55 protein-coding genes and 3 pseudogenes (2 of these 58 only partly in view) are annotated in these 55,677 nt (G+C 59.7%); 35 read left to right on the top strand and 23 right to left on the bottom strand.

Annotated elements, in window-relative coordinates:
- On the top strand, window positions 1-391 hold the 3' end of the coding sequence (locus tag AB7290_RS11265) for an SLC13 family permease (RefSeq protein WP_354123507.1). 1,439 nt of this gene lie to the left of the window's left edge; the window shows 391 of its 1,830 coding nt (coding positions 1,440-1,830); its start codon lies off the left edge, out of view; its stop codon occupies window positions 389-391.
- A 52-nt stretch (window positions 392-443) separates the two neighbouring features.
- Window positions 444-2,273 carry an SLC13 family permease gene (locus tag AB7290_RS11260; protein WP_354123508.1) on the top strand — a complete coding sequence of 610 codons (1,830 nt, stop codon included), beginning with the start codon at window positions 444-446 and terminating at the stop codon, window positions 2,271-2,273.
- Window positions 2,274-2,279: 6 nt separating this feature from the next.
- On the opposite strand, the gene AB7290_RS11255 is transcribed toward AB7290_RS11260, so the two are convergent.
- Complete coding sequence (locus AB7290_RS11255) at window positions 2,280-5,345, bottom strand: efflux RND transporter permease subunit (protein ID WP_354123509.1); 3,066 nt, start codon at window positions 5,343-5,345, stop codon at window positions 2,280-2,282.
- Entirely contained in the window at window positions 5,342-6,445 is a 1,104-nt protein-coding gene (locus tag AB7290_RS11250; RefSeq protein WP_063986176.1) for an efflux RND transporter periplasmic adaptor subunit, read from the bottom strand. The genes AB7290_RS11255 and AB7290_RS11250 overlap by 4 nt, the downstream gene beginning before the upstream one ends.
- Window positions 6,446-6,811: 366 nt before the next feature.
- Between AB7290_RS11250 and AB7290_RS11245 the strand changes: the two genes are divergently transcribed.
- From AB7290_RS11245 to AB7290_RS11215, 7 genes are all read left to right on the top strand, one after another.
- Window positions 6,812-7,333 (top strand): Na+/H+ antiporter subunit E, encoded by a 522-nt coding sequence (locus tag AB7290_RS11245; protein WP_354123510.1) that lies wholly within the window; start codon window positions 6,812-6,814, stop codon window positions 7,331-7,333.
- Window positions 7,326-7,616, top strand: a complete 291-nt coding sequence (locus AB7290_RS11240; protein WP_071911305.1) for a monovalent cation/H+ antiporter complex subunit F — start codon at window positions 7,326-7,328, stop codon at window positions 7,614-7,616. The genes AB7290_RS11245 and AB7290_RS11240 overlap by 8 nt, the downstream gene beginning before the upstream one ends.
- Window positions 7,613-7,906 carry a cation:proton antiporter gene (locus tag AB7290_RS11235; protein WP_028152034.1) on the top strand — a complete coding sequence of 98 codons (294 nt, stop codon included), beginning with the start codon at window positions 7,613-7,615 and terminating at the stop codon, window positions 7,904-7,906. The genes AB7290_RS11240 and AB7290_RS11235 overlap by 4 nt, the downstream gene beginning before the upstream one ends.
- Window positions 7,903-8,847 carry an MnhB domain-containing protein gene (locus AB7290_RS11230; protein ID WP_441253415.1) on the top strand — a complete coding sequence of 315 codons (945 nt, stop codon included), beginning with the start codon at window positions 7,903-7,905 and terminating at the stop codon, window positions 8,845-8,847. The genes AB7290_RS11235 and AB7290_RS11230 overlap by 4 nt, the downstream gene beginning before the upstream one ends.
- The gene (locus tag AB7290_RS11225; RefSeq protein WP_014493399.1) at window positions 8,844-9,185 is read left to right on the top strand and encodes an NADH-quinone oxidoreductase subunit K; all 342 of its coding nucleotides are present in this window, start codon (window positions 8,844-8,846) and stop codon (window positions 9,183-9,185) included. The genes AB7290_RS11230 and AB7290_RS11225 overlap by 4 nt, the downstream gene beginning before the upstream one ends.
- 23 nt (window positions 9,186-9,208) lie before the next feature.
- On the top strand, window positions 9,209-10,957 hold the full coding sequence (locus AB7290_RS11220) for a complex I subunit 5 family protein (RefSeq protein WP_441253414.1): 1,749 nt from the start codon (window positions 9,209-9,211) through the stop codon (window positions 10,955-10,957).
- Window positions 10,958-11,144: 187 nt separating this feature from the next.
- Window positions 11,145-11,648: a DUF1269 domain-containing protein gene (locus AB7290_RS11215; RefSeq protein ID WP_028152030.1), complete on the top strand. Its 504-nt coding sequence runs from the start codon at window positions 11,145-11,147 to the stop codon at window positions 11,646-11,648.
- A 6-nt stretch (window positions 11,649-11,654) separates the two neighbouring features.
- Here the strand turns inward: AB7290_RS11215 and AB7290_RS11210 are convergent, their stop codons facing one another.
- Window positions 11,655-12,365, bottom strand: coding sequence for a Bax inhibitor-1/YccA family protein (locus AB7290_RS11210; RefSeq protein ID WP_354123513.1), 711 nt, complete (start codon window positions 12,363-12,365; stop codon window positions 11,655-11,657).
- A 240-nt stretch (window positions 12,366-12,605) separates the two neighbouring features.
- Here AB7290_RS11210 and AB7290_RS11205 point away from each other — a divergent pair, with 240 nt between their 5' ends.
- The 7 genes from AB7290_RS11205 (at window position 12,606) to AB7290_RS11175 (ending at window position 19,947) form a co-directional block, all read left to right on the top strand.
- Window positions 12,606-12,803: a DUF6894 family protein gene (locus tag AB7290_RS11205; RefSeq protein WP_063981773.1), complete on the top strand. Its 198-nt coding sequence runs from the start codon at window positions 12,606-12,608 to the stop codon at window positions 12,801-12,803.
- A 232-nt stretch (window positions 12,804-13,035) separates the two neighbouring features.
- Entirely contained in the window at window positions 13,036-13,272 is a 237-nt protein-coding gene (locus AB7290_RS11200) for a hypothetical protein (protein ID WP_071911297.1), read from the top strand.
- A gap of 51 nt (window positions 13,273-13,323) precedes the next feature.
- The gene (locus AB7290_RS11195; RefSeq protein ID WP_354123514.1) at window positions 13,324-14,460 is read left to right on the top strand and encodes an AI-2E family transporter; all 1,137 of its coding nucleotides are present in this window, start codon (window positions 13,324-13,326) and stop codon (window positions 14,458-14,460) included.
- Window positions 14,457-15,056 carry a hypothetical protein gene (locus AB7290_RS11190; RefSeq protein ID WP_354076996.1) on the top strand — a complete coding sequence of 200 codons (600 nt, stop codon included), beginning with the start codon at window positions 14,457-14,459 and terminating at the stop codon, window positions 15,054-15,056. The genes AB7290_RS11195 and AB7290_RS11190 overlap by 4 nt, the downstream gene beginning before the upstream one ends.
- Window positions 15,057-15,542, top strand: coding sequence for a DUF992 domain-containing protein (locus AB7290_RS11185; RefSeq protein ID WP_071911293.1), 486 nt, complete (start codon window positions 15,057-15,059; stop codon window positions 15,540-15,542).
- Between the two features lie 35 nt (window positions 15,543-15,577).
- Entirely contained in the window at window positions 15,578-16,822 is a 1,245-nt protein-coding gene (locus AB7290_RS11180; protein WP_354123516.1) for an efflux RND transporter periplasmic adaptor subunit, read from the top strand.
- Window positions 16,819-19,947 (top strand): efflux RND transporter permease subunit, encoded by a 3,129-nt coding sequence (locus tag AB7290_RS11175; protein ID WP_354123517.1) that lies wholly within the window; start codon window positions 16,819-16,821, stop codon window positions 19,945-19,947. The genes AB7290_RS11180 and AB7290_RS11175 overlap by 4 nt, the downstream gene beginning before the upstream one ends.
- A gap of 507 nt (window positions 19,948-20,454) precedes the next feature.
- Here AB7290_RS11175 and AB7290_RS11170 read toward each other — a convergent pair.
- The 3 genes from AB7290_RS11170 to AB7290_RS11160 form a co-directional block, all read right to left on the bottom strand.
- Window positions 20,455-21,081, bottom strand: a complete 627-nt coding sequence (locus AB7290_RS11170) for a response regulator (protein WP_063981767.1) — start codon at window positions 21,079-21,081, stop codon at window positions 20,455-20,457.
- Between the two features lie 87 nt (window positions 21,082-21,168).
- Window positions 21,169-21,906, bottom strand: coding sequence for a sensor histidine kinase (locus AB7290_RS11165; protein ID WP_354115939.1), 738 nt, complete (start codon window positions 21,904-21,906; stop codon window positions 21,169-21,171).
- Between the two features lie 267 nt (window positions 21,907-22,173).
- Entirely contained in the window at window positions 22,174-22,386 is a 213-nt protein-coding gene (locus tag AB7290_RS11160; RefSeq protein ID WP_354131776.1) for a hypothetical protein, read from the bottom strand.
- A 658-nt stretch (window positions 22,387-23,044) separates the two neighbouring features.
- On the opposite strand from AB7290_RS11160, the gene AB7290_RS11155 reads away from it, so the two are divergent.
- Entirely contained in the window at window positions 23,045-24,136 is a 1,092-nt protein-coding gene (locus AB7290_RS11155) for a hypothetical protein (protein WP_354113643.1), read from the top strand.
- A 37-nt stretch (window positions 24,137-24,173) separates the two neighbouring features.
- Here AB7290_RS11155 and AB7290_RS11150 read toward each other — a convergent pair whose 3' ends face one another.
- From AB7290_RS11150 to AB7290_RS11125, 6 genes and pseudogenes are all read right to left on the bottom strand, one after another.
- Complete coding sequence (locus tag AB7290_RS11150) at window positions 24,174-24,392, bottom strand: hypothetical protein (RefSeq protein ID WP_354113642.1); 219 nt, start codon at window positions 24,390-24,392, stop codon at window positions 24,174-24,176.
- A gap of 749 nt (window positions 24,393-25,141) precedes the next feature.
- On the bottom strand, window positions 25,142-25,516 hold the full coding sequence (locus AB7290_RS11145) for a hypothetical protein (protein WP_354123522.1): 375 nt from the start codon (window positions 25,514-25,516) through the stop codon (window positions 25,142-25,144).
- Window positions 25,517-26,706: 1,190 nt separating this feature from the next.
- Window positions 26,707-27,423: pseudogene (gene trpC, locus AB7290_RS11140) on the bottom strand (indole-3-glycerol phosphate synthase TrpC); the annotation flags it as partial.
- A 2-nt stretch (window positions 27,424-27,425) separates the two neighbouring features.
- Complete coding sequence (gene istB / locus AB7290_RS11135) at window positions 27,426-28,289, bottom strand: IS21-like element helper ATPase IstB (protein ID WP_441253413.1); 864 nt, start codon at window positions 28,287-28,289, stop codon at window positions 27,426-27,428.
- A gap of 8 nt (window positions 28,290-28,297) precedes the next feature.
- Window positions 28,298-29,788 (bottom strand): annotated as a pseudogene (gene istA / locus AB7290_RS11130) (IS21 family transposase); the annotation flags it as partial.
- A gap of 91 nt (window positions 29,789-29,879) precedes the next feature.
- A complete protein-coding gene (locus tag AB7290_RS11125; protein ID WP_441253412.1) occupies window positions 29,880-30,191 on the bottom strand; it encodes an alcohol dehydrogenase catalytic domain-containing protein in 312 nt (103 codons plus the stop codon).
- Between the two features lie 148 nt (window positions 30,192-30,339).
- On the opposite strand from AB7290_RS11125, the gene AB7290_RS11120 reads away from it, so the two are divergent.
- Entirely contained in the window at window positions 30,340-31,281 is a 942-nt protein-coding gene (locus AB7290_RS11120; RefSeq protein WP_208088285.1) for a GlxA family transcriptional regulator, read from the top strand.
- A 210-nt stretch (window positions 31,282-31,491) separates the two neighbouring features.
- On the opposite strand, the gene AB7290_RS11115 is transcribed toward AB7290_RS11120, so the two are convergent.
- Window positions 31,492-32,211: a hypothetical protein gene (locus AB7290_RS11115; protein ID WP_439035433.1), complete on the bottom strand. Its 720-nt coding sequence runs from the start codon at window positions 32,209-32,211 to the stop codon at window positions 31,492-31,494.
- Window positions 32,212-33,068: 857 nt separating this feature from the next.
- On the opposite strand from AB7290_RS11115, the gene AB7290_RS11110 reads away from it, so the two are divergent.
- The gene (locus AB7290_RS11110; protein WP_225005375.1) at window positions 33,069-33,278 is read left to right on the top strand and encodes a PRC-barrel domain-containing protein; all 210 of its coding nucleotides are present in this window, start codon (window positions 33,069-33,071) and stop codon (window positions 33,276-33,278) included.
- Between the two features lie 1,769 nt (window positions 33,279-35,047).
- On the opposite strand, the gene AB7290_RS11105 is transcribed toward AB7290_RS11110, so the two are convergent.
- Together AB7290_RS11105 and AB7290_RS11100 are read right to left on the bottom strand one after the other, a co-directional pair.
- Window positions 35,048-36,016, bottom strand: a complete 969-nt coding sequence (locus AB7290_RS11105; RefSeq protein WP_441253411.1) for a c-type cytochrome — start codon at window positions 36,014-36,016, stop codon at window positions 35,048-35,050.
- 281 nt (window positions 36,017-36,297) lie between these two features.
- Entirely contained in the window at window positions 36,298-37,308 is a 1,011-nt protein-coding gene (locus AB7290_RS11100; RefSeq protein WP_247345241.1) for an ABC transporter substrate-binding protein, read from the bottom strand.
- Between the two features lie 248 nt (window positions 37,309-37,556).
- Here AB7290_RS11100 and AB7290_RS11095 point away from each other — a divergent pair, with 248 nt between their 5' ends.
- A complete protein-coding gene (locus AB7290_RS11095) occupies window positions 37,557-38,780 on the top strand; it encodes a mannosyltransferase family protein (RefSeq protein WP_441253410.1) in 1,224 nt (407 codons plus the stop codon).
- A 372-nt stretch (window positions 38,781-39,152) separates the two neighbouring features.
- Here AB7290_RS11095 and AB7290_RS11090 read toward each other — a convergent pair whose 3' ends face one another.
- Together AB7290_RS11090 and AB7290_RS11085 are read right to left on the bottom strand one after the other, a co-directional pair.
- On the bottom strand, window positions 39,153-40,130 hold the full coding sequence (locus tag AB7290_RS11090) for an ABC transporter substrate-binding protein (RefSeq protein WP_247458032.1): 978 nt from the start codon (window positions 40,128-40,130) through the stop codon (window positions 39,153-39,155).
- A gap of 132 nt (window positions 40,131-40,262) precedes the next feature.
- Window positions 40,263-40,781 (bottom strand): annotated as a pseudogene (locus AB7290_RS11085) (winged helix-turn-helix domain-containing protein); the annotation flags it as partial.
- Between the two features lie 171 nt (window positions 40,782-40,952).
- Between AB7290_RS11085 and AB7290_RS11080 the strand changes: the two are divergent.
- From AB7290_RS11080 to AB7290_RS11070, 3 genes are all read left to right on the top strand, one after another.
- The gene (locus tag AB7290_RS11080; RefSeq protein ID WP_439035436.1) at window positions 40,953-41,309 is read left to right on the top strand and encodes a DUF1127 domain-containing protein; all 357 of its coding nucleotides are present in this window, start codon (window positions 40,953-40,955) and stop codon (window positions 41,307-41,309) included.
- Window positions 41,310-41,388: 79 nt separating this feature from the next.
- Window positions 41,389-41,694: a hypothetical protein gene (locus AB7290_RS11075; protein ID WP_225005379.1), complete on the top strand. Its 306-nt coding sequence runs from the start codon at window positions 41,389-41,391 to the stop codon at window positions 41,692-41,694.
- A gap of 245 nt (window positions 41,695-41,939) precedes the next feature.
- Window positions 41,940-42,320, top strand: coding sequence for a hypothetical protein (locus tag AB7290_RS11070; protein ID WP_208088292.1), 381 nt, complete (start codon window positions 41,940-41,942; stop codon window positions 42,318-42,320).
- 52 nt (window positions 42,321-42,372) lie between these two features.
- Here AB7290_RS11070 and AB7290_RS11065 read toward each other — a convergent pair whose 3' ends face one another.
- Complete coding sequence (locus AB7290_RS11065) at window positions 42,373-42,549, bottom strand: DUF2934 domain-containing protein (protein ID WP_208088293.1); 177 nt, start codon at window positions 42,547-42,549, stop codon at window positions 42,373-42,375.
- Window positions 42,550-43,009: 460 nt separating this feature from the next.
- Here AB7290_RS11065 and AB7290_RS11060 point away from each other — a divergent pair, with 460 nt between their 5' ends.
- The 3 genes from AB7290_RS11060 (at window position 43,010) to AB7290_RS11050 (ending at window position 44,293) form a co-directional block, all read left to right on the top strand.
- Window positions 43,010-43,219, top strand: a complete 210-nt coding sequence (locus tag AB7290_RS11060; protein ID WP_439035438.1) for a hypothetical protein — start codon at window positions 43,010-43,012, stop codon at window positions 43,217-43,219.
- 80 nt (window positions 43,220-43,299) lie between these two features.
- Window positions 43,300-43,479: a helix-turn-helix domain-containing protein gene (locus tag AB7290_RS11055; protein ID WP_439035439.1), complete on the top strand. Its 180-nt coding sequence runs from the start codon at window positions 43,300-43,302 to the stop codon at window positions 43,477-43,479.
- A 301-nt stretch (window positions 43,480-43,780) separates the two neighbouring features.
- Window positions 43,781-44,293 (top strand): septal ring lytic transglycosylase RlpA family protein, encoded by a 513-nt coding sequence (locus AB7290_RS11050; protein ID WP_441253409.1) that lies wholly within the window; start codon window positions 43,781-43,783, stop codon window positions 44,291-44,293.
- A gap of 40 nt (window positions 44,294-44,333) precedes the next feature.
- Here the strand turns inward: AB7290_RS11050 and AB7290_RS11045 are convergent, their stop codons facing one another.
- Complete coding sequence (locus AB7290_RS11045) at window positions 44,334-44,576, bottom strand: hypothetical protein (RefSeq protein WP_247458038.1); 243 nt, start codon at window positions 44,574-44,576, stop codon at window positions 44,334-44,336.
- Window positions 44,577-45,332: 756 nt separating this feature from the next.
- Between AB7290_RS11045 and AB7290_RS11040 the strand changes: the two genes are divergently transcribed.
- On the top strand, window positions 45,333-45,734 hold the full coding sequence (locus tag AB7290_RS11040) for a VOC family protein (protein WP_247458040.1): 402 nt from the start codon (window positions 45,333-45,335) through the stop codon (window positions 45,732-45,734).
- Between the two features lie 321 nt (window positions 45,735-46,055).
- On the opposite strand, the gene AB7290_RS11035 is transcribed toward AB7290_RS11040, so the two are convergent.
- Window positions 46,056-46,997, bottom strand: a complete 942-nt coding sequence (locus tag AB7290_RS11035) for an IS110 family transposase (RefSeq protein ID WP_439035441.1) — start codon at window positions 46,995-46,997, stop codon at window positions 46,056-46,058.
- 131 nt (window positions 46,998-47,128) lie between these two features.
- Window positions 47,129-47,551 (bottom strand): hypothetical protein, encoded by a 423-nt coding sequence (locus AB7290_RS11030; RefSeq protein WP_354112642.1) that lies wholly within the window; start codon window positions 47,549-47,551, stop codon window positions 47,129-47,131.
- Window positions 47,552-47,733: 182 nt separating this feature from the next.
- Between AB7290_RS11030 and AB7290_RS11025 the strand changes: the two genes are divergently transcribed.
- The 7 genes from AB7290_RS11025 to AB7290_RS10995 all read left to right on the top strand — a co-directional run bounded on the left by AB7290_RS11025 (window position 47,734) and on the right by AB7290_RS10995 (window position 54,336).
- Window positions 47,734-47,943: a hypothetical protein gene (locus tag AB7290_RS11025; RefSeq protein WP_247458042.1), complete on the top strand. Its 210-nt coding sequence runs from the start codon at window positions 47,734-47,736 to the stop codon at window positions 47,941-47,943.
- A gap of 356 nt (window positions 47,944-48,299) precedes the next feature.
- Entirely contained in the window at window positions 48,300-48,461 is a 162-nt protein-coding gene (locus tag AB7290_RS11020) for a hypothetical protein (protein ID WP_259258546.1), read from the top strand.
- Window positions 48,462-48,913: 452 nt separating this feature from the next.
- Entirely contained in the window at window positions 48,914-51,001 is a 2,088-nt protein-coding gene (locus AB7290_RS11015; RefSeq protein ID WP_354112641.1) for a carbon starvation CstA family protein, read from the top strand.
- Complete coding sequence (locus AB7290_RS11010; RefSeq protein WP_439035442.1) at window positions 50,994-51,227, top strand: YbdD/YjiX family protein; 234 nt, start codon at window positions 50,994-50,996, stop codon at window positions 51,225-51,227. Before AB7290_RS11015 ends, AB7290_RS11010 begins: the two co-directional genes overlap by 8 nt.
- 993 nt (window positions 51,228-52,220) lie before the next feature.
- The gene (locus AB7290_RS11005) at window positions 52,221-52,553 is read left to right on the top strand and encodes a hypothetical protein (RefSeq protein ID WP_354112640.1); all 333 of its coding nucleotides are present in this window, start codon (window positions 52,221-52,223) and stop codon (window positions 52,551-52,553) included.
- Between the two features lie 1,206 nt (window positions 52,554-53,759).
- On the top strand, window positions 53,760-54,083 hold the full coding sequence (locus AB7290_RS11000; protein WP_354112639.1) for a hypothetical protein: 324 nt from the start codon (window positions 53,760-53,762) through the stop codon (window positions 54,081-54,083).
- 73 nt (window positions 54,084-54,156) lie between these two features.
- Window positions 54,157-54,336: a hypothetical protein gene (locus AB7290_RS10995; RefSeq protein WP_038960078.1), complete on the top strand. Its 180-nt coding sequence runs from the start codon at window positions 54,157-54,159 to the stop codon at window positions 54,334-54,336.
- A 376-nt stretch (window positions 54,337-54,712) separates the two neighbouring features.
- Here AB7290_RS10995 and AB7290_RS10990 read toward each other — a convergent pair whose 3' ends face one another.
- Both AB7290_RS10990 and AB7290_RS10985 read right to left on the bottom strand, forming a co-directional pair.
- The gene (locus tag AB7290_RS10990; RefSeq protein WP_247458048.1) at window positions 54,713-54,880 is read right to left on the bottom strand and encodes a hypothetical protein; all 168 of its coding nucleotides are present in this window, start codon (window positions 54,878-54,880) and stop codon (window positions 54,713-54,715) included.
- 109 nt (window positions 54,881-54,989) lie between these two features.
- The gene (locus tag AB7290_RS10985) at window positions 54,990-55,193 is read right to left on the bottom strand and encodes a cold-shock protein (RefSeq protein WP_354112638.1); all 204 of its coding nucleotides are present in this window, start codon (window positions 55,191-55,193) and stop codon (window positions 54,990-54,992) included.
- Window positions 55,194-55,397: 204 nt separating this feature from the next.
- Between AB7290_RS10985 and AB7290_RS10980 the strand changes: the two genes are divergently transcribed.
- On the top strand, window positions 55,398-55,677 hold the 5' portion of the coding sequence (locus AB7290_RS10980) for a hypothetical protein (RefSeq protein ID WP_028154089.1). 146 nt of this gene lie beyond the right edge of the window; only the first 280 of its 426 coding nucleotides appear in the window; its start codon is at window positions 55,398-55,400; the stop codon falls past the right edge of the window.

Here is a 55,677-nt window from a genome sequence, read left to right as displayed (position 1 = left end):
GTACAAGACGGGTGCAGCCTATCTCATCGCCGATACACTCGTTGCCATTGTCGGCAATGCGAGCCCGTACGCGCTGCTGGCGGGGCTGTTTTTGCTCACGGCGCTAATCGGCCAGTTGATCAGCAGCACAGCGACGACACTCATCGTCATTCCGATAGCGATTGCCTCCGCGGAAGCCGTCGGTGTCTCGCCGCGCACCGCGCTGGTGACTGTGGCGGTGGCTGCGGCCGCTTCCTTTCTTACGCCAATCGCCGCCTCAGCGAGCCTCATGGTGCAGGGCCCCGGCGGCTATCGATTTGGTGATTTCTGGAGGATGGGTCTACCGTTGCTGCTCTGGTTCTTCCTGGTAGGCACGTTTCTCGTGCCCATGCTCTGGCCATTCGCAGGATGAGCAGTTTGCGCAGGATGATTGGTTTGCGTCTTAACCGACCGGGTATTTCCGCATGAACACCAATCTTGCTTTGGTTCTTCTGCTGCTTGCGGCCGCGATCGTGATGTTTATGGCCAATCGCCCGCGCATGGATGCGGTCGCGCTGCTGATGATCGTGATCATGCCATTTACTGGGGTGATTACCATCAACGAGGCGCTGGCGGGGTTCAGTGATCCCAGCATCGTGCTGATCGCGGGCCTCTTCGTGATCGGAGAAGGGCTGGTGCGCACCGGTGTGGCGCGTCGCCTCGGCGATTGGCTGAACGCGACCGCCGGCAGCAGCGAGACGCGCATGCTGGTGCTACTGATGCTCGCGGTCAGCGGGCTCGGTGCATTCATGAGTTCGACGGCCGTGGTGGCCATCTTCATCCCGGTCGTGCTGCGCATCTGTCAGAACACGGGTGCCGCGCCGAGCCAGCTGATGATGCCCTTGAGCTTTGCGGCCCTGATCAGTGGCATGCTCACCCTCGTTGCGACGGCGCCGAATCTCGTGGTCAACGCCGAGCTGATCCGCCAGGGTGCGGCAGGCTTCGGCTTTTTCAGCTTCACGCCCTTTGGGCTCACATTCCTGGCGCTCGGCATTGCCTATATGCTGTTCGCGCGGCGGTTTCTGCCCGTCTCCGCCAAGCGTGTGGACGGCGAGCGCCGTCAGCCGAACTTGCTTGATTGGGTAACGCAGTATGGCCTCACCGATCGCGCCTTGCGCGTACGCGTGCTGACTGACTCGCCGCTGGTCGGCAAGCGCCTGGAAGAGCTCCCGCTCCGGAACAGTGGCGTAAATCTGCTCGCCATCGAGCTTCCCAGCCGCTTCGGGTCCGAGGCGATCCGCCCGAACGCAAGGACCGAGCTCGCCGCGGGGCAGATCTTGCTGCTCGACGTCATCGCGTCCCCTGCCGAAACCAACCGGATGCTGAATGACTATATGGTCGAAAAGCTCCCTTTGGGCGATTGCGGCTACTTCACCGATCGTTCGCAGGAGATCGGCATGGTCGAAGTCATCGTCCCGGCGGAGTCCAAGCTGATTGGCCAGAGCATTTTGCAAGCGCGGGTGCGCAGCGAAATGGGATTGACGGTGCTGGGGTTGCGGCACGGTCGCGAGGTCGTGAGCCAGGGGCTGCTCGATGAGACCTTGAAGGTCGGTGACACCCTTCTGCTGACCGGCTTCTGGTCTGACATCCGCAAGCTGCGATCCGAATTCTCGGATCTTGTCGTCCTGAACCTACCGACCGAGCACAAAGAGGTTCTCCCGGCCGCGAACCTCGCACCTCAGGCTCTGGCGGTGCTGGCTTTGACGGTCGGTATGATGGTCAGCGGTGTGGTGCCGAACGTGCACGCGGTTCTGATCGGCTGCTTGCTGATGGGGTTGCTGGGCTGCGTGGATTTCAACAGTGCCTATGCCTCGATCAACTGGAAGAGCCTGGTTCTTATTGTCGGCATGCTGCCCTTTTCGCTGGCGCTGCAACGAACCGGTGGCGTCGATCTCGCCGCCGACGCGGTGACGCATCTTGCGGGCGAGGCATCACCGCGAGTCCTGTTGGCGCTGCTCTTCGTGATCACGGCTGCGCTTGGCCTGTTCATCTCGAATACGGCGACCGCGGTGCTCATGGCGCCAGTAGCGCTCGCTGTCGCGAAGGACATCGGCGCCTCGCCGTATCCCTTCGCGATGACTATCGCCATCGCGGCCTCGGCCGCCTTCATGACGCCTGTGTCTTCGCCGGTGAACACCTTGGTGGTCGGACCGGGCAATTACGGTTTCGGCGATTTCTTGAAGATTGGTGTCCCTTTTACCGTCGTCGTGATGGTAACGACCCTGGCGCTGGTGCCTTGGCTGCTCCGATTTTAGCGGCCGTCAGGCCGGGCGCGATCCCGCGGACGGTTGCTCTTTCTCGTCCCGCGCAAACCAGGCTACATACAGCGTCGGCAGGAAGACCAGCGTCAGAACGGTGGCGACCAGGAGTCCGCCCATGATCGCGAATGCCATCGGTCCCCAGAATACTGTTGGCGCGATTGGAATCATCCCGAGAACAGTCGATACGGCCGTCAACATGATCGGCCGAAAACGGGAGCTGCTGGCATCCACCGCAGCGTCCCAGGCCGTCTTGCCCAAAGCGCGTTCGGCGTCGATCTGACCGATCAGAATGACCGCGTTCTTGCTGATCATGCCGAGCAGCGCGAGTACGCCGAGAATGGCGACAAAACCCAGGGGCCTGCCGGACAGCATCAACGCTGCAACCACGCCGATAAGGCCGAGCGGCGCCACGCTGAGCACCATGAACAGTCTCGGAAAGCTCTGGAGCTGCACCATGAGGACGGTAAACATGACGAACAGCATCACCGGCACCACCGCCAGCACAGACGCCTGCGACTTCTGACTTTCCTCCACGGTGCCACCCACGACGACGCTGTACCCCGAAGGAAGGCTCTTTCTGAAGTTCTCGATCGCCATCGAGAGCGACGTAACCACGCTCTCCGGCAGCTTGTCACCGGCAATGGCAGCCTGAACCGTCAGGGTCGGAACGCGGTCGCGCCGCCAGACGAGCGGAAACTCCTGGTCATATTCGAAGGAGGCGAACTGGCTGAGAGGAACAGTCTGCCCACCCGGCAGCGCCACCTGCAAGTTGCGCAGACCGTCCAGCGAGCCCCTCTGCTCGTTGGTCGCGCGCGCCACCACATTGACCAGATAGATATCGTCGCGAACCTGGGTAATGGGTGTGCCGGATATGACCGTATTCAGGACTGTCGCGATCGCTTGCGAACTGAGGCCGAGAAGGCGAGCCTCGTTCTGGTCCACGCGAATACGCACTTGGCGATTGGGTTCCATCCAATCGAAATTCACCTGTTTGGTGTCCGGACTGGAGGCTACGATCTGTCCGACTTTGAGCGCGATTTCGCGCACCCGCTCCACGTCGGGCCCACTGACCCGATACTGCACCGGCCATCCAACCGGCGGTCCGAGCTCAAGCGGAGAAACGAACGCAATCGCGTTAGGAAACTCCTGCGCGAGCAGCTTTTCGAGCTTGGAATGCAGGCGCTCGCGTGCAGCGACATCCTTAGCGATCACCACGGCCTGCGTGAAGAAATCGTTCGGGAGCTGAACATTAAGGGGCAAATAGAAGCGGATGGCGCCGCGCCCGACATAGGTGCTCCACCGCGCCACATCGGCATCGGTCGAAAGGGCAGCATCCAGGCGCTTTGCCGCAGCCTCGCTCGCGTGGATTGACGAGTTCTGCGGCAAGCTCAGGTCCACGAGCAATTCAGGACGGTCCGACGATGGAAAGAACTGTCGCGGGATGAGCGGCAGCGCAAGCACCGAACAAACGAAGAGCGCCAAGGAGATCGCGATCGTCAGCCATTTCGCGCGCATCGCGAAAGTCAGGAAACTCCGATACATGCGGAAGATCCTGCCCGGATCCGCCGTACTTGTCTGCTTCGGTGGAACAAGGATCGCTGCTCCGAGCAGTGGCGTGAAAATGACCGCAACGAACCAGGAAACCAGCAGTGCGATCGTGACCACGGCGAAGAGCGAGAACGTGTATTCACCGGCGGAACTCGCGGCAAAGCCGACCGGTATAAAGCCCGCTATCGTCACCAGCGTGCCCGCGAGCATCGCCATTGCATGGGTCCGATATGCGAAAGTTGCCGCCTCGATCTTACTGGCGCCCTCTGCGAGCCGACTGAGCGTCGCATCGGTCGTGGTCATCGCATCGTCGACCAGCAATGCGAGCGCAATGATGAGCGCGCCAAGCGATATTCGCTGCATATCGATGCTGAGAAGTCCCATGATCGGAAACACGATCGCCAGCGTGAACGGTATGGCCAGCGCGATGATCAGGCCGGGTCGTACGCCCAGGCTGATGAAACTCACCACCATGATGATGCCGATCGCCTGCATCAGCGAGACCGTAAACTCGCGGATCGCCTGGTCGACGACAACGGGCTGGTCCGCGACCAGGCTGGGCTCAATTCCAATGGGGAGATCCGCGGTGATTTGCGCCATTGCCTTTCTAATATTGGCGCCGAGCGCGAGAATGTCGCCGCCATCCCGCATGGCGATTGCAAGGCCTATTGCCGGTTTGCCATTGATCCGAAACATCGGCTGGGGCGGATCCGTGTAGCCGCGTCGCACCTGCGCAATATCGCTCAGGCGAAGCATGCGGCCGCCGGCGGAAAAATTGATGTTGGCGATGTCCTGCTCCGACTGGAAGCTGCCTGATACCCGAATCGAGATGCTTTCCAAGCCTGTCTGAATCGTTCCCGCCGGACGCACGATGTTTTGCGACTGGAGCGCCGCAATAAGAGCGGACCGATCAATTCCGAGGGCCGCGAGCTCCTTCGTGGAGAACTCGACGAAGATCACTTCATCCTGTTCGCCCAGAAGCTCAATCTTTGACACGTCAGGTACGAGAAGCAGCCTTGAGCGGATGTCCTCGACCCGATCGCGCAACTCGCGCTGAGTGAAGCCGTCACTGGTAAAGCCATAGATGATGCCGAATGTATCACCGAATTCGTCATTAAACCCCGGCCCGATCACGCCTGCGGGTAGTGTATGGCGCATGTCTCCGATCGTCTTTCGTACGTGGTACCAGGTGTCGGCCACCTGTTTCGCATTCGCGTTCCCCTTCAGATTTACAAAGACGGTCGCGACACCGGCCCTTGTGAAGCTCCGCAGGAAGTCCAGATGCGGCGTTTCCTGCAAGTGACGTTCGAGGCGCTCAGTCACCTGCTTCATCGTCTCTTCCACAGTTGCGCCGGGCCACGCGGCCTGGACGACCATGGTCTTGATGATGAAGGCGGGATCTTCGTTGCGCCCCAACCGGAAATAGGACAGCGCCCCCCCGACCACCGCAATCACCATCATATAGACGACCAGCGAACGGTGTTTCAGAGCCCAGTCGGAAAGATTAATTCCGCTCATGGCTCGGATCCAAGAATCCGGACCTTCTGACCCGGATGCAACGCCTGAACGCCGGCGGTGACAACTATTTCGCCGATGTCGAGCCCCTGGGAAATGATGGCCTGCGCTTCATCGAATCGCAGCACGTCCACATTGCGCACCGCGACCGTGGCGGTGGCCGGGTCGACGACCCATACGGCGGGCTGCTCGTTCATCCTAGTCAGTGCGGAAGATGGAATATCGATCATCGGCCCTGCGGTGGTACTCACTCGCCCTATCACTGACGCACCCAACCGCATCGCGGCTGGCGGATCCGTCAGGCCGACCTTGACCTCGAAGGTTCGGGTCACAGCACTGGCCTGTGCAGCGACTTCGCGAATGCGCCCTTGCGCCGTTATCGACGGATCGTCAGCCAAGCTGACAGTAATCTCTGGATCGGTGGAGGCCGACCTGATCAATTGAGCGGGGACATCGAAGATCGCATCGCGACCGTCCTGCCGTGCGATCCTGGCGATCATCTGCCCGACCTGGACGACCTCGCCGGCGACCGGACCTGTGGCTGTTATCACACCGGGTGCATCAGCCTTGAGTTCAGTGAAACCAACGAGGTCATGCGCAGAACTCAGTTGCGCTTCGGCCGCATCGACTTGCGATTGCGCGGTTTGCCGTGCCTGGGTTGCGGCATCATAGTTGACGCGCGTGGTCCACCCCTGCGCCAACAGCGTCTCCTGACGATCGAAGTGATTGCGCGCCTGGGTCAATTGCCCCTGAGCGGCGGCAAGGGAGGCCTGCGCCTGCCGCAGCGTGCTCAGTTCATTCTGCGACTCCAATCGTGCCAGCACCTGGCCGGCCTTGACCCGGTCGCCTATCTTGGTGTCATTACTCAACAATCGTCCCGAGATCCGGAATGCGACATTCACCTCGTCCTCTGCCTCGACCCGTCCGGAGAATGTCAGCGGCGTTGTGACCTTGCGTTTTTCTACGGTCGCTGTGCGTACGATCCGCGGCGGAGATGCGTCCTTGGTTTCGGTTTCCCGTCCACATCCTGCCAGCATCAGCGAGAACGCCGTCACCAGCGTCGATGTGAGGATGTTTCGGGGCGCGGATCGGCTGCCGTGCATGAACATGACCTGTTCCGTTCCGGGAGTGAGATCTTGCCGGGAGGATTGCTCAGTCCGCAGTCGCATTTTCCCCGGTACCGCCATCCGCATTTTTGCCGAAGGAGTCCGCCGTCAACATCGGTAAATCTACTCGGTGGTGCCGGATGGAATCCGTGCTCGGCCATCAGCAGATTCCTGAGACATGATCAGGCAATCACCCGATGTCGCCGGTTCCGTCCACGACGCATGATGCAATCGTCAGGTGAAGCAGTCGCGACCCCTGCCGCGGCTCCGCCGTTTGAATTCTCGTCTGGGGCGCGCAAACGCGCTTCCTCAAAACACGGCAGACCCGGACGACACAATCCGGGAGCAACCGAGGAAACCGGGATGACAGGGTCCTCAGGTGATCGATATGGGCGTGCCGTCGTCGCGGTTAGAGGATCGTGGCGAACTGCGACTTTCAGAGCCACATTTTTCCTTTGCCTCTGGCTCGTGCTTGCCGGCGCCAATCCGACAGATATTCCTGCCGCCGCGGCAGCAACCGCGGCAGCAACCTGGGTAAGCCTGCACCTGCTGGAGCCGAGCAGATCCCGACGGTCAATTCCTGCCATCGTGCGCCTGGCGCTGCTTTTCCTATACCAATCGGTGGTCGCCGGCGTAGACGTCGCACGCCGCGCGCTCGATCCCCGGCTGCCGCTGCGGCCGGGATTTGTGTTTTATCCGACCGGCCTCTCACGCGGGATGCAACGGAACGTGTTCACGACACTCACCAGCCTTTTGCCTGGCACTGTGCCAACCGGGGAGGAGAGCGGGCAGCTCGTCTATCACTGTCTCGACGTCGAGCAACCGGTCGTTGCCGAACTTGCCGCGGAGGAAGCGGCGTTGGTTCGGGCCCTCTACAATGACTGAATTCCTCACTGCCGCAGTCGGCTTGATCCTGGCGATGCTGGGGCTCGGGCTGGTCTCCATCTTGCGTGGCCCGACAGATGCCGACCGGATGATGGCGGCGCAACTGATCGGGACTGCCGGCATTGCCGTCTTGCTGCTGCTCGGCACCGTGACAGGCGTGCCGGCGGCCGTCGACGTGGCATTGATACTGGCACTGCTCGCCACTTTCGCATCCATCGCATTCGTCAAGAAGGGGCTCTCCCGCCTCGAAACCGATGGGGCCGATCCGGGGGAGGACAGATGAGCGTCGCACGCGACATCATCACGGTTGCGGGAGTGTCGGCAGGCGTATTCTTTTTTTTCGCCGGCACCGTCGGCCTTCTTCGCTTTCCCGACACCCTGACTCGTCTGCACGCGCTCAGCAAGGCCGATAACCTCGGCCTGGGTTTCGTCGTGCTCGGGCTGCTCCCCCAAACAGGAGGCCTGCGCGACGGGCTGAAGCTGATCAGCATCTGGATGTTCGTGCTGCTCGCGGGCGCCACCGTCTCCCAATTGATCGCGCGCACGGCACGTCAGAGCGGGTCAGGCAAATGAACATCGCAACAGTGTTCGAGATCGCGCTCGCCGCCGTGGTGCTGGGCCTCGCCATCTGGACGATCGCCGTCCCCGATACTTATTCGGCCACGGTTGGTTTCATCGCCTACGGACTGCTGGTTGCGCTGATCTGGGTCCGTCTTGACGCCGTCGATGTCGCGCTGACCGAGGCTGCAATTGGCGGAGGCCTTGGCGGCGTCGTGCTGTTGGGTGCGGCGGCCCGGCTGCGCGATACCGAGGCGATGACAACGGAAGGGCCCAGCCTGATCGTGCGCTTGAGCGCGGCCATAGTGTCCGCGTCGATCGCGGCAGCGCTGGCCGTCACGATCCTGCTGCTGCCAGATCCGGCGCCAACGCTCGCGCCCGCCGTCGTCGCGAATGCCGGGGCGACCGGAATGACCAACCCCGTCACCAACGTTCTCATGGCATTCCGCGGAATGGACACCATGCTCGAGAAGGTCGTGCTCCTGCTCGCCATCGTCGGTGTCTGGTCGCTTGCGTCGGACCAGGCCTGGGGCGGTCGTCCCGGACCACGCCACCAGGCTGATCCAAATGGTGTTCTCGCCTTTCTTGCGCGCCTGTTGCCACCCGCCGGCATCGTCGTCGGCATTTACATCCTGTGGACGGGCGCTGATCACCCCGGCGGAGCATTTCAGGGCGGCGCGGTTCTCGCATCGATGTGGCTGCTGGTGATCATGGCCGGGTTGGTGGATACCCCGCCCGTGCGCAGTCGATGGCTACGTCTCATCCTGGTGGGCGGTCCCGGCCTATTCCTTGCCGTCGGCCTTGGCGGGCTCTGTTTTGGGTCGGCGTTCCTTGCCTATCCCGTTGCGTTCGCCAAGCCGCTAATTCTGAGCATTGAGGTCGCGATGCTCCTGACGATCGCGACGACGCTCGGCCTGCTGCTCGCCGGTGCACCTGAAAGGAGCGCTGAGCGATGAGCGCCGTGACGGTGTTCGGACTATGCGCCGCCGCGGCGGTCGGGCTCGGGCTCTACGGCCTGATTGCCAATCCGCAACCGCTTCGCAAGATCATCGCATTCAACCTGCTCGGCAGCGGCGTGTTTCTTCTGTTCGGCATCGTCGGGCGGCGAGGCGCCGCAGCGGGCTTTGGCAACGACCCGGTGCCGCAGGCCCTGGTGATCACAGGAGTCGTGGTCGCGTTTTCCGCAACGGCTCTGGCGATAGCCTTGTTGCTGCGGCTTTTTCAGATCGCCGGCTCCACGACGCTCAACAGTCGGGCGGCGGCGAGCCCGCGCTCCGATCCGTCCGGTCACTGATGCTACCCCCCGCCCCCGCGCTGGTGACCACCGCCGGCGGCTTCCTGCTGGTGCTGTCGATCGTCGTGCCGGTCGCGGGCGTCTTGCTGGCGTTCGCTCTCGGTGAGCGCTACGTCCGGCAGGTTGCCTCCACGGTCGTACCGGTCGGGTTGGCGATTGCTCTCGCCGTTCTCGTGCTCTTGCCGCGGAGCGACGGCCACCTCGTCTACCTACTCGGCGCCTGGCCACCGCCGCTCGGCGTAGCCCTCCGCGCGGACGGATTGTCGGCGGTCATGCTCGCGACGACGGCGGTCGTGATCTGCGCGGTCGCCATTTTTGCCGCAACCGATTTTCGTCCCCAATCTGTCGAAGCGCGCGCACCTTTCGCATTCTGGATCCTGCTTCTGGCAATCTGGGGCGCGCTGAACACGATCTTCGTCGCGGGAGACCTCTTCACGCTTTATGTTGCGCTGGAATTGCTGACGTTCGCCGCAGTGCCTCTGGTCTCTCTCGACGGTCGCGCGGAGACGCTTCGGGCCGCGCTGCGGTATCTGCTCTTCGCACTGCTCGGCTCGGTCCTCTACCTGATGGGCACCGCGCTGCTCTATGGTCTCTACGGCACCCTTGATATCGAGTTGTTGTCGCATCGCGTGAGCGCGGACTCCGGCGTGCTCATCGCGGCAGCCTTGATGACGACCGGTCTCCTCGCAAAAACTGCACTCTTTCCGTTGCACCTCTGGCTGCCGCCCGCTCACGCCGGCGCACCGGCCGCAGGTAGCGCGATCCTGTCCGCCTTGGTCGTGAAGGGATCGTTCTTCATCCTTGTGCGGCTCTGGTTCGACGTCATGCCGGGTTTGCCCGGCTTGGCTGCCGCACAATTGCTCGCGGCGCTTGGAACCGGAGCGATCGTGTTCGGAAGCGTGGTCGCTCTCCGGCAAGAGCGCCTCAAGCTCCTGATTGCATATTCGACGCTGGCTCAGATTGGATATCTCTTCCTGATGTTTCCTCTTGCGTTCGGCGCGTCCGGGAAGCTCGAAAGTGACCAGGCCCTGGCGGGCGGCCTATTGCAGGCGGTTTCCCATGCGATTGCCAAGGCGGCGATGTTCATGGCCGTCGGATCAATCTACACCGGGCTCGGCCACGATCGCATCACCGGACTGCGAGGTGTCGCACGGGCCCTGCCCTTGAGCGTCCTGGCGTTCGCAATTGGCGGCATCGCCTTGATGGGTGTTCAACCGAGCGGAGCGTCACTCGCGAAGGAGTTATTGCTCCAGGACACGGCGAGGACGGGGCAGTGGTGGTGGGCCGTTGTGCTCCAGGCCGGCGGAATGTTCACGACCGCCTATGTCGTACTAGTCCTGTCCCATGCGTTCGCGCCATCAGACCAGCCGATTACCCTCATCGGCCCAGCCCCGCTCAGCCGGGACCTTGCAGCACTTGCCTTGGCCCTCTGTTCTTTGTTCCTTGGCTTGCTGCCCTGGGATTCATATTTGCCGGTCCCGTATGATGCCACATCGAAGCTGTTCGGCATCGACGCGCTATCCAAATTGCTCCTGCCTGTGCTGGGAGGGGCGGCGCTCGCGATCCTGCTCAGCCCGTGGCCACACCCGCTGGGCTCATCCGCGACCTGGAAAGCGCTCATGAGAGTAGTCGGTCCGCTCCGGCGCGGCTGTCTTAGATCCGGCAGCCTTATCGAAAGAGGCGACGAAGTTCTCCGTCAATGGTCCGCCGCGGGCATCTCCCTGCTCCTGGTGTCGCTGCTGCTCGCCGCGTCGATGTTCGCAGCAAATTGAAGACTCAGAACAGCCGGATCGCGCAGATCGGGCCGAGGGATTCCCCTGCTCTAATGATCCGGAACATTCTCTCCCGCGCCCAAGGGTTTTCTCGGATGTCGAGCTTGCAATTCGCCGTTTAGTCTCCGCGCCATGCAGTTGGCATCAGTCTTCCCGCGGTCTCTGCGGGAATGCCCAGGAGGTCTCCATGTCTGATCTGGTTGCGATCGTATACCCGACCGAAGCAAAGGCCGAAGAAGTCCGAACTCGGCTGCTCAAACTGCAAAAGGAATATTTGATCACCATCAGTGACGCCGTGATCGCCGTCAAGGCCGAGAACGGCAACATCAAGCTCAACCAGCTCGTCAACACCACAGCGACGGGCGCGATTACCGGCAGCTTCTGGGGACTCCTGGTCGGCGTGCTCTTCCTCAATCCGATCATCGGTGTCGCGGTCGGCGCTGCGTCCGGCGCGCTTGGAGGCGCCTTGTCCGATTTCGGCATCAACGATTCCTTCATGAAGGAGCTGTCCGCTTCGCTCCACACCGGCAACGCCGCGCTCTTCGTCCTGATCAAGAACATGACGGCAGACAAGGTATTGAAGGAAATCAAGGATGCCGGCGGAGTCGTGTTGAAAACGTCCCTGGACGAGACCAAGGAAAAGATCCTGCGCGATGCGCTCGCCAGCGCGGCGGAGCGGCCGGCAGCCTGAAGCCGCCTACCGCCTACCGCCGAGCAGGCGCAGCAGCATCATGAACAGATTGAGGAAGTTGAGGTAGAGCGACAGTGCCGCGATCACCGACTTGCGGCCTGCCGTCGTCGCATCGTCCCTGCTCTCGTACATCGCCTTGATCCGCTGCGTATCATAGGCCGTGAGTCCCGCAAAGACGCCAACGCCGACGATCGAGATCAACCAATCGAGCCCCGTCGACCTCAGGAAAATATTGACCAAGCTTGCGACGATGATGCCGATCAGGCCCATGAACAGGAAGCTGCCGACCGCGGACAGGTCGCGCCTCGTGGTGTAGCCGAAGACGCTGAGTGCCCCGAACATCGCGGCCGCGATGAAGAACACGCGCGTGATCGAGGCGCTGGTGTAGATGTGCAGCAGCGTCGAGAGCGAGACGCCGACCAGCGCGGCATAGACGAAGAACAGAATGAGCGCCGTTTCCACCGACAGCGTATTGATGCGCGCCCCGATGAAGAACACCAGCCCGAGTGGCGCCAGGATGAAAACCCACATCAACGGGCTCTCAAGCAATGCGGGACCCATGAGCTGATACGTCAGCCACGCCACAATTGCAGTCAGGCCCACGCCCGCGGCCATATAATTGTAGATGCGCAGCATGTAGGCGCGCAATCCGGGATCGATCGCTAGCGCGCCGCCACCAGTGCCTGAGGCAGTCAGATTCGGATCATAATTCGACATCGCTTGCCTCCTCGGATTGGTTCACATGAACAAACCAAGCTAGCGGTCCGGCCCGTGCGGGGACATCGGATGATCACCCGAGCGCCGGAAGATATATCACCCTATCTCGGGATACCCGTATCCGCCAGAGCGACTTACCGAAACGTAACCTTGGGTTGCCCCAGGCTTCTCATCCTTTTTGCCTGGACTCTTACACCTTTGTCACTGGAAGCTGGTCACGCACCGGCCTAATCCGTTTGCATGCGCTACTTCTTTCACATCGTCGACAAAAACGGCCTTTGTCCGGACGGAATTGGATGCGAGTGCGCCGACCATGACGCCGCCGTTCTGCACGCCAGGCATATCGCGACTGAACTCGCTAAGGCAGGCGAGTTGTTCCGCGCGAGCTTCGTGCTGGTCGCCCCGGCCGCCGCGCCCGGATCGGCAAGTCCTCATTAGAGGCGGTCGACCGATTTCCTGCCTCGCCCTCTACATAGAATCCCTGATGCGCCGACCGAGAAGCTGCCTCTAGTCTCGTAACCGAGGGTGGCCGGCCTACCCCGTTCAAATTCGACCCTTCCGCCCACCTCATCTCCGGGGTTGAGGGCTCGCCGCACGCGTCCGCGTCTATGCGTTGGCCGTCGGCGCTATCTCGATCTGAAGTGTTGTTGTGGGTCAGTTGGAGACAAACATGAATGTCCGGACCATTTGCGGTGCCTTGATCCTTGCCGGATCGATTGCGACCGCGCAGTCGACCAGTTCCCAGGCGCAGACGACCGATCCGGCCGCATCCGTGCCAAAGCAGGTCACGACACCTGCCCCAAGCACCGCCGCGCCAAATACGAATACGAACCCCACCAAGCATCGCTACTGGCGTCATCGCGGCGGCTCGCATCCCCATTATGGCAGCCGCCGTGTTCGCACCTGAGCCCCGGCGCGACAGTTCGTCATTGCAATCCGCCGCCGAGACACCCGATCGATGAGCGACGTGAGGACAGGACAAGAGCAACCGCGCGAGGTCGTGGTCCGTGAGCCTCCAGACCAGGGCATGACCGACAGGCGGCGCGGCTTTCTCGCCACGGGTCTCGCCCTGCTCGCCACTTGCGTTGCTCTCTTCCTCGTATGGCAAACCGCCTCGAGTCTTCTCATCATCTTCGCAGGCGTACTGTTTGCTGCCTTTCTGGATGCCGCCGCACGCGCACTGGCGCTACTAATTCCACTCAATCGTGTCTGGCGGCTGACATTCGTGCTGCTGCTGCTCACCACCTTGGTCGGACTAGGCCTCGTCTGGGGAGGCGGCAAGCTGCCGGAGCAAACACGCATCCTGCTGAAGGTCATGGACACCCAGTTCGACGTCTTGCAGCAACGCCTTCTGACCTACGGCGTCGATCTGCTTGGTCCGGAATCGGGGCGCGATTTTGCGCAATGGCTGCTGTCCGATCAAGGCCGGTTCTTCAGCCACGCCCAGCTCGTCGTTGGCAGAGCGTCGAGCTTTCTGACCGGTGTGCTGGTGATCGCGTTCCTCGGTATCCTCTTCGCCTTTGATCCCACCAGCCATCGCGAGAGTCTGGTGATGCTGGCGAAGCCTTCCTATCGCGCCCGAACACGCGCCGTAATGAACGAGATGGGAAACGTCCTGCGGCTGTGGTTCGTCGGACAGCTGATCCGCATCATCCTAATGACACTGTGCGTGTGGGTCGCGCTCTATCTGATCGGGCTTCCCGGGCCCTTCGTGCTTGGGCTGCAGGCGGGCCTTTCCAACTTCGTTCCGTATCTGGGACCCATCCTTGCCGCGATCCCGATCGCGCTCGTCGCGATGCCGCTCGGCGCATCGCTGCTGATCTGGGCCGTCGTCATCTACACAATCATTCAATCGATCGAGGGCTATGTGATCGGCCCGTTGATCCAGCGCCAGGCGGTCGAAATTCCTCCCGCATGGACATTGGTCGCGATCGTACTGTTGGGCGCAATGCTGGGCGTGATGGGTATCGCACTCGCCATGCCGCTGGTCGCGGTCGGCCGGGTCGCGATCATTAGATTCTACGTCGAGGATTACCTCGGCGATAACAGCGGTCGCATGTCCAACAAGGGACCATCGCAAATGGGCGCGCCATGAGCGAGATTCGAGCCGAACGGAACAATGGAATGGAGCCATCCCCGGCGCACACGCGGATGACACATTTTCTGTGGCAGCAACTTCCCTACATCATTGCACTGGTGCTCGCCGTCGCGGGCGTCGCCTATACCAACGCCTCTCACCAGCCTCTCGTTGGCTATTGGGAATTTCTCGCGCTTGCCATCGGCGTTGTGTGCGTCATCAACAAATGGCCCGAGGTCGATGGCAAGGAGGCCCGGTGGCGACTGATCTGGACCCAGGCGCTGCACTGGGTTGCCGTCCTGGTCACGATGAACATCATGCTGGTGTCAGGCGTTCAGCAATTGTTGCCGACACCGGCAACCAGCCTCGTCCTTCTCACGTTACTTGCGCTCGGCACCTTCCTCGCGGGCGTCAGTCTTCTTTCGCCGCAAATTGCCTTCCTCGGCCTTGCGATGGGCGTCACGGTTCCGGCGATATCCTGGTTACAGCAATCCATCATCTTCTTCCTGTTGGGCGCCGTCCTGCTGATCGGCCTCGGCATCACGTTCTGGCTTCGCCAGGATCGCAGCCCAGGGAGTTCGCCCACCGACACCGGAAGTCAAATGGAGGCCTGAATGCGCATTAACCTGCTTCTTGCGATCATCTCTGGATCCGCCTTGATGTGCGCCGACGCCCTGCCCGCACGCGCCGAGGCCTTCAGGGTCGGCCGGCTCGTATGCACCAGCACTCCGCGCGTTGGGCTGGTGCTTGGCTCCGCGCAGGAGCTTCGTTGTATATTCATCACGAGACGCCCGGCCCGGCAGTACGTCTACGACGGACGGATCAGGCGCGTTGGTCTCGACATCGGCGTGACCAGCGCAGGAACCCTCTCATGGGCCGTCTTCGCCAGGAACTCGCGCGTCGGCCCCGGCACGCTGCGCGGGAACTACGTGGGGGCGAGCGGCAATGTCGCTTTCGGCCCCGGTCTCGGAGCGAACGTTCTGATCGGAGGCTCTCGCCGGACGATTACGCTCCAGCCTCTGTCGATCGAGCGATCCATCGGATTGAACCTTGCGGCAGGCGTTACGAACCTGACACTCGGCCCGCGCGGACCGGGATAGCGGCTCGTCCCGCCGCCCGGAGCAAGGAGCGGAAAATGGACCTTGCGGACGTCTCGGTCAGGATGCTGGCGGCGGGTTTCCTGACATTCATCGCTGGCGGCACGGGCTGGACACAGCCAGCCGCAGGCCCTCCGCCCGCTGTCGGCATCGTGGAAGCGATCAGACGACCGATCACCGAGACCAACGAATTTCTCGGGCGGATCGAGGCGGTCAATCGCGTCAATGTCGTGGCTCGCGTCACCGCATTCCTGGAGCAGCGGTTGTTCGTCGAGGGTGCCGAGCTCAAGAAGGGCGACCCGCTTTACCGGCTTGAGCGCGGTCCGTTCGAGGCCGATCTCGCGTCAAAGCAGGCGCAGGTGGCCCAGCTCCGAGCGATGCTCGAGAACGCCAAGCTGACGACCGACCGGGCGCGTACGCTGCTCAGCGGGCCGGCCGGTCAGCAATCGACCTACGACGCGGCGATCGCCAACCAACGCAGCCTGGAAGCCCAGGTCCAGGCCGCGCAGGCACAAGTCGATGCGTCACAGATCAACCTCGATTACACCATGATCAGCGCGCCGATCGACGGCAAGATCGGACGAACGGCCGTGACCGAAGGCAATGTCGTCGGTCCCAGCTCGGGCGTCCTGACCACGATCGTCAGCCAGGATCCGATGTACGTCACCTTCCCGGTGCCGTTGCGCCAGGGGCTCGAACTACGCGAACGCTATGGTCCGCAGGGAGGCTTGGAAGCCGTGGTGATCCGGCTGCGGCTGCCCAATGGCCGCATGTATGGCAAGTCCGGCAAGCTAGATTTTGTCGACAACACCATCGCCCAGAACACGGACACGATCACCGTGCGCGGCGAGATCGCCAACCCGATCCTGCGCGCGCCGTCCGCCGCGGGCGTAACCGTTCACGAACTGACTGACGGCGAGTTCGTCACGGTCTTGCTGGAAGGTGTCCAGCCCATCGAAGTGTTGGCGGTCCCACGTTCGGCGGTGCTGTCCGACCAGCAGGGTGACTATGTCCTCGCCGTTGGAGCCGGCGATAAGGCCGAACAACGCCGCATCAAGCTGGGGCAATCGACGCCCACCATCGCCTCCGTCATCAGCGGCCTCGCGGCAGGCGACAAGGTCATCGTCGAAGGCCTGCAAAGAGTTCGTCCGGGTCAGGCGGTTTCTCCGGGCCCGGCGAGCGCGCTGATCCAGTCGAGCATGAATGCCGGCACAGGCGACGCGCCTTCGCAGCCAGACCATGGCGGTTCAACTGAACCGCGCCCGGGGGACAAAAAGCCATGATGTCCGCCGTGTTCATCGATCGCCCGCGACTTGCGATGGTCGTGGCCTTCATCATCACCATTGCAGGTGCGCTCGCGCTGACACGGATCCCGGTGGCGCAATTTCCGGACATTGTGCCACCGCAGGTCACGGTTGCCGGGACCTTTCCCGGCGCGTCTGCCGAGGTCGTGGAGGCCAGCGTCGCTCAACCGCTCGAAGCGCAAGTGATCGGCGTCGACCGAGCTCTCTATATGAAATCGACGAGCGGCAACGACGGCAGCTACACCCTGACGGTGTCGTTTGCACTTGGCACCGATCCCGATATCAACACCGTCAATGTTAACAACCGGGTGCAGAGCGCGCTGTCGCAATTGCCCACCGAGGTGCAGCAGCAGGGCGTGACCGTGCAAAAGAAATCGTCGGCGATCCTGCAATTTCTGGTGCTTTACAGTGCCGACGGCCAGCAAGATCCGCTGTTCATCACCAACTACGCGATCATCAACATACTCGATGCGATCTCCAGCACGTCCGGTGTCGGCCAAGCTCACCTGTTCGCCAAGATGAACTACTCGATGCGGATTTGGTTCGATACGCAGCGGCTGACCAGCCTCAATCTCACGCCCTCGGACGTGATCGCGGCAATTCGAACGCAAAGCGTCCAGGCGCCGGTCGGCCGCATCGGCGCGCGTCCAATCAGCGACGACCAGCAATTCCAGTTCAACGTCCAGACCCTGGGACGGCTCGCGACGGTCGACCAGTTCGCCAATATCGTGCTGCGCGCCAACCCGGATGGTTCGACGCTGCTCGTCAAGGACGTCGCCCGGGTCGAGATTGGCGCGCAGAACCTCGACAGCGAAGCGCGGATCGACGGGCGCGCCGCGGTGCCTCTCGCGATCTATCTGGCGCCGGGCGCCAATGCCGTGACGACGGCGCAGGCGGTCGCGGCGACGATGCAGCGGCTATCGAAGCGATTCCCGACGGGGTTGAGCTATCTCGTGCAGTACGATTCCACGAGCTTCGTACGGGACACCATCTCGGAGGTCCTGCGGACACTGGGAGAGGCCTTCGTCCTGGTCGTGATCGTGGTTTATTTGTTCCTCGGTAATCTTCGGGCCACGGTGATACCAGCCATTGCCGTACCGGTCAGCCTGGTCGGCACCTTCGCGGTGCTGCTGATGCTTGGCTATTCCGCGAATACCGTGTCACTGCTCGCGATGGTGCTCGCCATCGGCATCGTCGTGGATGACGCCATCGTCGTCGTGGAGAACGTCGAGCGAGTGATGGAGGAGGAACCGGATCTTTCGCCAGTCGAGGCAAGCAAGAAGGCGATGACGCAGATCACGGCACCGATCATCGCGATCACGTTGGTGCTGCTCTCCGTCTTTGTTCCGATCGCCTTCATTCCTGGCATTTCCGGCACGCTGTTTCGGCAATTTGCGGTGACGATCAGCGCCGCCATGATGATTTCAGCACTGAATGCGCTGACCTTGTCGCCCGCTTTGTGCGCGCTGTTCCTGCGGCATACTGGACCCCGGCGCGGCATGATCGGCCACGTTCTTGGCGGCATTGACTGGATCCGCGATCGCTATAGCAGCGGCGTACGACGCCTGCTGCGCGCGGCCAGTCTCTCGCTCATCCTGGTCGCCGTGTTCGCAGCCGGCATTTTCGGGATGTCGCACCTGACGCCGACAGGGTTCCTCCCCGAGGAAGACCAGGGCGCTTTCTTCACTTCGGTGCAGTTGCCGGACGGTGCATCCGTTGCGCGGACCAGTGAAGTCACCAAACAGATCGAGGACGTCCTGAAGGAGATGCCGGCCGTCGACCATGTTCTGGCCATCATCGGTTTCTCCTTGCTTGACGGGGCGTCCGAGCCCAACAGCGCGCTGGTGGTGACGCGCCTCAAGCCGTTTGCCGATCGCAAGGCGGCCGCGGATTCGGTGCAGGCGTTGATCCGGCAGACTTACGCAGCCGGCGCGCAAATCCGGCAGGCCAATGTACTGCCGTTCAATATGCCGCCGATCATCGGACTCTCCACCTCAGGCGGGTTCGAGTACCAGCTCCAGGCGCTGGAAGGACAGAGCCCCGCCGCGATCTCCAGTGTCACAGGTGCGTTGATCGGAGCGGCCAATGCCGATCCGCGGCTGACGCGAGTGTTCTCGACCTTCACCGCGACCAATCCATCGATCTATCTCGACATCGATCGACGTAAGGCGCAGGCGCTTGGCGTGACCATCAGCGATATCTTCACGGCCCTTCAGGCGACGCTGGGCGGCATCTACGTCAACAATTTCAACCTCTATGGACGTACTTGGCAGGTCAACGTGCAGGGGGAGGCGCTTGATCGCGCCGACCTTTCCGATATCTGGCGCATCTATGTCCGCAATAGCACCGGTCAGATGGTTCCGATGCGGTCGCTCGCCGGCATCAAGATTGTAACCGGGCCTCAGGTCATTACCCGCTACAACAATTATCGTTCAGTAACGGTGAACGGCAGCCCGGCGCCAGGCGTCTCGTCCGGCACCGCGATGGCAGCGATGGCAGAGATCTCCAACAACGTTCTGCCTGCAGGTTACAGTTTCGAGTGGACCGGCACTGCCTATCAGGAGCAACAGGCAGCAGGACAAACCGGGGTGGTGCTCGCGCTCGCCGTGCTGTTCGCCTATCTGTTCCTGGTGGCGCTGTATGAGAGCACGGTGATCCCGATCCCGGTGCTGCTCTCCGTCGTTGTCGGCGTTCTAGGCTCATATATCGGTATTAAAATCGCCGGCCTCAATCTCGATCTGTACGGCCAGATTGGCCTCGTGGTGCTGATCGCGCTTGCCGCCAAGAACGGCATCCTGATCGTGGAATTCGCGAAGGAACGACGGGAAGCCGGCACAGAGCTTGCGGAGGCCGCGATCCAGGGGGCGCATATGCGGTTCCGCGCGGTGATGATGACCTCGGTTGCCTTCATTCTCGGACTCCTCCCGCTCGTACTCGCAACCGGCGCCGCCGAGCTGAGCCGCAGGGCGGTCGGGACCGCTGTCTTTGCCGGCATGCTCGCCGCAAGCTCAATCGGGATTTTTATGGTGCCGATGCTCTACGTCACGTTTCAACGCCTGCGCGAGCGCGCGAAGGCACGACGGGTCCCGGCGCAAACCACGTGACCCGAGTATCCAGGACGGCGGGAATACTGCGAGCCTGTTGCTCAGGGTTTCGACGGATGCCGGCGTTGCCGTTCCCCGCTACCGTAGTCCGTGCTTGAAACTGCGTAACAAGTAGAGAAGAACAATGAACGCTCCCACACGTCGTGCCTGCGCAGGGCGCCGTCGCCGCCGCAGCTGTCGGCGCAATCGGCGTTCGTTTCATTTCGTCAGCGGAGGCTATGCCGGTCGCCGCAAATCTGGGACGGGCCGCGATCACCACGGATCTCGCAACGCAGGCGCAGTGGGGTCCTCCGCATGGCCCCGGTTGGGGGCGGCCGCGACCGCGCAGGCGCCGTTGGGTTTGCTGGTGGCATCGCGGTCGCCGCCATTGCGGGTGGCGGTGGAGGTGACCGTCCGCGATCCCTTCGCGGACGGGGAAGGACAGAGCTGTGCTTCCGCAGCGATCAGCTCTGCTTCACCGCCGCGATCGGTTGCGAAGCGCGGCGGGCCGGCAGCCGCTGATTTCGTTCACTCTTCAATCAATTTAGCTCTGATCGCGTAGCGGACCAGTCCAGCTATCGAATTGACCCCCAGTTTTCCCATGGCCGACGCCCGATGCGTTTCCGTGGTCTTCACGCTTGAGCTCAGCATCGCGCTGATACCCTTGTTGCTGTACCCCTCGGCCACGAGCTTGACAACGAGCCGCTCTCGCGGAGACAGCTTCACATGCCCCTCGCCGGCTTCGTCTTCTCGACCCGACTGACCACAAAATCGTCCGCCAACGAATGGCTTACGTGCCATTAGCGCTTCAACGGCAGCCAACAGCAGCTTGTTTGCGTCCGACTTGACCAGGAACGCGCGCGCACCCGCCTGAAGCGCCTCTTGAGCCAGCACTCCGGACTCGTGCGCGGTAAAGATCAGCACCTCAGTTTCGCGGAGATGTTTTTTTATTCCTCGAGTTATTTCCAGTCCCGTCATGCGCGGCATGAAGAAGTCGACGATCGCAACATCGGGCCGCTCTTTGAGAGCGGCCTCAAATGCCGATCTTCCGTCGGACGCCTCGGCGACAATCATCCAACCCGGCCGCTGCTCGAGGACCGCCCGTAGCCCGGATCGAACAGCATCATGATCATCAGCAATGAGAATTCGTTTCATGAGAGGGCTGCCTCGATGATCTTGTCGCAAGAGAACCTGGACGAGCTATGGGCGCTGCGTTTCAGCAGCATCTCCAACCGGGCCATCTCACTCGCGCGCAAGAGCGCATGGAAAGGTCGCGCGCAGGATGGTTCCGCGCCGCAGCGTTGTGGGTGCCGATAATATCTCAAGCTGCCCTCCCATCTCTTGCAATCGAGCTCGCATGATACGGATTCCCGCTCCGGGTGCCCACGGACGAAAGCGGCATGCGCCATCTGCAGCGACCATGCCTTGTCCGTCGTCTCGGACCTCGAGCTTGAACTTCCTGTCCCTCGTCCCGATAGTTATGACGACCTGTGTCGCCTTGGCGTGGCGGTAAACGTTCGTCAGGGCCTCCTGAACAATTCTCAGCAACGCTCGCTGCGCCCCGTATGGCAGTCCGTCGACCGCGGACGATATCGAGACCTCAATATTCAGCGGCGTTCGGGCTGCGAGCCCTTCTGCGAATTGCTCGATTGTCGTCCTGAGCCCTCCTTCAAACAGGTCCTGAGGGTGAAGCAGATATGTGAGAGACCGCAATTCCTTCATAGCGCGATCGATCGAGATGTCGAGCTGATCGCAATGTCTCGTCGCCTTCAGAGGATCGCCTAGCGCACTCCTTACTTGCATCAGAATGAGGCTCGCCGCCACCAGATGCTGGCACGTTGAATCGTGAAGCTCCGACGCAATTTGACGATGAACTTCTTCCTGCAGAGCGAGCCGTTCGGAATTCGCCTTGCGCGCATGCCTCGATCCTCCGGAGGCATTTCGAACATGTCGGCTGACCGGTGTCTCCTGAAGGGACATGATACACTCGCCTTCCTGCAGTGCTAACTTTCGCACCGCTAGTTTCCTGGCATATGCAGACAACTCTCCGATAAATTTAGCCTACCGCCGCGACACACTGACCACGCAATCAGTATAAGCCACTACGTAGAAATCCTCTAGGCAGCCAATCCCCGTCGTGTGCCGAGCATCCCAAATTTGGCGCGATGCTCCCTGATTCAGATCAAGGAGCTGCAGGTAAGGAGCAGCATGCGGGTCGGCGAAAACGCGATTATGAAGACGCGTCCGTCAATCTGCGCGCTGTGTCATCGCCCGCTTGACGGCGGCGGCAGCAATCGAGCGGCCCGGCGAGGGTGTTGCGCCGCAGAACAGTCCGCCGCTGTTTAGGTAAGACGTCTTTCCATATTCCGCCCGGGCCACCTCTTTGAAATTCCGTAATTCGGAAATCAACTGAGGCATCGTCGGCTTGTCTTTCGGCGTCGCATCGATCTCCGGATCCATCGCGGCGTTCTATTCGGAGCTGTTCGACACGCGGATCCGCTACACTGGTCTCGTCTTCGCAAAAGAAGTCAGCGGCGCTGTCGTCGGCGGCTTTACGTCACTGATTTCGACGCTGCTGGTGCAGTGGAGTGGCGACGCGAGCTGGCCAGTCTCGGTCTACATGATGGTCACGGCGCTGGCAGCGTTTTTGTGCGCCCATCTCGCCAGGGACATCCTCGACGTCGGCCAGCGAAACGTCACAACTGCGACGAAACGCGACGCTCTTGTGGGCGTGCGACAAGTCATGGACGATACTGGCGACCATGCGAGATGCACATCGCTGAACATCGAATGCCGCTCCGACCTCAGCTTGTACGACGCGAACGCTTGGTCGTGCGCCTTGCCGACGAGCGCGATGGTGATGCGAACCAGCAAGAACATCTCGCGAACATCGCCAAGTCGACGCACGGTGCGATGTCCGACCACCAAAAGCGTCGCACGAGACGCGCCTTGCTCTGTCGCCTGAAATGGAAAAACCCTGGGCGATGACGACAGCCGAGAACTACTGCGGCGGTTTGTCGCGCCGAGGGAGATTTTTCCGGGAATCGACTTCTTTGGCGGAGCTGATCACGATGCAATCTTTCGTTGATCCAAACTCCTCTGCGAAAAGGATGTCACCGTGAAACTAGTTGCGACAATACTTGCTATCTTCTTTTTTCCTGCATCGTGCTTCGCTCAAACGTGCTTTGATTTGGCTTCGCTAGGATACGACACAATTTCCGCCGGCAGCCAAGCTGACTCTTTGGCCATAACTCAAGACGATTTCTGTTCGGAAAAGTTTGAGGAAAACAGCTCCGCGAACAGCCAACGAATAAAGGCGAGTTATAAGGTTATCAGCGGAAGCTACGCAAAAGACGCGACCGAAATCAAAACTCTGCAAGAGAAAACATGTAAGTCCGGCTACGGACTCAGTATCGCATCCGCAAAGGTTTCGACCATCACAAAAAAAGTCCATGATCAGACACTGGCGGCTATCACCGATTGCCTGACACTGCAGAACTCGAATTTGCAATCGTCTTTTAGAACAATTGGCGATGCTACAGCCTTAGTTGCCCAGTTCAAATATTTGAGCAAACCCGCATTGACGTTCCAAAAGGTCGAAGTGGTTGGACCTGGCAAAGCAACTTGCACCGCATACGTGCCTGACGACAAAGCTGGAACGGTGGCGATTGATGGATCAAAAAGCTTCCAGATCGACACTCAAAACGTCACTGTAATTTGCCAGCGTGAATTTGAGAAGGACGCCGGCGGAAAGCAATTCTCCGACAACCTAACAATCGTTTTTATTACACCAGCGAGATCGATCTCGATTCCAATGCCTGCGGTTCGATTGCAGCAAGTGCCTATGGCTGAGTTTGCCGAGCTTAGGGAGGAGGTTGCGTCCGCGAAGACCAAATTGGCGGAAGCCGCAGCGCGGCGGACGTCTCTCGTTTGTGAAAGTCGCTCCATATCAAAGGACAATTGGGCAGCCGATACGGTGCTTTCTGCCAAAGATCCAGATCTTATCGCCAAAGGATACAATGTTGTAAGTGGTGGATGCTTCGTGGCCTATCCGCCTGCAGATACAACTAGTCATCGCCCCACCTTTCGGAAGACCGCCATGTCCGATGACAAAACGGGCTGGGACTGCATGGTTGGAAATCAAGCCAGTCTCGGAAGGCAGTATCCGTTGGTCAGCACCGCGACGTATTGCAAAGCTGAGGTGAAATAGGACGCCGATCGAGGGGGGGCTCCCAACCGCGGAGCCCCTACTCGGGATTCATTTTACTCATGGGGTGGACTGCTGAAGGGGGCTCGTTTTCTTGGTCCTTCGTGGCCTTGTTGAGCTCGCCTTGAGGGCTCTTACCAGCTTCAGACGGTTTGGCCGCCACACGGTGATCCTGCCACTCTCGCTCGATGAGCTCAACTTCGGAGGTCAGGGCCTCTAGCTCGATCGCAATGAGGCGGCGCTTAATGGCGGATCTCATGGCCGGCTCTCCTCGAAGCTGGATCGCTTTTCAGTCGTCTGATGCCCCGCCGTCGTCGAGCACCGGCGGATATGTTCGCTCGGGAGCCGGAGCGCATACAGAGCGCGGGGACCGAAGCGACCACATGCCCAATTGCGCCCAGCCGGCCGCCCAGCCAGCGAGGCTTTGCTCCTGGTCTGTCACGAGCAGCGGTTCCTCAGACGTCAAACCTTATCCAGCGGGCGCACCGCTTACGGCAGGTCGAAGCTGCCATTGCCGACGCGCCGTATTCATCGCGATGTCTGTCCCAGCGCAGCGCTGGAGGAAATACCTAGTCCGTTTAAAACTTTCCTGACGCGGTCAGCCCACCATCGGGAGGCTAGTTCAGCTGCCGAACACGTTGGTGAACCCAGCGCTTTCATTAACCGAGAGCGTCTGAAGCCTAACCGCACGTGGGCGCCGGCGGAACGGTGCCGCCGAACTTGCATCGCGGACCTGCTGCTTTCGGATGATTGACTAAGGTGGCAGTACGCAGTCTAGGCTCTGCGCCTGTGATTGTGCACGGGAAGCAAATGAAAAAGATTACGAAAAGCCGCCTTCACCTGCTCTTAGAGTTAGAGAGGATCATCGGTCGGGAATGCTACAACGCAAAAACGCAAAACTGGGGACCTAACGGGGTCTTTGAAGGCGAAGGCCGTCACTTCCCGTACCCGATCACATTCGTCGACTCGGACGGCAACAAAATCAAGCGGAAGAATGCAGATAGCTCGCTATCCGCTCAGGTAGCGGTTACCGGATACTATGCGTTCGGAGCGAACCAGCTCCTGATAATGCGGGCCTTGGAGAAGGTTATCAGGCATTTGGAGGACAACCACGGTTTCAGCATTAGCTAAAGTGGTGTCGTGGTGAACTTTGCTTCCTTGGCAGAATACGTCCAAACATTGCGTAAGCCATATCCCTACCTGAGTGGAATGCTCCGAAACATGGTTGTTTGCAAAAAGCAGCATGGCGCGGTGTTCGTTCGGATCGGGATAACAGGGAAAGGCATCGAGCCCAATTATCTGGTGACCTCGAACCGATCTGATCCCGACGGATTTCCAGAAGGAATCCCAAAATTCATTGTCGCCTACAATGGCCGAACTCATGAACCATTCGATTGGGAAGACGTCGATTTAAAACCCCTGAGTTGGAGCCGCGAGTTGTTGGACGGGGCACAGGTGCTTGCGCTCTACAACGAGGTCAACGGTAGAACTGGTTGAAATTCCGGTACCCCGTAAGGATGGGCCTCTGAACGCCCGCTCTCATTCAGAGGGACAAGGGACATTTCTCGTCCCTCATTCAATGCCAGCAGCGACACAAAGCTGAAGTCAGCACTGGGGAATGTCCTCGCTTGGACGACGCGGCGCACGCCGGAAGCGACCGTTCAAACAACCGATCTGGTGATGCAGCAGAACGTTTGGCGCACGAGGGCGTCTAAACGGCGCGAAATGTCTCTAAAAGTTCTCACTCTGTCTTTGCAGGTGAGACCTTAGACGCTTGATCTCGCAAGAGGATTTATGGTGGGCGCACCAGGGCTCGAACCTGGGACCCGCTGATTAAGAGTCTCATTCTCTAAAAGAGAGTTCAGGCACTTAGCTGTAAAAGGCAACCAGAACAGCGCTAGCAAAATCAATACGTTATGGCCGAAATGTAAATCGCTTGATCGTTCCGCCAGCACCCGCGCCCCTTGCGTCCCGAACGTAAGTAGCAACCGAAAAGTTCAACAAAAACAGTGAACTTCGCTCCTGGTTGACCACCTTTATCGCTGTTTGTTCAGGGCGGTTCGGTGGTCAATCGGTGGTCAGCTAACCGGGCAAGTCTCGGCGCTGTGGCTTCGCGGCACTATGAAGGCATGGAGTCATTAGCCGCCTTCGCGCCTCCACCTGCCCCTCATATTCGTCGCACTACTAACGACAACGGCCCCTGCGTAACCCGCCTTAACGCAGGTGCGTCAACGACTAGCGTCGGGGTTCGAGTCAGGAGACCGCTACCGCCTTTCCACACACGACGCAAATCTGCGATATTCCCTCCGATCGTCCGCCTGAACCCGGCAGCTCGTCGAACGGTAGGCTCAAGTCGGGGACCCGCAGCAGACCCCCTAGATTTTCGTCGTTTGTAATCTCATTGAGCTTGTAAAGACTTAGCTCTTTTGGCCCGCTCTACCCCCATTTGCCGACCTCGGCTTCGGCTGGCGTGAGGTCGCCTGAGCCGACACGGCTTCGTGCAGCGATCGCAGGCGCCTTTGGATTACCGTTTTGAAGGTCCGCATCTTCCCGCAATTTGGTCATGCAGTCGCTTATTGAGAGGATGGCGCGACTCGACTGGAACGTATTCCCGCCGCCGTCGCCGGCGTGTCCCGCACCAGCAGCGCGCGGGTTGCCGCCGTCACATCGGGCTGACGCATCAGGCTCTCGCCGACCAGAAAGGTCGATATTCCCACACGCTCAAGCCTGGCCAGATCGTCCGGCGTGAAGATACCGCTTTCCCCGACCATCAGCCGCTCCTCCGGGATAAGCGGCGCTAGCGCCTCGCTGGTCGCGAGCGTGGTCTCGAAGGTACGGAGATTGCGATTGTTGACGCCGACCATCGGCGAGCGGAGTTTCAGCGCCCGCTCGAGTTCGGCTCGGTCGTGGATCTCGACCAGCACATCCATCTGAAGCGCGATCGCGGCGTCCTCAATATCTTTGGCGGCGGCGTCATCGAGCGCGGCCATGATGATCAGGATGCAGTCCGCGCCGTGAGCGCGGGCTTCGACGACCTGATAGGTGTCGAACATGAAATCCTTGCGCAGCACCGGCAGATTGGTCGCCGCGCGTGCCGCAACCATGAAGTCGAGATGCCCCTGGAACGACGGAGTATCGGTCAGCACCGAGAGGCAGGCCGCGCCCCCGGCCTCGTAAGCCTTTGCCAGGGCCGGCGGATCGAAATCGGCGCGGATGAGGCCCTTCGATGGCGAAGCCTTCTTGATCTCAGCAATCAGCGCATAGTCACCGCCGCCATGCTTTTCCTTGATTGTCAATCGGCCTGTAAATTTGACCCCTCATCGGCGTCCAATTGTGACCCCTTCGTGCGCCGCGGTTTGACGGTAGCGCTCGGCTCGTTGGAGCTGGCCGGGATAGCGGAGACGAGACGAGCGCGGGTGGCGTGATCGTCGTCGCGGCTTTTGAAGCGCCAGCTGTCATTGCCGGTCTCGACGATGTCACAGTGATGGGTCAACCGATCGAGCAGCGCGGTGGTCATTTTGGCGTCGCCGAACACGCTCGGCCATTCGCCGAAGGCGAGATTGGTGGTCACGATGACGGAGGCGCGCTCATAGAGCCGGCTGACGAGGTGGAAGAGAAGCTGGCCACCGGACTGGGCGAAGGGCAAATAGCCGAGTTCATCCAGCACAATGAAGTCCATCCGGGTCAGATGCTCGGCGAGCCGTCCTTGCCGTCCGTTGCGGGTCTCGGTCTCGAGGCGATTGACGAGGTCGACTACGTTGAAGAAGCGGCCGCGGGCACCGGATCGGATGCAGCTTCTGGCGATGGCAATGGCCAGGTGGGTTTTGCCTGTGCCGGTGCCGCCAACCAGCACGACGTTGCGTTGTTGGGCGATGAAGCCGCCGCCAGCAAGATCATTGACGAGAGTCTGATTGATCGGCGTGCCGTCGAACTGGAAGTCGGCGATGTCCTTGGCAAGCGGAAGCTTGGCAATGGTGAGCTGGTATTTGATCGACCTGGCTTGCTTCTCGTTGATCTCGGCGTTGAGCAGGTCGCCGACAATGCGCTGAGGTTCGTGCTGGCGCTTGACGGCAGTTGCCATGATCTCGTCGAAGGCAGCCTTCATGCCGTAGAGCTTGAGTTCGCCCATGAGGTCGAAGATTTGGGTTCGTTCCATCAGATGGTCCTCCGGAGGTTGTCGTAGCGGGCACAATCGGCGATCGGTGCATGACGGAGCGTCAGTGCGGCCGGCGTCATGATGTTGGCCGGTGGGGCGGGTTCACGTTGACGGGCCAGGATATTGAGAACGACATCGGCCGAATGGACGCTGTGACTGAGCGCTTCGGCACAGGCCGCTTCCACCGCGGGCAGACCGTCAGTCAGCACCGCGTTGAGGATGTCGACCATCTGCCGATTGCCGTCGTCGGTGCTGGCAAGCTTGCGCCGGATCCGCTCGATCGCGGCTGGCAGCACCCAGTCTTTGAAGGGAGCACCGTTGCGCAAGGCGCCGGGTTTGCGGGCGAGCACCGGCACATAATGCCAGGGGTCGTAGACGGTATCGCCGCGGCCAAAGGATCGCGGGTGCTCGGCAACGATGCGTCCATCCTGACGGATCACGATGCGATCGGCATAGGCTTGAACCTCGACCGGTCGTCCGACTGCGCTGGCTGCGACCGAGTACTTGTTGTTGTCGAAGCGCACCAGGCAGGTCTTCGAGACCGATGCCGTCACCGCATGGAAGCCGTCGAAGCGGCCGGCATAGGGAACGAGTTTGGGGCGTTCGGCTTCGAACACTTCCCAGATCGTCTGATCGACCAGCTCCGGATGGCGATGAACCTTGGCGTAGGCGATGCATTTGTCGAGCAGCCAGGCGTTTAACTCGTCGAGGTTTTTGAACCGCAGCCGCGGCGTGAAGAAGCGTTCCCTGACCAGCCCGACCTGGTTCTCGACCTGCCCCTTCTCCCAGCCCGACGCTGGCGTGCAGGCGACCGGATCGACCAGATAGTGGCTGCACATCTGCAGGAAGCGGCGATTGTAGAGACGCCCTTTACCGACGAAGATCGTCTCTACGGCGGTCTTCATGTTGTCGTAGATGCCGCGGGTGCAGGTGCCTTTGAACAGGGCGAACGCCCGGTCGTGGGCGTCGAACACCATCTCCTGCGTCTCCCGCGGATAGGCCCGCACGAACAGCATGCGGCTGTGACAGAGCCGGACATGGGCGGCCTTCACCATCACCGTGGTGCCGCTCAGCAAGACCACCTCGTGGCTCCAGTCGAACTGGTAGGCTTCGCCTGGGGCAAAGCTTAGCGGGACATAAGCAGCCGCGGTCGATTGCCCGCGTTCCTTGCTCCACCGCCTGGCGTAACGCCGCACCGCATCGTAGCCGCCGTCATAGCCACGGCTGCGCAGCTCTTCGAAGATCCGGATTAACGTCAGCTGTTCACGAGCCGGTTTGGCCGCGTTCGCCGCCAGCAGTCCGTCGAGCTCTACTGCCCATCGTCCCAGCTTTGGCCGCGGCTGCACTTGCCGCTCGTACTCGAAGGAGGTCTCTCCTGACCTCAGCACCTTCCGGACCGTGTTCCGCGACACCTTCAGGTCACGGGCAATCTCCTTGATCGTCTTGCCCTTGATGAAGTGCTCGCGCCGAATCCGCGCAATCGTCTCCACGATCAGCATCCTCGACCACCTGCTTCATTCCAAAGCAGGCAGCGCAACAGACCAACCTATAGGGGGTCAATTTTGGACGCCGATCCCCCGGCTTAGGGGGTCAATATTGCAGGCCGAATGACACGCAACTGCCCCCGAGGAAGCCGACGCCGACACGCTGCCCGAGCGTCCAGCCCTCGACGTTATTGCCGACCGCATCGATCACGCCTACCGCCTCATGGCCCGGCACGCGCGGCCATTGGATTGGGAAGGCTTCTTCGACCGTCGCCGCGTCGGAGTGGCAGACGCCGCAAGCCTCGACGCGAAGGCGGACCTGCCCCGGGGCGGGATCGACAAGCGGCTTTTGCGTCAGTTCGAGCTGTCCCGGCCCGACGGCCTGGACGGCGGTGTATGTTGTCGGATGGTGCGACATGAAAGCTCCAGCGTCTGAAAAGCTATCAGAGCGCTACCAGCGGCCTCCCGAAGCCGACAGGACGTAGATGCCGTCATTCCGGCCATGAACATGGCGAAACGTCGCCGGAACAACCATCTAGGCGGGTAGCAACCGTTACGGAGAAAGCATGAAGATTGGCCTTGTCCTTTGCCCGAATTTCCAACCCGTCTGCTTCGGGGCCGTTGCGGCGTTCGACGTGGCCAACAAGCAAGCCGGCGAGACGCTCTACGAAGTGCGCGTCCTCTCGGAGGAAGGAGGGCTGGTCGCCTCGTGGGCCGGCATGCAGGTCATGACGGACCCATTCGACGGCGCGCCCTATGACACGCTGATCGTCGCCGCGGGCCTTGAGATACCGACGTCGTCGCCGGGATTGGTCCGGCTGCTTCGCGCCGCCGCCCGGGACGCGCGGCGGGTTGCCGCCATCTGCCTGGGCTCGTTCGTCCTGGGAGATTCCGGGTTGCTGAACGGCCGGCGCGCCACGACCCATTGGCGTTACGCGCAGGCGCTGCAGGACCGTTTCCCTAGCTGCGAGGTCGATATGGACAAGATCTTCATCGCGGATGGGCCGATTTGGACGTCAGCCGGCATGACGGCGGGAACGGACCTCGTCGTGGGCATGATCGAGCGCGACCACGGGTCCGACATCGCCCGTTCAGTCGCAAAGGGCATGGTCATGTATCATCGCCGCTCCGGCGGACAATCCCAGCATTCCACCTTGCTGGATCTCGGCGCGAATGAAGACAGGGTTCAGCGCGCATTGAACTACGCGCGTCAGAACCTTGCCGAAAGCCTGACGATTGATGACCTTGCTGAGGCCGCATGCCTCAGTCCCCGGCAGTTCACGCGACTGTTCCGGTCAGAAACGGGCACCACGCCGGCGAAGGCGGTCGAAGCGCTGCGGGTCGAAGCCGCGAAATTGATGCTGGAGCAGAGCCGGTTGCCGATCGAGGTCATCGCCCGTGAGGTGGGGTTCGCGAACCGGGAGCGGATGCGCCTGGCGTTTGCCCGCGTGCATGGAGAGGTTCCGCGAGCCATCCGCAATGACGCCGGACCGCTCGCGACGCTTTAGCCAGCGGCCCGAAGAAGCACTGCTTCCAGTTCGCGGTCGAGGTAGAGGCCGACTTGCAGGACACGATCGTCGCCGAACTGGCCAAACAGCGACAAAGGCTATCGGCTTCCGCTCCCCATTGCCCCGTGAGGAGGTTCACGGCGGAACATCCGCCATGAACTCCATCGGATGATCTTGCGCCGTTGAGTTCGAACCCCAAAAGGCTCATGGCTAGCCAAGGCGGATGTTGGAGAGATCGATCGAAACGACGAGCGGCTCGGTGCTGAAGCTGCCGTCCGGCTGACGGGCATAGATCTGACGCTTCGTCGGGAATTTGATGCCCGAGACTTCCGCATAGTCTTCGATAATGTGCGCGCCGGGCGTGTTGCCCGCGATCTCGACGTCATAGTCGTGGCGCTTCAGCAGCCCCTCGCCGTCGAAATAGAGCGTCTGTACGGTGCTGTGCGTCGCGATCCCGCCGGGAAACCGTACGGCGAGGCGGCGCCAGTCGCCGCTATCGGTCGGCCAGGGCTCCAGTTCCTCGGTTTCGACGCCCGGCCACGCAAGCAGGAACGGCATGTTCAAATAGGTCCACATGGCGCATCCGGCGAAGTAAGCCAGTTGCAGCTCCGTCCACGGCGTTTGCAGCGTGTGGCCGGCGAAGCTTGCCCGCGGCTCAAGCAGTTCTTCGAGAGCTGTTCCGCTCGCAGCTTCCAGGGCGACGCGGCCCGGCTCGAAGCGGGAGCGTCGATTCCCGGCGCCGAACGGGGCGTGCGAAGCCCACTCTTTCTTCAGACCCACCGTGACGTTGGTCTGCTCGAGGGTGAGCGCCTGCCCCTTCAAGGACCACAGGGCGCCCCCCTGTATGAGATCGGCGGAAACCTGCTCGAATTGCCGCCAGCGATCGAGGCCCCCATGAGCTTCGATGGCAAAATCCTTGAGTTGCTTCATTGGTGCGCTCCTGCGAGAGCCACGCGGGATCGCGCGGCCTTTGTGGCGGGAGCCTAGATGCTCGGCCAAGCCTGCCGAACGACTTAGATGCCTTGATTCCAGACACGACCGCGAGCCGGGCTTTCCAAACGCCTCTGCAAGCCGAGTGCGCTACCTTAGACGCTGGTACGATGCCGTTTCGACCCGGTCGACCGTTAATAATAAAACGGTTTCATTCGTGAAAACGCACCGCTTGAGCAACTGACGCGCGGCTGGTTCGATACATGCGAGCATCGGATTGCTCGGTTGTGGGCAAGTCCCTCAATGCGTCGGCTTGGCGCTGTAATTGTTCCCCCTTTCGTCCGACGCTGTCGCGATCAGAAATCGGGGAACGAAAGCTCCGTCAATACTTTGGAATCATGAGACCGTCGCTCGCCGTTAAACTACACGGCGCATGTCGCGGATAGCCAAAGGTTCCTACGCGGGGCCCGCTGTTCTCAACAACAAGCGCTCGCACAGATAGTCAAAAGCGGCGGTCTCCGGTTCCATTCCAGAATTGCCAGCCGCGCTCGCAAGCGGGGAGCTGCGTGAGGGGTTGCGCCGATGCTGGCGCTTTCTTACTGAGGCTTCCTATGCACAACCGCATTGATATAGATCCCCAGCACAGCCGAGCAATTGTAGAAGAGATTGGAGGGAGACTACGCGCGTTCCTGAAAGCAGAACCGGAACTACCGGGGAGCCTCAGCACGCAAATCGACCGGCTCCGGGAATTGGAGGAGCAGTCACCATCAATCATTCCCAATGCCGAGCGCTGGGACAAACCTCGGCGGTGAGCCGCCTCGGGACAGTACAGACGGCGCAGCCGAACAGGACGAGCAATGCCACCAGTGATGCTCCGTGCATCAAACATCTTGAGAGAGTACGGTGAGGCGCGATCCGAGTTGATCGGCAAGGCCGTCGTCCTTACCGATGGACAGGCAGGCACGGTCGAGCACGTTTGGCTGGATGAACTGCACGGGCTCCGCGTTTCGATCGCTGGTCATGATGGAAGATGGCCGGTCTCAACCATCAAGTTTGCTGAGTCCTAGACCTCGCGGCTGCGCGTTGCCCAGATCGCGTGCTCCTTTCAGAACATTCCAATCAAGATGAAAATCCCGACCTCGGTCAGGAAAGTGACGCTCATGATCGCGACCGTAAGGAACACGTCGCTCGCCGAGAGAGGATCCATGAATGCCTCGCATCTTGCGAAGCCCGGGGAGTAAATCATTCAGGCTAGAAAATGTTTCGGTTCCAAACGCAGACGGCGCGAGATGCGAGCGGCGCGGACATCCGAGGCGGCCTTAAGGCGAAGCCCGCTTAGGGGCATTTCGAGACCTGGCCGCTGTTCTGAACGATGTCGGGTTGCCCCTCACGAACCGACACCGCCGAGCCAGAGCATAAGGTCGGCAATGGGCCAACAGGCGACAATGATGAGCAAGGCCGCCAACTGGGGCGGCCTTACTCACTCTTAAATTCCGCAATCTTTCGATCTTGACACCATAGCTCTACGTCGTAGCCATCTACCAAGCATCTGGCGCGCTTCTTGGCTTCGGTTTCGTCCTTGCACATTAGAATGATGCGAAGCTCGATATGCCCTGCATCTACTGACCCCCTTCGCGCTCGGTCGGCCTGAGACGGCCTTATTCCTCAGGGGGTTGCAGACCCGAGGACGTCAGCCATTCGTCTACATGAGAAGCGGTTTCGAGCTGGCGCAGTCTGCGTTCTAGAAGATCGCGCTGCGGTCCTGGCTGCGTATTTTCGATTTCCGCTATGATGCGAGCTCGTTCCACGTGCAGATTGTCGTCGATGTGGGATTGTGAGTGTCGTCCCATGGCACTCTCCTTTCCCTGCGTGAATTGGGAGGGAGCGCAACTGGCGTTCTCACCACCGATCAAGGCACGGTGCCGTGCGGTGATAGAACTAGTATGCACCCGGAACGGGAGCGACGCCAAGATCCGGTAGTGGCCATTGAACCGGATCTGAGATCTCGCCACTTCGCTCATGGGCCAACAGGGGAAGCAGCGCGGCTCGACCGTTCACTGAGCAAGCACGTCCTGATGGCGTCCGGCGTGGCCAAGCCTGGAACGCCTCAGCGACAAGATTAGCGGAAAAGCAGCCGCCGGGTTGAGAGCGGCGACGGCTTCTTCTTTACGCGCTCAGACGGCCGCGACTACCCGTCGCGTCGCATGAAGGAAACGGTTAGCGGGCGCTGCGGCGCCATCAATTGGATGACGCTCCTGTTTGCGCAATTCATCGACTAGACGTTCGAGGTAGGGTGGCAGAGGCGAGGCTTCGAGAGATAAGTTCTGTTGCAATCCGTCACCCACCTCGTCATAGATCGACCGGGCGGCCTTATGATCAATGTGGTCCGATATTCGACTGGTCGGTTCCATATCGCGACCTTTCTATTAGGCCCCACGATTAACTCAAGTTACAGGGATGCGAAAATGTTTCGCGCACATTCGAAGAATGCCGATGGCTCCGTTGAATGGAACGAAGACACTGTGTGCGTCAGAACGATTGCCATTGTCAGCGCTGATACCTGCAACCCGCTGAATTAGTGAAACTCTTGGGGCGCGACTTTCAACACTTAGAATGTCCGTTCCGGGTCAGGAGCGTTGCTGTGGCCGTGCGCCGGTCACTTCCGATCTACCCCCGACTCCAGACGTGGCGCTGCGATGCGATAACTGACGCGAAGGGCCAGAACCGGACCTCATACGCCCTTCTATGAAGAGAGCGATGCGACATTCAGGAGTTGGGCCCGATGCTCCTGAGCATGGCCTTGTCCCGGTGTGGCGTGGCGCGGTTTCGTGCCTGCTCACGGATCGCGAGATGCGAGGTACGCGACAATCGCGAGAAGGTCCTGCTCGTCGAGATTGGCTACAATTTGGGCCATTAACGGGCTCCATTCTCCCGTTCGAGCGCCATGCTGGAAGTCATAGAGCTGCCGGAACATGTAGCTCGGTGAACGACCAGCAATGCTTGGCAGCGGTCCAAGCCCTTTCAGGTCCGCGCCATGGCACAACCCGCATTGGATCGTTTTGCCCGACCCACCTTTCATGACTAGCGCCTCGCCTTTGGCGAGGCTCCCGATTGGTGCATACGCTGTGAAGGTCGATCGAGGGTCGCGGCTTTCGAAGCGGAGCAGATCGTCGGGGATCTCCACGATCCGCGCTCCGATCGGCTCGCGCTCGCTGGTTTCCACCGCCGCCCAAAGCAGACCCGCCACATAGGTCTTTGGCGCGGTGTCGCTCTCGACCACCTTGATGCGTTTGCGCGGCTGCAAGGCCGAAAAGTAGGCTGCCGCGGCTTCGATTTCGGCGTCAGTGATCGGCTTGGAAAGCTCGATCATTAGCTTTGGCGGAATTCGCTCGGGGAGGGCTGTACTACGCGCCCCGCTCTTGTAGTCGGCCATTTGCTGGATGATGTAGCTCTTCGGCAGCCCTGCAACGTCCGCGTTTTCCGGACCACCAGGCCCGGTGGCGCGGTGACAAAATCCGCATGCGAACACACCGGGTTTGCGGCCGTTCGCGACGATGTCCGGCAGCGCGCCGTGATCGCTGGGGTGCCAAATGGGCGCAACAAAACGATCACGCAACTGGCTCCAGGTATAGCCGGCCGTGCTCTCTGGCACGCGAACTGGCTTTCCGTCATCGACGGGAGGCTTGTAGTCGGGATTGTTCGGCGTATAGGCCCAAGCGGGAGGACCGTCTGCGGCGGTTGCCATCCGTATCGCGAGTAAGCCACAAACGATCACAGACGAGAGCAGCGCGGGAACAATCCTCATTTTCAGTTCCCCGAGTGTCCGGGCCGGCAGCTATGGGGAGCTTGCCTCACCCATGAACTCCGGGCAAGCCATTCAGCTGCGACGTTTTGATCTCGGCGTTGCTGTGAAGCCCCGCCGGGTTCGACGCGACCGGGGTCATTCATGACGCGAAAGGCGGTACCGTTTACTACCCCCTATCCGGTCAAGCACGACACCAAGTATGTCTGAGTTGGGTCAAAAGCCGATATCAGCCCAACTCGTTGTTATGCCCCCAATGGGGCCACAACCGGGGCTTTGCTTGTTTACTCAATGACCGTATCGGCAATCGCGACGAGCGCAGGAGGTACGGAAAGCCCCAGCTGCTTGGCTGTCTTGATATTAATGGACAACTCGAATTTGGTGACTTGGTAGATCGGGATGTCGCCGGGCTTTGCTCCTCGGAGAATTGCGTCGATATTATTGGCGACGCGCTTATTCAATTCGATCAGGTCGAACGAATAGGCCATTAAGCCCCCGGCCTCGACGGATTCGGTAAACGAAAAAATCGCCGGAAGCTTCACGTCGCTGAGCAACTTGGCGATCAAAGTGCTGTTTTGAAAGGTCTCAGGCGAAGGGAGGACCATGACTGCATTTGCACCGTCGCGGGAGATGCTCTCGATGGCCGCCCGATAGTCTGCTTCGCTGGCACCAAATTCCACTAAAGACACCCGGAGAGCGAGGCTTGCCGCTTCGGCCGCTGCGCGAATTGCGGGGCCTGCGGTTGGCCCATTCCAGTACGCTCGAAGAGCGAGACACCCAAGTATCGAGATCGTCGGAACCATCTCGCGCAACAGTGCAATTCGCTTTCCATGAATGGATAGACCAGCGTCGATGCTGGCTCCCGTGAAATTGCCGCCTGGGTGAGCCAGACTTTCGGCGAGCCCTTGCTTAACGGGGTCGGAAGTGGTCACTACAACCGGAATACGCGATGTTAGCTTTTTGAAGATGACGGCGTCAGCGCCAATGACGTAGATGATTGCCGGGTTGCCGCGAACGACTTCCGTCGCCAGGGCTTCGAGGCCGGACGTGTTCTGCTCTCGGCCGTAACGTTCGACCTCGAGGTTTTGTCCCTCTATCTGCCCCAACCGCCGAAGCTCAGCGAATAAGGCTCGCCAAGCTTTGGTTTTGCTATGCTCACGCAAGTCCGCGCTTGGCTCTGCTGGGCTGAAAATAGCAAGGCGCTTGCGATTGGGGATCTGCTGTGCACCCGCAGCGAGCGGCCATACGACCGCCGCACCGCCAACAAGAAGACTGATGAAATCGCGCCGTCTCATGCAGCCCTCCAAGGAGGCTCAGGACCACGCTAGATTCAGTTGGAAGCATACCACATCGCGGCATGGGAGTCGGGGTATTGGAGGCGCAAGATGTCGCGCGCGGCAATCCGCTGTTCTGCGTTGCGCCATGACCGCTAAGGGTCAAAGGCTGCCCTCGGCAGCTCCACGACGCTATTCGCTCAGCTCTCGAAAGCGGACAGTGCGAGGCCAAGAGCGGAAGTCAGCTAAGGGCCAAAACCGGAAGTGGAATGGTTTTCGATACATCTAGGGCGATTGATCTTAGGCCTGTACCAAGCGACAGTATGGACATGGAGATGCAATGTCCGAACTGGAAAAGTCATTCTTGGCTTCCCTATTGTTGGGCCATCTTGATATTTTCTTGTTCGCGGGTGGTGGTCGCGCTCGGGCTGGTATTCTCTCAAAAATATCTGGCCATCGGGAGGGCCGATGTCTGGTCTGCGGGACCGATCTGGTACCACCAATTGTTACAATGGGACTCGGAATGGTATTTCAAGATCGTCACAGAAGGCTATCGGTATAACGGCGATCCGACTATTCAACAGAATATCGTGTTTTACCCGCTGTATCCCATTCTCGCACGGGGCCTGACAACGATTAGCGGCCTCACGCCTGCGGATGCTTTGCTGTTGGTATCGAATGTCGCAGGATTGTTTGCTATCGTCGTTCTTTTCAAGCTGGTTCGCGAGGAATCTGGTGATCAACTCGCTCTCGCCACCATCGCGCTGTTCAGCTTTTTTCCGGCTTCGGTTTTGCTATCGGCCGGGTATACCGAATCCTTAGCACTGCTTCTAATCGTTTCGTTTTTTCTCGTTTTAAAACGAAAACATTATTTGTCGGCAGCGCTGCTCGCAGGCTTGGCACTTACCGACCGATCAACGGGCATTGTATTATTGCCGGTCCTTCTCTGGGAGATGTGGCGCAATCGCAATGACAAGCCATTCCTTGTTGCCCTCTTGCCATGCATCCTTCTCGCGACATCGGGTATCTGGCTGTTCATGATTTATCTCTGGAGCTCTTTCGGGGCTCCGTTTGCATTTTCAGATGGGCAGACGGCTTTCCATCAAGGAACGACCTTGGCTACACGATTGATTGCAGCACTCAAATTTGAACCCTTCACCCGAATGATGCTCAATGACTGGAATCCATGGGGGCAAGCCAGCTGGTTTACATTGTTGTTCCTTGTCCTGATTGTTGTGGGTTGGTCTCGACTGCCCTCAACTTGGACAGTGTTTGCCATGGGTGTGCTGTTGTTGCCATATCTAACACTCAGCGGTGGGCCGGCAGGCTTCGTCTCAATGAGCCGATTTAATCTCCTCTCATTTCCACTTTTTGTAGTGCTGGCTGATTTGGGATTGCGAGCGAAGTGGCTTTTTGCAGGAGTGATAGGACTTTTCGGTGCGTCTTTGCTCATGAACGCCGCCCTGTTTGCTCGGAGAATTTGGATCGGTTGATCGCTACAAGGCGCTCACGGCGACATCTCCCTAGCCGCAGCGACCAGTTTCACACTGCGTACCCCGCAATAGATCTTTCAGATCTAACGTCCGCTCCGGGTCACCAGCGGACAAATCTCGATAAGCTTCCGATAGCCCGCTCCTGCCGAAAGCAGCCTTCGCACCCTCGCTTCGCACTGCTTCGAACCCCTTCGCACTCATGTGCTTCGCACCCCCCTTATACCCCCCGGCCGGTGCGAAGCCCGGCCCCGGTCTCCGAAGACCGGGCCGGGCTTCGCCCTAACTCGTTACTCAGCTAAAAGGTGACTTTGGCGCGCGAGGCGGCAATATCTGCTAGGGACCTATAAGTCGAAATCACAGCAAACAGCATCTCTATTCGATCACCTCATCGGCGCGAAGGAGCAATAAGGTCGGCACGCTGAGACCGAGTGCGTTGGCAGTTTTCATGTTGATCACGAAGTCGAATTTGACCGGCTGCTCTACCGGCAGATCAGACGGCTTGGCGCCTTTGAGGATCTTATCGACGTAGCTTCCTGCGCGGCGGAACAGATCGGCTATATCGGGGCCGTAGACGATCAATCCATCACTAGCGAATTGTCGGGAGAAATGAATCGCAGGCAGATGATGTTTCGCCGCGAGCGCGACAACTCGGGGGGCCTCGACAACGGTGAGAGTATCGCCAAAAACAATGATTGCATCCGCGCGCTGGGCTGCGGCCGAGGCAAAGGCAACATCAAGTTCCTCGGCCGTGGTCGCCTGAACTATCGGCAGAGCCACGCCGAGGTTGCGCGCCGTACTTGGTACCTCATCGGCTAACAACAGCCTGTGCATTGGGTTGCCGGGATTGACCAAGATCGCAATTTGCGAGGCACCGGGCACCAGTTCCCGCAGGATTTCTATTCGTTTTGCGACGAAACTTCCTGGCACGTAGGTCGCAAGCCCCGTTATGTTGCCGCCCGGACGCGCTAGGCTTTGTACGAGGCCGAGTCCCACGGGATCGGCCACAGCTACGAATACAATGGGAATGGTCGTGGTCGCCGATTTCAGGGCTTCGGTTGCCTGTGGTGCCGCGACGACGAGCACATCGGGACGGAGAGCAATCAGATCGGCAATTGAAACTGGCAGTCGGTCCGGGGGTTGGGAAAAACGATAGTCAATAGTCAGGTTTCTTCCGTCTATCCAGCCATTGTTTCGCAATCCATCGAACAACGCCCGCTCGGCTTGATTGAGCGCCTGCCCGCCTCCGTCACCTACGGCGAGAAAGCCAAGTCGATGGCGTCTACCCTGCGCGCGCAAACGCCCTGACCAAGCGAGAAACGCCGCAGCGGCTATAAACTCTCGCCGCTTCATTCGACCCTCATCGCAACTTGAGGAGGACGCAGTGCAGAGTATCAGATTTCAAGGGTCGTGGTACTCGGTGAGATGCTTTGCTGCGTCGCAAAGCGGGAAGGCGCATGCCCGCAACCGGTCACTACCAGCCTCAGCCTGACGTGCGATAACAAACAGAGACTTAAACCGCGACAGCGCTGTGATGATCTCTTCTACCATGCCCTCCGCAAAATATTCCTGCTCAGGGTCGCCGCTCATGTTCTCAAACGGCAGCACGGCGATGGAAGGTCTGTCGGGGAGCGCAAGATCGAGTTTTTGAAGTTCTACCTGATCGTCGGCAACTGTTGCGCCTGCCGGTTCCTTCGCTTCCCGAACAGCTCCAACGAAACGAAAGCCCTTGCGCTGTAGTGTCTTGATGAAGCGTTGTTCGTCGCCAGAATCGCCAATTGCAATCCGGGCGGCGTTTAAGCGGGTTGTCAGCGCCGCATCGGATACGCTTCGCCCATTCCAAATGGCTTTGATGAGGTCATCCGTGCTGACAACTCGCTCCCTATTGCGGATCAGGTAATCGATCAGGTCAAATACCTGTGGTGCGACGGAGACGACGTCCGCCCCGCGATGCAGCTCGCGTCGGTCCGTGTCGAATACGTACTCCGCGAAGAGATAGCGCAAGATGCGAATCCCGTTGGATGAGGGCTCCCATAACCGGGTAGCGCTTTGGCCTCGCCGAAAATCGCGAGAATAAGCCGCCGGTTGGGACAATGTAAGCTGCCGGTCAAGCGTCCCCGCCAATCCCGCGGCACTCTCCCGTCGGGGGAAAAACACCGTCCAGGAGACACCAGAATGACCACGACGCACGGCACTACGTGGCTGGAATGGACATCCGTATCGACCTGGCATGTCACCAGCTTCATCTCGAAATGTTGGGATGCCTTTCAGGAGCGCCGCGAACGCCAAAAATTGAGCGCCACCTTGTCCGACCTAAGCGACGGAGAACTGATGGATATCGGCACCACGCGCGGCGAGATCGACTACGTCGCCTCGCACCGAGGTATTGACCCGGGGGGCATCCGATCCGGCGAATGGCTGCGATATCTGCCAACGGTGGACGGCCAGGTTGGGCCTAGGCCAACAGCTGACATCGAGGGACGTCAATGGAATGACAGAAGCGGACAGATTAAGTCGGGCTTTATTCGATAACCTCGTCGGCGCGTGTTAGAATGCTCTCCGAGATGTTCAGGCCGAGCCAGCTGACCGCCTCGACCGCGACATTTATCTGGTGCTTGAAGACTTCGGCGCGCGTGCCGGTTGCGCCTGGCGCGAGACCGACGAGACTGACACCGACCTCGAGACGATCCTGCAAAATCTCCGGTCCGGCCAGTACGCCTATCCGGTCCGAATTGTATCCTTCAATGCGGTCGAGGGGTGGTCGCGGGATGCGACTTCCGGGGTCGCCGACGCATTGGCCCAGCGCGCAACCGACACCGACGCCAAGATCTCGTCTGCGCTGCAAGACTTCATCGCCGCTAACGCCACAAAGCGCTTCGACATGCAGCTAGCGCTGCCATTGCAGTGGGTCGCCTGATGTTCAGCGAGGGTAACCCGGCGGCGGCCGGTGCCACCACCACGACGTGCGTCAACTGTGACGATCACGGCTGGGTATCGGGACAGAACATCACCCTGATCAGATTTGGGCGACACAATCAATGAGGGTTGGCCCGAACGCTTCGCAATGCGCGCGAATGCGATCGGCCTTCAAAGAATCAAAAAGAACTTAGGAGCCAGTGAGCCCTTCTCACGTTGTTGAGGAAACAACCCAAGGAGGAACTCATGCGTCGCATCGCACTTGCAGCAATCGTTGTTGCCGTTGGCTTGACGCCAGTGGTGGCTCAACAGACCTCGCCAAACATGCAAAACGAAGCCGATAAAGGCATCAAGACTCAAAACTCCGGTGCGTCGGGTTACGTCGGTGAACAGGACAGACCAGGTTCCGCAGCGCAGATGCCGGGCAGCAGCTCGGGTCGCGCCGATTCTACGACGACGGCACCAAGCGCTCAAAATTCGGGAACAGGAATTGCCGGAGCCCCGGGTAGCACAAGCGGCCCCTCTCCTAAAGGTACTGTCGGTCAGAACACGACGACCCAGCAACAGGACTCATCGAATATCAAAGGTCTGCCGGGAAACAAGAGCGGCCCGCCCGCCAAGCGTTGACGGCTCGTTGCTCGAAGGCGCGTGGCGTAATCGCCACGCGCCCTGATTGCTCTTATACCGGCAAATTATCGGTCATGCCGGGAGGAAGCTCATCTGGTTGCGACCGTTCCGCCAGAAGCTGTTTTTCGGCTTCAAACCAGAAGGTCTCCATGTCCCCGCTTGGCTCGCCCGCAGCACGCCAAAGCTCGTAGGCACGAATACGAATGTCTTCCTGACTTAAGTTTGGCATGGTCGCTCCTCCTATTGCGCAAACCTTGCTCTAGAAGTTCTCGCGATCGATCTTCGGTGCCGCCGGAAAACGTATCGACGTTTGAGTCTTGCGGTTGTCGTCCGAGCGGCATACTCGATGCGATCTATGTCGGCGTTATCGGCCGCAGTAACGTCCAAACGCCAATTCATGCCGTTCGGATAACCTTCGTCGCATTCGATTTCGACCGCGATGACCAATTCGCCTCCCGGAAAGCTCCGGATCTCCTGCAGTGCTATCAGCTCCAGATCTTTCCTTGACACGCTGATCATTGCGAGGCTCCGCCCGCCACTTCCTCTGACAATACGTTGCGTTATTGCCTCGTTCCTAAAGCTTGAGACGAACAGCATGCCGTCTTGTCGCACAGGTAAGGCACAGCAGACCCCGTCAGTTCTGGAGGAACCAGGCTCTCCACGGTTCATTGTCGCTCGAGGAGGACGCCATGACTGACACGCCATCCCAAACCCAAACCTCAACTTTCGCTGCCGCCAACGAAACGGTCCGCGAGGTCGCACGCGATGTCCGCCAGGGGCTCGGCGACGGCGAGCCGCCTGGCCACTGGAAGGCTATCGTCAGCGACCTAACGCGCGAGGCTCCGCTCGCATCGCTCGGAATCGCCTTCCTGATTGGATATATATTGGCGCGCCGTTGATCGCTTCCCGCTCTTGGCGTCGAGGACGATGAACGTGCGGCCTTCCAGGTCGAGGCCGAAGCCAACGGCAAGAACGCCGAATGCGTCAAAGCGCGCTGGCCAATTTCCACGATAACCGCGGCACAGCCGCGACGCTGCTGGCTGAGGCCGGCGCAACGGCCCCGGAGATCGCCGAGGCGCTATGCTGGAGCGTCGATAAGGCGCAGAAGGTGATCGATCTCTACCTCGCCAGCGGGGCGTGCTGGCGGCCAATGCAATAGCGAAGCTTGAGCAATTTCGAGATCGAAAGAGACTGCACCACCGGAGTAGAAGCCAAGCAGCGACTGCTGGAGGCGAATATGATTTGCGCCTTCGGTTTTGCGGCTTCTACGGCGTGATGCGTCGCAGCGATGGCTGCCTGGTGCGCTGCGTCTAAACACTCTGGAACCACCCATCGGACCATCGGTATGCATTCACCTTTGTTCTGCACGTGGATGCGCGTGCAGGAACACAGGCCGATGAGTTCGCATTGTCCATCAGTTTCATTTGTGCGTGAGGCCGATCATGCAAGTTCTTTGTAGAATGATCGCGATTGCAACAATCCCAGCTTGGATGGCGATCTACTCAACTCCTGCTGTCGGACAAAACTTCGATGACAGGTGGTCCATCATTCCAAGAGCTCACGCGGAGCCAGCTCCTGAAGGAAGCGACCAGACAAAGAAGGACGAAACGCAAACGCAACCTTCGATCACACAGCAAACGCAACCTCAGACTTCGGAAGAGCCCTCGAAAGATCGTTCAAGAGCTCAATCTCAGAATCGAGTCTTCTCCGGCACGGCCTCCTACTATTCTTATGCCAAAGGCAAGACAGCGAGCGGTTCGTCGTTTGATCGTAATCGGCTAACAGCAGCGCACCGCCGCCTGCCCTTCGGTACCAAGCTGCGCGTCACCCACGGAAGCCGAAGCGTCATCGTCATAGTCAATGACCGCGGTCCGTTCGTCCGCGGTCGTGTCCTCGACCTTTCGTTGGCCGCGGCGCGGAGCTTGGGTATTACGGATCGTGGCGTGGCTCAGGTTCATGCGGAGGTGTTGTGAGCATTCGGTGGTGTCTCAGTTTGTAATTTGGCGAGCGACCTTATGAGTCCTCGTTGGTTTTTTGCTCGCTGGCTTCTAGCTGAAGCAATCCAATGAAAACTACCAAACCGACAAGCGCTCCGATGGCCGCGCCAGTATTTTCCGCGAAAAGACTCCCGCCGATGCCTTTGCCGATGAACGAGCCGAAAATGGCGGTGAACCAACACCATAACGCGGCAAATATCGCCAATGCGGCGTACTTGCAGGCGGTTAAGAGCTTTCGGCCGATCGAGGCAATTGACATTTCTCGACCCTATAAAAAGCGCGAAGCCGCTGAGATTTCAAACTGAGACACTACCGAGCATTCGACCACTCGAGGAGTATGGGGGCAGGATCGCTTGTGCAGATAGATAGGTGACGAGGGTCGCTAACGCTTTCGCCTTCTCCGACTGCGCGGGTTGCTCGATAAGCCGACATAAACGTGCGCGTCCATGCACGTTAACTTATCCGGGCATACATCTGATGGGTATCAACGCGGGCTCGCTATTTCCTTGGTCTGGACGGATGAAGCATGCTCTATTCGAGCGCCTTACTTCGGTAGCTGCAAGCCGGGTGAGTTCAGCCATCCCTCGATATGGGCGGCGACATCGGCTTCGCGGGCCGTCCTCAAAAGGTCCTCCTGCTCTGGACCCTGCGGCAATCGCTCTGCCTTTTCTCTCGCTAGTCTGGCTTCCTTGATGAGCTGCTCTCCGAGCGTTCTATTCGGTGTGAACCGGAAGCGCTTCATGACTTCCACCTGTCACCAAGTTCGCTCTGCTTAAACCCTTTCAGGCCACCGAAGTTCTACGGAACTCTACACCTTGTGTTCGCGCAGCGGAACACCTTCGTTCGCCGCATGTTCTCGAAGTGAAGGGGGCTACGCCCTCCACCTTCCGCCTAGTCCATCCGGGCAATGAACAGAGTTCCGGAATCCGGAACCTTGCCAATTCCCAAAATTGTACAGCGGTGAACCAGACGGAATTCGCGAACAAAACGGCAGCAACTAGCAAGGAGGACCATCATGAGCAGTATGAACTCTGTGGTTCACTTCGAAATGCCCTACGACGACCGCGAACGCATGGCGAAGTTCTATGAAAACGTATTTGGCTGGCAGACACAGATGCTCGGGGAGGAAATGGACAACTATGTCCTTGCCACGACAACCCAAACGGACGAGAGCGGCCCCAAGCGACCAAGCGCGATCAATGGCGGCTTTTTTCCGAGGAAGCCCGATTGGCCGGCGCAATACCCTTCCCTCGTCATCGCAGTCGATGACATTCACGCTGCGATGAGCCAAGTGACTGACGCTGGTGGCACGATACTGGGCGAGCCTTTGACGATACAAGGCGTAGGCCAGTACGTCTCGTTCTTTGACACAGAGGGCAACCGCGTAAGCATGCTTCAACCCATTCCGCGCAACTAACATGCCCGCATGACGGAATAGGCATGAAAGAGATCTCGCTGCCCGAGATGTCCCTGTTGGGCACCTACGACGCGATCAAGTGACGTTTGTTCGATGTCTGCATCGGGTCAATCGCGTCGGTTTGGCTCTCAGCCGCATATTTCCGGTCTGCCCCTATCAACCGACACGCAACCGCACCGCGTCAACGGGAGCGATGGGCCATGTGTGGACGGCTCCGGGTTGGCAAGAAGAATCTTCACGTCGCAGTATTGGTCGGAGCAGCCATGTGTTCGGCCTGTTAGCGCGGTTCACGCGACCGCTGGCCATAATGCCCTCCGCGGATCAGGTCCCGGTCAAAAGCACGCATTCGATGATGCCATGGCCCAAGTGGGTTGTCCTGATCGCCGGATCGACCGATAGCGGATGACCGCGAGCGCGCCGGCTGTAAACAAGCTGTGCAAATAGCGATCGCCTTGTTTGCTGATACTGCCAAGCTTGTTCTTGCCCCCGCCTCGAGTTCTGCTTCGGCACGAGCCCGACCCAGGCCGAGAAGTCCCGTCCCGATCGGAAAACCTTGGGATCAGCAATGCTTGCGACTAGAGCTGTTGCCAGCGCCGGACCGACACCGGGGATCGCGTCAAGTTGCTTGCTCGTCACATTTGACCGATGCCAAGCGATGATGCGGCGATCGAACTCCAGTATCTGGGCCTTCAGCGAGCGCAATTGGCTGCCCAGCGCAGTGAGGCACATTCGTGCGACCTCTGGGAGCCGGTGATCGGCTGTATCGGTGACGACCTCAAGCAGCTGCTCGACACCCTTGCGCCCGACGGGGGCGACGATCCCGAACTCGGCAAGATACGCGCGGATCGAATTGATGACGGCGGTCTGCTGGCGAACGAACAGATGACGCGCACGATGAAGCATCAGGCAACTCTGCTGCTCAGATGTCTTGGTCGGCACGAACCGCATGTTTGGCCTCGTGACTGCCTCGCAAATCGCCTCCGCGTCGGTGGTGTCGTTCTTCTGCCGCTTGACGTAGGGCTTCACATAGACCGGCGGCATCAACCGCACCGTATGGCCGAGCGCCTGCAACTCGCGGGACCAATGGTGCGACGAGGCGCCGGCCTCGATCCCCACCAGGCATGGCTGTAGCCTCTGGAAACACGCCAGGACGTGCTGGCGCCTCAGCTGACGGCGTATGACCACCTGGCCGGCCGCATCAACGCCATGCATTTGAAAGACCGACTTCGCGATATCCAGACCGATTGTCGAAATTGACTGCATAGGTTGCTCCTCCGAATCTTGGGAGCCTTAAACAGCGCCCACTCCTTGGTACGCTCGTGCCGGTGGAGGAGCCGTCCACAGCATCATGAGCCGACATCGCTCCAATCAAGCGGCGATACTTGTCGGGCTTCTTAACGGCCGTAAGGGAAGCAGCGGTGGCGATCGAGTGTGAGGCCGAAATGCGTTCCCAGCGCAGCGATGGCCGCGTCCTGCTCAGGATAAGGATCGGCATTGGATGCGGCAACGATGATGATCCGGAACCCGCCGCGATCCTTGCCACCCGGAGGCAGCATCGCTGTAGCCAGGGCATTGCCCTCCCTGTCGCGGAGCGTGAGGAAAACCGGCATCTCTCGCTGTACATAGGCCTCGAGGCCGATGTCGCGCTCGATCGCGTCCGGCCGCTCCGGACGCCAGGACTGGACTGCCTTCTCCCACTCATTGCGGAAATATTTCTCGACTGTGTGGCCCATCAGGCGCGACTCATGCGCCGCTTCACCTTCCGTCTCGATACGGAACCAGGCCTTACCCTTCGGCGCGTCGCAAACGTACCGCATTTCGCTCGTCCGCGATCGCCGCAATTCTAGGGCGGCGGGCCTACAAAGCCAATGTGAGACTCGCTCCCGTGTATAGCGCTGCACGGTCAGAGGGGCCAAGAGTTCTCGATTGGACGTTGAAGTTCTAGTGAGCCCAAACAATACTAGGTCGACCGGAATAATCCTCTTCAAGGAGCGTCCCGATGCCTAACGTAAGGGAAAAGGAACGCGAAGCCCGCCGGAAGATCATTCGCCAATGGGCGAAGCTTCCGAAGGATAAACGGCAGTCTATCGAGGGGATTTCTGAATTCGCCAGGACCGCCGCTCAGCAGAACGAGAACGCATTCGTCCGCAGTCGTCGCGATCCGTATCAGAAGATCATGGGATGGCTATTGCCGCGTGCTCATCTCTGAACGACTGAGTCCTCTGCACATCCTTCGAAGGCGACACCGGGTTCTTCAGCCTGACCCCATGTGGCGAACGGCCCGCGCGATTTAGGGACCAAACCACGCACCTTGTCGCAAACCACATTGAGCGGGATTTTGTGAATCCGATCAGGCGACGCCCGATTTCCGTTTAGGGTCATTCGCGACGGGATTGGGCTGGTGGCAAGTCCGGTTATCGTCCGCTATGCCCCGATAGCTACCAAATCTGCATCGCCCCGAAATGACTCGATGGCCAATTTCGGACACAGCCCTTTGCTCGCTAACAATATCCAGCCCAAAGTCGCCCGGAGATGGCATCCTGTCGTCAACCGAAGGATGCTGACATGGCCAGGGGCGAACAAAGAAGCAATCGGGAGAAGAAGAAGCCTAAGGAAGAAAAGGCTAAGACAATTGCCGCCCGCCCCAAGCCAAAAGGGCGAGGCGGCGGTATGGCAGCCAAACCTCGCGCCCGGCCAAAAGAAATAGAAATGCCTCGCGGAATTTGATGCCCCCGAATGCGGCACATGCTCCAAGTCCCGTCCTGGTATTGTGCGTTACAGCAAAAATGCGCGCTGATGTCGCAGATGGGTCAGGAGCCGACTTCGGCCGACTCCCTTCCCCAGATCGGCCTAAGCGGACCAGGGCATTGTAATCATAAAGCGCAGAGCCAAAACGGTATGGATCGCTGTCGCTCGGCCAGTGACGCGCCAACCACCCATTCGTCACCCCAGCCAACAGACCTTCTGCGCACGATCCCACCCTTCCCAGCGAAGAAACCGAGTCCTAGAATTATAGGGTCAAGCGGAGCTATAGTGAGTTCTGAGCTTAGCGAAATACCCAGTCCTGACCTTGGTGTACGGAAAGGAAGGATCCCAGCCAATACACTCTTGCCTCGATCAAGGTCCCCGCCAGGGTGAATTTTGTTTGGTTGGGCTTCCTGCAGTGCGGGAGGACATCCATGAGTGCCATCAACAATTCCAATGGGCTCCAGACGAAGCTCTTGTGGATCGCGGTCGCCCTTCTGGGTGCCGTGACATTCGCGATCGTGGCGCTCAATCGAGGTGAAACGGTCAACGCCGCGTGGCTAGTCGTCGCCGCGATTTGCATCTATTTCATCGCCTACCGGTTTTATGGATTGTTCGTCGCGGACCGGGTGCTCGGGGTCGATGGCACGCGACTGACGCCTGCCGTTCGCCACAATGACGGTCTCGATTACGTTCCGACCAACCGGTACGTGCTCTACGGCCATCATTTCGCGGCGATCGCCGGCGCGGGTCCACTGGTTGGTCCGGTGCTTGCCGCGCAAATGGGCTATATGCCGGGCGTGCTCTGGATTCTCGCCGGCGCGGTGTTTGGAGGCGCGATCCAGGACATGACCGTGCTGTTTCTATCGACGCGGCGTGATGGTCGCTCGCTCGGCGACATCGTGCGTGCCGAGATGGGACCAGTGGCCGGCACGATCGCAGGCGTAGGCATTCTCCTGATCTGCGTCATTGTCCTTGCGGTCCTCGCTCTCGTTGTCGTCAAGGCACTGATCGGCAGTCCGTGGGGAACTTTCGCGGTGTTCTGCTCGATTCCGATCGCGCTTCTCATGGGTGTCTATGGCCGGTTTTTCCGCCCGGGCAAGGTCGGCGAGATGTCACTGGTCGGCTGTGTGCTGCTTCTCGCAGCGCTGATCTATGGCAAGACCGTGTCCGAGACTCCCGAGCTTGCGGTGTACTTCGACCTGCAAGGAGAGACGCTCGCGCTCATCATCATAGGATACGGTTTCGTCGCATCCGTGTTGCCGATCTGGCTGCTTCTGGCGCCACGCGATTACCTTTCGACATTCCTCAAGATCGGCACCATCTCGCTTTTGGCTATCGGAATCATGATCGTTCGTCCCGATCTCCAGATGCCGGCCGTCACCAAATTCACCGACGGCAGCGGACCGGTTTGGGCCGGCGGCATGTTCCCATTCCTGTTCATTACCATCGCCTGCGGCGCCGTTTCCGGTTGGCATGCTCTCATTGCGTCAGGGACGACGCCGAAGATGATCGAGAACGAAAAGCAGATCGCTCTCGTCGGCTACGGCGGAATGTTGATGGAATCGTTCGTCGCGATCATGGCGATGATCGGCGCAAGCATCATCCATCCCGGCGTCTATTTCGCGATGAACAGCTCTGCAGGACTAATCGGCACCACGGCTGAGCAAGCCGCGCAAGTGATCTCGACATGGGGATTCGTGGTGACCCCGGACGAGATTGCTCAAATGGCCAAGGACGTCGGAGAGAACTCGATCCTGTCGCGCACCGGCGGCGCACCAACGCTTGCCGTCGGCATGGCCCATATCCTGTCGTCGTTCCTTGGTGGCCGCGCCCTGATGGGCATCTGGTACCACTTCGCGATCCTCTTCGAGGCCCTGTTCATACTCACCACGGTCGACGCCGGAACGCGCGTGCTCCGGTTCATGATTCAGGATCTCGTCGGCAACGCTATCCCGGCGTTCAAGGAAACTGCATCTTGGACCAACAACCTGATCGGTTCGGCGCTTTCGTGCGCGCTGTGGGGCTATTTCCTTTACGTCGGCGTGATCGACCCACTGGGTGGCATCTGGACGCTATGGCCTCTGTTCGGCACCGCCAACCAGATGCTGGCGGCAATCGCGTTGACAACGTGCACCGTCGTTCTGTTCAAGATGAAGCGCGAGCGGTTCGCGTGGGTGACGATCGTGCCCGCCGCGTGGCTCGTGGCCTGCACGACGACCGCGGGGCTTGAAAAGGTATTCAACCCCAATCCGAACGTGGGGTTCGTCAGCCACGCGCTCAAATACGACGACGCGATCGCGGCAGGTCAGTTGCTGGCACCGGCCAAAACGCTTGGCGAGATGAGCCGGATCGTCTTCAACGACTACGTCGATGCAACGCTTGCAGCCTTATTCGTGCTGGTCGTCGTTGCGACAGTGATCTACGGTCTAATCAATATCTGGCGAGCACTGGGCAATCCGCAGCCGACCGCAATGGAAGTAGAGTTCGCTGGTGTAGCCGCGGGAGGTAGCCATGCCTGACCTGCAGAATTTGTTCGACCAGTCCGCCAGCGCGATGCGAACCGCCCGCTATTGGAGCACGCGCACTGCGCGTCTCATGATCGGCGTTCCCGATTATGAAACCTATGTTGCGCACCGGCAAGAGAAGCACCCCGACCAGCCGATCATGACCTATGTGGAATTCTTTCGCGAACGTCAGCAAGCGCGCTATGCCATAGGGAAAGGTCACTTTAGAGGCTGCTGCTGACGACCGACAACACTTCTGCAGCTGACCGCCATCCGACGTGCGGGTATGGAAAAGGTTCTGATGACTTGATCCGACCTGAGAAGCGGGCATCGATGGACCAAGCAGCCATGACCGCTTTGGGTCAATGGCCGCCCTCGGCGGCCGACGTTAGCTTTGTCGGCTCATCTCCCGGAAAGTTACCTCAAGGTGCTCTGAAGCCTAGTCAGCTCAGCCCCGGGCCAAAAGCGGCGTGACACCGCAATACGGCGTCGCAAGAACACACGAACACAACTAAAATTTGTTCGCCGAGGGGGGGAGCGGAATATAGAGATCAGACCGTGGCCAAGCTAATCTGCCGTCCCCCGCCACAACTGACAGTCGCGTGCTGAAATCCACAAGTAAAATGGAAACCGCCGGCACCCCGTACCAAAAGAAACGCCGAAACTCAAAAGCCAAGCTTGCCCAAGTTAGAAACGAGTTTTGCAACACAATCCCCCGAGAAGCAGACATTCTCGGTAGCCGTCGGCATGTCTCAAAGGGGCCAGAAGCTGACCTCGGATTTTTGCGGATAACGATCTCCAGGCTGAGCCTCTCCCGGCTTCCTAAGGAACTCGTGCCAAGCGCAAGGCGGCCTCAACGCCGCCCTCCAGGATCTGCTCCGCCTGCGCAGCGTTGGGCACTGCCCGCGCGAACTGAAGGGTGCCCACCATGAGGCCGAAGATGGCGGTCGCACGGCGGCGGCTCGCTGATGCATCTGCGTCAGGAAGCAGTGCGGCCAATCTCGCAACGTAGCTTCGCAACCCTTTCTCGTAGTCTTTCCTGGTGGACCGGGCCTGTCGGGCGATTTCGGGGAGTAACGCCGCCGAGGGGCATCCGCCCGTCGGGTCTTCGAGGTGAGCGCGGTTCAGGTATCTCTGCGAAGTAACCGCAAGCGATCTAAAATCCCTCACCCCTCCGCACGTCCAGCAGATCAATTGGAAATTTTTGCCACCAGGCGAGTATCCATGGGGCCGAATGAAGACACACCTCACCTTTGCCTTGCGCAAGGCATCGGACAGCGTCGCTGCGGTCATTCAAGATAGGCAAGAGACGCTAGTTTCACTTGGGCCCACCACAATATACGTCGGAGTGAATGGCTTCAGCGATTACATTGCTTATGAATTCAAGTCTCACGAGTTGGTCGTGCTCGAAAGCATCCGGCGTGACAATGCGATTTACGTATTCGGACGCGATTGGGAAACGGCTTCTCGGCTATCAAAAAAGCAGATTTTAGATGCGTCGCTCCAAAAGGCGCGCATCGTGCATTCGGTTGGATGGAAAGAGAAAGTCAGAACCCTCGTGGCATAAACAATGCGAAATGAGCACTACGTTATGCACAAAAAAGCCGACGCCGAGCAAATGATCAGGCATCTTGCGTTAGAGTGGATGCACGAAACAAACTATCGTCAAAAGCCCGGTCACTACCCAACCTTTGGCGCTTTCAAGACATGGCTCGAAAGTAGGCACTACGATCACTATTTGGCATTTCGATCACGTAGTGATCCCCGGTACGAGGCCGAGGGTTGGTTTGAAGCAGCAATCCGCGACTACTGGCGCAGCATGCGTTCGCGTGGCGTGGAGCCGTAACACCAAAGGAAGCGCTCTAGCGTTCCGCGAACCCTGGCAGGTATCCTTTGGAGCAAACTTTCCGTCTGGAAGTTTGCTCGTCAACTAGGCGAACTTCTCGAAGCCCCTCCTCCACCGTTTCCGCGCGCCCCTCAACTGCCGCCGCCAAGCCGCCCAATCTTCTACCGGCTCGGGCAGAATCTTGCCTCCAACTCAATGTGCGCCTCGATCAGCTCTTGCCGCGCGATCTCGGTGCCGGTGGCGTCAACCACGACTACGACCGTACCCTAGCTCAGCAGAGCCAAATAGCTCGCCAACCTGGTCCGTCCGCGCCTCGCCGTTGTGGAAGATTAGGAAATAGTAACGACGCATAGCCGCGGTCCTCCGTCCTTTAGCCCCCGATTATGCGCCCATCTCGGGAGGTCCGCACCTGTCAAAAACGACAGGGTCCGTGCGACAGCGGCGCTAGCAAACGGGCTCGCGTCATCCACCTCACGCCGCCCTCCTCCGCGCCTCTCCTTGCGGCCTCACCGACTTCCCCGCCCGATCCTCCCGCCAACGATGCACCGCGCGCTGCGTCACGCCATCCGCGGTCACCGTCGTCAGCACCGATGGCCGCCTATGTAATGCCGGCCATCGCTGGCTGGGCGGCGCTGCTGGACTTCCATCATGTGCAGTAGATCCACCTCCGCGTTGCGCGCATCGCGATCCGCGCCAATTTGCCATCCCGCGGCCAGTAGATCTTCAACCGGCGGCGTCGGCATAGCCGCGATTGCTAGCGGACTCTGCTGGCTGGAACCTGCAGCGAGCGAAAAAATTGACTCGTCAGGGAGGTTCCGATGACACAGAAAAATCGGACGCCACGTGGGTCGAGCACAATGGATCCCGTTACTGGTTCCGGCGCGGGCCAAGTTCCGACGAAACCGCACGACTCCGGCAGTCAGGCGAATGAAACTGTCGATGGCCTGGACGCTCAAACTGAAGCTTTGCGGCACGCGGCAGAAGATACGCCATCTGCTGCAGCACCTGACGACGAAGAAAAAGTGCCGGTCTTTGACCGGGCTGGTGCTGCGCCGAAAATCTGAGCGAGAAGACTGCCATGCACTGGCGCAAAGTGCCGAGCAGAACGAGCGGCAAGGTCTTCGATGTCGTGGTCTTGGCGTCTACCGCCTCAGTCGCCGTTTCGATTGTCTTGCTGGTTCTGCATTTTCCCGCGTGTCAGCCGAAATAGATAGAACTAGCTGTTCGTTGTCGGCCATTAAATCTCCGTAAGTGCGCAGAGCGTTTGTTGCGTATATTGCGCCATGTTGATAGACCGCGCCTTCAACATCGAAGGAGCGCCGTTTTGGCCAAGAAGAAAAAGCTGGTTCGCCGCGAGTGGACGAAGGAAAATATCAAAGAATTGAAGGCGCACTCCAAGGCTCGCACGCCGGTCGTCAAAATCGCCAAGATGACCAAGCGAACCGAGGGCGCGCTACGTCAGAAGGCGATCGTGTTGGGTATCGGCCTGGGGCATCAGCGGTAAATTGACGCTGGCTTCGTTGAGGGAGCCGCCAAATTTCGATATTGTTTTAACGCTCGCATCTGCGCCGATCAGGTGCAGACTACTGCGTCCGTCAAGGCAGCCGGAGCTTTTAGCTTTCGCGGCCTTGGGGTTGAGGGCTCGCCTTCGCCAGCCCCGGCGAGTCCCACCTCAGTCAGCGGAGCTGACGCATTTAATTGTCCCACAGTGTAACATCGACGACATTGCGCCCAGGCACCCGCGCTGTACGCTTTATCTCGCCGGGGCTGGACTCAATATTTCACGTCTTATTTTTAACCCGGCTGGCCGCAGTGGTTCGTCGCTGCGGCCTTTTCGCATTGACGAATGCTTGGCAAACAGACGCGCTGACCAACAAGCCTCACTTCTTACGCTCATCGCCCAAGCTGGCGCCTTCGGCCAGCTTCATCCAATCAGCTGCAAGCCTTAACCAGGCTTCCTTGTCTGGCTGTTTAATTGCCCTTTCGGCTATGCGGCGGCATTCCTCGGCTTCGACTCGATAGCGATCCGCCTCCTCCTCGCTCATCATTCGACTCACCCAGCGAACCAACGCGGGATGGTCGACGAGGAAATCAGAGGATATTCGACGATAGACCCAAGCGGCTAACTTGGAACCGTCGCGTCGCGGTTTGGCAGGCTCATCCGGCGCGCAGATTTTCCGCCGAGTCCTTTCCGCGATTGTTCACGACGTCGAAACTAACCTTGGCTCCCTCTGCGAGTGAGGTGAAACCAGCCTTCTCGACTGCCGAGATATGGACAAACACATCTTTGCCGCCGTTGTCAGGTTGAATGAACCCGTAGCCCTTCGTCGGGTTGAACCACTTTACCGTCCCCATAGCCACTTAGCTTCTCCATTCTTTGAAAAACCAAAACTAGTGCCTGAATCTCGACAAAAGAAAGGCTGGTCGCAACCGCGCTCATGCGCCGGAAGTACGCGAGCCGAGGATGTCGTTTTACGTCGTGTGAACCTCTTCACATGGGTATGACATCAGGACGGTTAATCTCCAGTCGCTGGCGAGAGGTTTCAGTTACAGCGGGAGGCGGCCGTGGCAGCAGACACAAAGGCGGACGACTGGTTTATTGCTGCGCACGTGCTGAGGGTACGCACGTCGTCGGGCACCGCATCGATATCGTTTAAGATTGGCAGTAGAGTAGCTAATATCGCAGCACTTTTAGGTTGCTCCGGACCAATCTCTGGAAGCGGTGTTTCGGACACGGACTTCCAATTAGATTCGCAACTTATGCGCAACATCAGCGGTCCATGGTCATTGAAGGACGTCAAGGGCCACCGAGGTGACGTCACGCAAAACGTGTCATTTTTTCCTG

Origin of the sequence: Bradyrhizobium sp. 613_E4_N2_2 (genome assembly GCF_052075995.1) — a bacterium.
GTDB lineage: Bacteria > Pseudomonadota > Alphaproteobacteria > Rhizobiales > Xanthobacteraceae > Bradyrhizobium > Bradyrhizobium barranii.
The sequence above is the reverse complement of the archived record's forward strand: the minus strand, read 5'-3'. Positions and strand labels throughout refer to the sequence as shown.

What these genes read in the sequence shown, in the direction of transcription:
- AB7290_RS11200 (WP_071911297.1), top strand. Translation starts at nt 13,036, where the DNA reads ATGAATGTCCGGACCATTTGCGGTGCCTTGATCCTTGCCGGATCGATT.
- AB7290_RS11040 (WP_247458040.1), top strand. Translation starts at nt 45,333, where the DNA reads ATGAGCAGTATGAACTCTGTGGTTCACTTCGAAATGCCCTACGACGAC.
- AB7290_RS11025 (WP_247458042.1), top strand. Translation starts at nt 47,734, where the DNA reads ATGCCTAACGTAAGGGAAAAGGAACGCGAAGCCCGCCGGAAGATCATT.
- AB7290_RS11045 (WP_247458038.1), bottom strand. Translation starts at nt 44,576, where the DNA reads ATGTCAATTGCCTCGATCGGCCGAAAGCTCTTAACCGCCTGCAAGTAC.
- AB7290_RS11235 (WP_028152034.1), top strand. Translation starts at nt 7,613, where the DNA reads ATGAGCGTCGCACGCGACATCATCACGGTTGCGGGAGTGTCGGCAGGC.
- AB7290_RS11195 (WP_354123514.1), top strand. Translation starts at nt 13,324, where the DNA reads ATGAGCGACGTGAGGACAGGACAAGAGCAACCGCGCGAGGTCGTGGTC.
- AB7290_RS11035 (WP_439035441.1), bottom strand. Translation starts at nt 46,997, where the DNA reads ATGCAGTCAATTTCGACAATCGGTCTGGATATCGCGAAGTCGGTCTTT.
- AB7290_RS11125 (WP_441253412.1), bottom strand. Translation starts at nt 30,191, where the DNA reads ATGTCGCACCATCCGACAACATACACCGCCGTCCAGGCCGTCGGGCCG.
- AB7290_RS11010 (WP_439035442.1), top strand. Translation starts at nt 50,994, where the DNA reads ATGCCTGACCTGCAGAATTTGTTCGACCAGTCCGCCAGCGCGATGCGA.
- AB7290_RS11240 (WP_071911305.1), top strand. Translation starts at nt 7,326, where the DNA reads ATGACTGAATTCCTCACTGCCGCAGTCGGCTTGATCCTGGCGATGCTG.
- AB7290_RS11210 (WP_354123513.1), bottom strand. Translation starts at nt 12,365, where the DNA reads ATGTCGAATTATGATCCGAATCTGACTGCCTCAGGCACTGGTGGCGGC.
- AB7290_RS11190 (WP_354076996.1), top strand. Translation starts at nt 14,457, where the DNA reads ATGAGCGAGATTCGAGCCGAACGGAACAATGGAATGGAGCCATCCCCG.
- AB7290_RS11090 (WP_247458032.1), bottom strand. Translation starts at nt 40,130, where the DNA reads ATGAAGCGGCGAGAGTTTATAGCCGCTGCGGCGTTTCTCGCTTGGTCA.
- AB7290_RS11260 (WP_354123508.1), top strand. Translation starts at nt 444, where the DNA reads ATGAACACCAATCTTGCTTTGGTTCTTCTGCTGCTTGCGGCCGCGATC.
- AB7290_RS11120 (WP_208088285.1), top strand. Translation starts at nt 30,340, where the DNA reads ATGAAGATTGGCCTTGTCCTTTGCCCGAATTTCCAACCCGTCTGCTTC.
- AB7290_RS11030 (WP_354112642.1), bottom strand. Translation starts at nt 47,551, where the DNA reads ATGCGGTACGTTTGCGACGCGCCGAAGGGTAAGGCCTGGTTCCGTATC.
- AB7290_RS11230 (WP_441253415.1), top strand. Translation starts at nt 7,903, where the DNA reads ATGAACATCGCAACAGTGTTCGAGATCGCGCTCGCCGCCGTGGTGCTG.
- AB7290_RS11160 (WP_354131776.1), bottom strand. Translation starts at nt 22,386, where the DNA reads ATGGATCCGGAGATCGATGCGACGCCGAAAGACAAGCCGACGATGCCT.
- AB7290_RS11185 (WP_071911293.1), top strand. Translation starts at nt 15,057, where the DNA reads ATGCGCATTAACCTGCTTCTTGCGATCATCTCTGGATCCGCCTTGATG.
- AB7290_RS11165 (WP_354115939.1), bottom strand. Translation starts at nt 21,906, where the DNA reads ATGTCCCTTCAGGAGACACCGGTCAGCCGACATGTTCGAAATGCCTCC.
- AB7290_RS11245 (WP_354123510.1), top strand. Translation starts at nt 6,812, where the DNA reads ATGACAGGGTCCTCAGGTGATCGATATGGGCGTGCCGTCGTCGCGGTT.
- AB7290_RS10990 (WP_247458048.1), bottom strand. Translation starts at nt 54,880, where the DNA reads ATGATGAGCGAGGAGGAGGCGGATCGCTATCGAGTCGAAGCCGAGGAA.
- AB7290_RS11050 (WP_441253409.1), top strand. Translation starts at nt 43,781, where the DNA reads ATGATCGCGATTGCAACAATCCCAGCTTGGATGGCGATCTACTCAACT.
- AB7290_RS11255 (WP_354123509.1), bottom strand. Translation starts at nt 5,345, where the DNA reads ATGAGCGGAATTAATCTTTCCGACTGGGCTCTGAAACACCGTTCGCTG.
- AB7290_RS11070 (WP_208088292.1), top strand. Translation starts at nt 41,940, where the DNA reads ATGCGTCGCATCGCACTTGCAGCAATCGTTGTTGCCGTTGGCTTGACG.
- istB (WP_441253413.1), bottom strand. Translation starts at nt 28,289, where the DNA reads ATGGAACGAACCCAAATCTTCGACCTCATGGGCGAACTCAAGCTCTAC.
- AB7290_RS11080 (WP_439035436.1), top strand. Translation starts at nt 40,953, where the DNA reads ATGACCACGACGCACGGCACTACGTGGCTGGAATGGACATCCGTATCG.
- AB7290_RS11250 (WP_063986176.1), bottom strand. Translation starts at nt 6,445, where the DNA reads ATGCACGGCAGCCGATCCGCGCCCCGAAACATCCTCACATCGACGCTG.
- AB7290_RS11175 (WP_354123517.1), top strand. Translation starts at nt 16,819, where the DNA reads ATGATGTCCGCCGTGTTCATCGATCGCCCGCGACTTGCGATGGTCGTG.
- AB7290_RS11095 (WP_441253410.1), top strand. Translation starts at nt 37,557, where the DNA reads ATGGTTTTCGATACATCTAGGGCGATTGATCTTAGGCCTGTACCAAGC.
- AB7290_RS11020 (WP_259258546.1), top strand. Translation starts at nt 48,300, where the DNA reads ATGGCCAGGGGCGAACAAAGAAGCAATCGGGAGAAGAAGAAGCCTAAG.
- AB7290_RS11060 (WP_439035438.1), top strand. Translation starts at nt 43,010, where the DNA reads ATGACTGACACGCCATCCCAAACCCAAACCTCAACTTTCGCTGCCGCC.
- AB7290_RS11215 (WP_028152030.1), top strand. Translation starts at nt 11,145, where the DNA reads ATGTCTGATCTGGTTGCGATCGTATACCCGACCGAAGCAAAGGCCGAA.
- AB7290_RS11150 (WP_354113642.1), bottom strand. Translation starts at nt 24,392, where the DNA reads ATGAGATCCGCCATTAAGCGCCGCCTCATTGCGATCGAGCTAGAGGCC.
- AB7290_RS11000 (WP_354112639.1), top strand. Translation starts at nt 53,760, where the DNA reads ATGAAACTGTCGATGGCCTGGACGCTCAAACTGAAGCTTTGCGGCACG.
- AB7290_RS11105 (WP_441253411.1), bottom strand. Translation starts at nt 36,016, where the DNA reads ATGAGGATTGTTCCCGCGCTGCTCTCGTCTGTGATCGTTTGTGGCTTA.
- AB7290_RS11115 (WP_439035433.1), bottom strand. Translation starts at nt 32,211, where the DNA reads ATGAAGCAACTCAAGGATTTTGCCATCGAAGCTCATGGGGGCCTCGAT.
- AB7290_RS11145 (WP_354123522.1), bottom strand. Translation starts at nt 25,516, where the DNA reads ATGAGTTCGGCCATTGTAGGCGACAATGAATTTTGGGATTCCTTCTGG.
- AB7290_RS11110 (WP_225005375.1), top strand. Translation starts at nt 33,069, where the DNA reads ATGCCACCAGTGATGCTCCGTGCATCAAACATCTTGAGAGAGTACGGT.
- AB7290_RS11205 (WP_063981773.1), top strand. Translation starts at nt 12,606, where the DNA reads ATGCGCTACTTCTTTCACATCGTCGACAAAAACGGCCTTTGTCCGGAC.
- AB7290_RS11170 (WP_063981767.1), bottom strand. Translation starts at nt 21,081, where the DNA reads ATGAAACGAATTCTCATTGCTGATGATCATGATGCTGTTCGATCCGGG.
- AB7290_RS11015 (WP_354112641.1), top strand. Translation starts at nt 48,914, where the DNA reads ATGAGTGCCATCAACAATTCCAATGGGCTCCAGACGAAGCTCTTGTGG.
- AB7290_RS11005 (WP_354112640.1), top strand. Translation starts at nt 52,221, where the DNA reads ATGAAGACACACCTCACCTTTGCCTTGCGCAAGGCATCGGACAGCGTC.
- AB7290_RS11180 (WP_354123516.1), top strand. Translation starts at nt 15,578, where the DNA reads ATGGACCTTGCGGACGTCTCGGTCAGGATGCTGGCGGCGGGTTTCCTG.
- AB7290_RS11055 (WP_439035439.1), top strand. Translation starts at nt 43,300, where the DNA reads ATGCGTCAAAGCGCGCTGGCCAATTTCCACGATAACCGCGGCACAGCC.
- AB7290_RS11065 (WP_208088293.1), bottom strand. Translation starts at nt 42,549, where the DNA reads ATGCCAAACTTAAGTCAGGAAGACATTCGTATTCGTGCCTACGAGCTT.
- AB7290_RS11100 (WP_247345241.1), bottom strand. Translation starts at nt 37,308, where the DNA reads ATGAGACGGCGCGATTTCATCAGTCTTCTTGTTGGCGGTGCGGCGGTC.
- AB7290_RS11225 (WP_014493399.1), top strand. Translation starts at nt 8,844, where the DNA reads ATGAGCGCCGTGACGGTGTTCGGACTATGCGCCGCCGCGGCGGTCGGG.